Annotated in this window: 60 protein-coding genes, 1 tRNA gene and 2 pseudogenes (2 of these 63 running past the window's edge); 34 read left to right on the top strand and 29 right to left on the bottom strand. The window is 62.7% G+C overall.

Features of this window, described 5'->3' with window-relative positions; genetic code table 11:
• Positions 1-2,247: pseudogene (locus tag NCS28_RS19800) on the bottom strand (phosphoketolase family protein) (it extends 141 nt beyond the left edge of the window).
• Positions 2,248-2,624: 377 nt separating this feature from the next.
• Between NCS28_RS19800 and NCS28_RS19795 the strand changes: the two are divergent.
• Together NCS28_RS19795 and NCS28_RS19790 are read left to right on the top strand one after the other, a co-directional pair.
• Entirely contained in the window at positions 2,625-2,954 is a 330-nt protein-coding gene (locus NCS28_RS19795) for a hypothetical protein (RefSeq protein ID WP_250515452.1), read from the top strand.
• Between the two features lie 115 nt (positions 2,955-3,069).
• On the top strand, positions 3,070-4,248 hold the full coding sequence (locus NCS28_RS19790) for a porin (RefSeq protein WP_250515451.1): 1,179 nt from the start codon (positions 3,070-3,072) through the stop codon (positions 4,246-4,248).
• Here NCS28_RS19790 and NCS28_RS19785 read toward each other — a convergent pair.
• The 3 genes from NCS28_RS19785 to NCS28_RS19775 all read right to left on the bottom strand — a co-directional run bounded on the left by NCS28_RS19785 (position 4,195) and on the right by NCS28_RS19775 (position 6,089).
• A complete protein-coding gene (locus NCS28_RS19785; protein WP_250515450.1) occupies positions 4,195-4,863 on the bottom strand; it encodes a hypothetical protein in 669 nt (222 codons plus the stop codon). The two genes, NCS28_RS19790 and NCS28_RS19785, sit on opposite strands and share 54 nt — an antisense overlap.
• A 78-nt stretch (positions 4,864-4,941) precedes the next feature.
• A complete protein-coding gene (locus NCS28_RS19780) occupies positions 4,942-5,568 on the bottom strand; it encodes a superoxide dismutase (protein ID WP_250515449.1) in 627 nt (208 codons plus the stop codon).
• A 29-nt stretch (positions 5,569-5,597) separates the two neighbouring features.
• Positions 5,598-6,089: a DUF2753 family protein gene (locus tag NCS28_RS19775; RefSeq protein WP_250515448.1), complete on the bottom strand. Its 492-nt coding sequence runs from the start codon at positions 6,087-6,089 to the stop codon at positions 5,598-5,600.
• 168 nt (positions 6,090-6,257) lie between these two features.
• Here NCS28_RS19775 and NCS28_RS19770 point away from each other — a divergent pair, with 168 nt between their 5' ends.
• Entirely contained in the window at positions 6,258-7,832 is a 1,575-nt protein-coding gene (locus NCS28_RS19770) for an MFS transporter (protein ID WP_250515447.1), read from the top strand.
• A 60-nt stretch (positions 7,833-7,892) separates the two neighbouring features.
• Here the strand turns inward: NCS28_RS19770 and NCS28_RS19765 are convergent, their stop codons facing one another.
• Complete coding sequence (locus NCS28_RS19765) at positions 7,893-8,780, bottom strand: sterol desaturase family protein (protein ID WP_250515549.1); 888 nt, start codon at positions 8,778-8,780, stop codon at positions 7,893-7,895.
• Between the two features lie 303 nt (positions 8,781-9,083).
• On the opposite strand from NCS28_RS19765, the gene NCS28_RS19760 reads away from it, so the two are divergent.
• Entirely contained in the window at positions 9,084-10,307 is a 1,224-nt protein-coding gene (locus tag NCS28_RS19760) for a PepSY-associated TM helix domain-containing protein (protein WP_250515446.1), read from the top strand.
• Between the two features lie 19 nt (positions 10,308-10,326).
• Here NCS28_RS19760 and NCS28_RS19755 read toward each other — a convergent pair whose 3' ends face one another.
• The gene (locus tag NCS28_RS19755) at positions 10,327-12,528 is read right to left on the bottom strand and encodes a hybrid sensor histidine kinase/response regulator (RefSeq protein ID WP_250515445.1); all 2,202 of its coding nucleotides are present in this window, start codon (positions 12,526-12,528) and stop codon (positions 10,327-10,329) included.
• Between the two features lie 168 nt (positions 12,529-12,696).
• On the opposite strand from NCS28_RS19755, the gene NCS28_RS19750 reads away from it, so the two are divergent.
• Positions 12,697-12,975: a hypothetical protein gene (locus tag NCS28_RS19750; protein WP_250515444.1), complete on the top strand. Its 279-nt coding sequence runs from the start codon at positions 12,697-12,699 to the stop codon at positions 12,973-12,975.
• A 22-nt stretch (positions 12,976-12,997) separates the two neighbouring features.
• Here NCS28_RS19750 and NCS28_RS19745 read toward each other — a convergent pair whose 3' ends face one another.
• Together NCS28_RS19745 and NCS28_RS19740 are read right to left on the bottom strand one after the other, a co-directional pair.
• Positions 12,998-14,329, bottom strand: a complete 1,332-nt coding sequence (locus NCS28_RS19745) for a Gfo/Idh/MocA family protein (protein WP_250515443.1) — start codon at positions 14,327-14,329, stop codon at positions 12,998-13,000.
• Positions 14,330-14,366: 37 nt separating this feature from the next.
• Positions 14,367-14,621 (bottom strand): hypothetical protein, encoded by a 255-nt coding sequence (locus NCS28_RS19740; protein WP_250515442.1) that lies wholly within the window; start codon positions 14,619-14,621, stop codon positions 14,367-14,369.
• 144 nt (positions 14,622-14,765) lie between these two features.
• On the opposite strand from NCS28_RS19740, the pseudogene NCS28_RS19735 reads away from it, so the two are divergent.
• The 9 genes and pseudogenes from NCS28_RS19735 to NCS28_RS33220 all read left to right on the top strand — a co-directional run bounded on the left by NCS28_RS19735 (position 14,766) and on the right by NCS28_RS33220 (position 20,313).
• Positions 14,766-15,640 (top strand): annotated as a pseudogene (locus NCS28_RS19735) (SDR family NAD(P)-dependent oxidoreductase).
• A 54-nt stretch (positions 15,641-15,694) separates the two neighbouring features.
• On the top strand, positions 15,695-16,168 hold the full coding sequence (locus tag NCS28_RS19730; protein WP_250515441.1) for a hypothetical protein: 474 nt from the start codon (positions 15,695-15,697) through the stop codon (positions 16,166-16,168).
• A gap of 128 nt (positions 16,169-16,296) precedes the next feature.
• Positions 16,297-16,488 (top strand): hypothetical protein, encoded by a 192-nt coding sequence (locus NCS28_RS19725; RefSeq protein ID WP_250515440.1) that lies wholly within the window; start codon positions 16,297-16,299, stop codon positions 16,486-16,488.
• 266 nt (positions 16,489-16,754) lie between these two features.
• Positions 16,755-16,946, top strand: a complete 192-nt coding sequence (locus tag NCS28_RS19720) for a hypothetical protein (RefSeq protein WP_250515439.1) — start codon at positions 16,755-16,757, stop codon at positions 16,944-16,946.
• A 146-nt stretch (positions 16,947-17,092) separates the two neighbouring features.
• Positions 17,093-17,935: an RHS repeat-associated core domain-containing protein gene (locus NCS28_RS19715; RefSeq protein WP_250515438.1), complete on the top strand. Its 843-nt coding sequence runs from the start codon at positions 17,093-17,095 to the stop codon at positions 17,933-17,935.
• Positions 17,932-18,360, top strand: a complete 429-nt coding sequence (locus tag NCS28_RS19710) for a hypothetical protein (RefSeq protein WP_250515437.1) — start codon at positions 17,932-17,934, stop codon at positions 18,358-18,360. Before NCS28_RS19715 ends, NCS28_RS19710 begins: the two co-directional genes overlap by 4 nt.
• A gap of 722 nt (positions 18,361-19,082) precedes the next feature.
• Positions 19,083-19,511, top strand: coding sequence for a hypothetical protein (locus NCS28_RS19705; RefSeq protein WP_250515436.1), 429 nt, complete (start codon positions 19,083-19,085; stop codon positions 19,509-19,511).
• 110 nt (positions 19,512-19,621) lie between these two features.
• Positions 19,622-19,882, top strand: coding sequence for a PAAR domain-containing protein (locus NCS28_RS19700; RefSeq protein ID WP_250515435.1), 261 nt, complete (start codon positions 19,622-19,624; stop codon positions 19,880-19,882).
• A 302-nt stretch (positions 19,883-20,184) separates the two neighbouring features.
• Entirely contained in the window at positions 20,185-20,313 is a 129-nt protein-coding gene (locus NCS28_RS33220; protein WP_284505210.1) for a hypothetical protein, read from the top strand.
• A 149-nt stretch (positions 20,314-20,462) separates the two neighbouring features.
• Here NCS28_RS33220 and NCS28_RS19695 read toward each other — a convergent pair.
• The 6 genes from NCS28_RS19695 to NCS28_RS19670 form a co-directional block, all read right to left on the bottom strand.
• A tRNA-Lys gene (locus NCS28_RS19695) sits at positions 20,463-20,538 on the bottom strand.
• A gap of 81 nt (positions 20,539-20,619) precedes the next feature.
• Positions 20,620-21,027, bottom strand: coding sequence for an Hsp20/alpha crystallin family protein (locus NCS28_RS19690; protein WP_250515434.1), 408 nt, complete (start codon positions 21,025-21,027; stop codon positions 20,620-20,622).
• A 25-nt stretch (positions 21,028-21,052) separates the two neighbouring features.
• Positions 21,053-21,496: an Hsp20/alpha crystallin family protein gene (locus NCS28_RS19685; protein ID WP_250515433.1), complete on the bottom strand. Its 444-nt coding sequence runs from the start codon at positions 21,494-21,496 to the stop codon at positions 21,053-21,055.
• Positions 21,497-21,709: 213 nt separating this feature from the next.
• Positions 21,710-22,858: an FUSC family protein gene (locus NCS28_RS19680; protein WP_250515432.1), complete on the bottom strand. Its 1,149-nt coding sequence runs from the start codon at positions 22,856-22,858 to the stop codon at positions 21,710-21,712.
• The gene (locus NCS28_RS19675; protein WP_250515431.1) at positions 22,858-24,261 is read right to left on the bottom strand and encodes an amidase; all 1,404 of its coding nucleotides are present in this window, start codon (positions 24,259-24,261) and stop codon (positions 22,858-22,860) included. Before NCS28_RS19675 ends, NCS28_RS19680 begins: the two co-directional genes overlap by 1 nt.
• Positions 24,262-24,366: 105 nt before the next feature.
• On the bottom strand, positions 24,367-25,590 hold the full coding sequence (locus NCS28_RS19670; RefSeq protein WP_250515430.1) for a helix-turn-helix transcriptional regulator: 1,224 nt from the start codon (positions 25,588-25,590) through the stop codon (positions 24,367-24,369).
• A 141-nt stretch (positions 25,591-25,731) separates the two neighbouring features.
• Here NCS28_RS19670 and NCS28_RS19665 point away from each other — a divergent pair, with 141 nt between their 5' ends.
• Positions 25,732-26,994, top strand: coding sequence for an amidohydrolase (locus NCS28_RS19665; protein ID WP_250515548.1), 1,263 nt, complete (start codon positions 25,732-25,734; stop codon positions 26,992-26,994).
• 10 nt (positions 26,995-27,004) lie between these two features.
• On the opposite strand, the gene NCS28_RS19660 is transcribed toward NCS28_RS19665, so the two are convergent.
• The 3 genes from NCS28_RS19660 to NCS28_RS19650 all read right to left on the bottom strand — a co-directional run bounded on the left by NCS28_RS19660 (position 27,005) and on the right by NCS28_RS19650 (position 29,773).
• Entirely contained in the window at positions 27,005-28,306 is a 1,302-nt protein-coding gene (locus NCS28_RS19660; RefSeq protein ID WP_250515429.1) for an SUMF1/EgtB/PvdO family nonheme iron enzyme, read from the bottom strand.
• A 167-nt stretch (positions 28,307-28,473) separates the two neighbouring features.
• Positions 28,474-29,193, bottom strand: a complete 720-nt coding sequence (locus NCS28_RS19655; protein WP_250515428.1) for a helix-turn-helix domain-containing protein — start codon at positions 29,191-29,193, stop codon at positions 28,474-28,476.
• Positions 29,194-29,299: 106 nt separating this feature from the next.
• Positions 29,300-29,773: a universal stress protein gene (locus NCS28_RS19650; protein ID WP_250515427.1), complete on the bottom strand. Its 474-nt coding sequence runs from the start codon at positions 29,771-29,773 to the stop codon at positions 29,300-29,302.
• 17 nt (positions 29,774-29,790) lie between these two features.
• Here NCS28_RS19650 and NCS28_RS19645 point away from each other — a divergent pair, with 17 nt between their 5' ends.
• From NCS28_RS19645 to NCS28_RS19630, 4 genes are all read left to right on the top strand, one after another.
• A complete protein-coding gene (locus NCS28_RS19645) occupies positions 29,791-29,967 on the top strand; it encodes a hypothetical protein (RefSeq protein ID WP_250515426.1) in 177 nt (58 codons plus the stop codon).
• A gap of 74 nt (positions 29,968-30,041) precedes the next feature.
• Positions 30,042-31,571 carry an MFS transporter gene (locus tag NCS28_RS19640; protein ID WP_250515547.1) on the top strand — a complete coding sequence of 510 codons (1,530 nt, stop codon included), beginning with the start codon at positions 30,042-30,044 and terminating at the stop codon, positions 31,569-31,571.
• 230 nt (positions 31,572-31,801) lie between these two features.
• Entirely contained in the window at positions 31,802-33,376 is a 1,575-nt protein-coding gene (locus tag NCS28_RS19635; protein ID WP_250515425.1) for an aldehyde dehydrogenase (NADP(+)), read from the top strand.
• Positions 33,377-33,432: 56 nt separating this feature from the next.
• Positions 33,433-34,371: an SMP-30/gluconolactonase/LRE family protein gene (locus NCS28_RS19630; protein ID WP_250515424.1), complete on the top strand. Its 939-nt coding sequence runs from the start codon at positions 33,433-33,435 to the stop codon at positions 34,369-34,371.
• Here NCS28_RS19630 and NCS28_RS19625 read toward each other — a convergent pair.
• From NCS28_RS19625 to NCS28_RS19615, 3 genes are all read right to left on the bottom strand, one after another.
• Positions 34,368-34,793: a GNAT family N-acetyltransferase gene (locus NCS28_RS19625; RefSeq protein WP_250515423.1), complete on the bottom strand. Its 426-nt coding sequence runs from the start codon at positions 34,791-34,793 to the stop codon at positions 34,368-34,370. The two genes, NCS28_RS19630 and NCS28_RS19625, sit on opposite strands and share 4 nt — an antisense overlap.
• A gap of 89 nt (positions 34,794-34,882) precedes the next feature.
• Positions 34,883-35,482, bottom strand: coding sequence for a short chain dehydrogenase (locus tag NCS28_RS19620; RefSeq protein WP_250515422.1), 600 nt, complete (start codon positions 35,480-35,482; stop codon positions 34,883-34,885).
• A gap of 102 nt (positions 35,483-35,584) precedes the next feature.
• The gene (locus NCS28_RS19615; protein ID WP_250515421.1) at positions 35,585-36,040 is read right to left on the bottom strand and encodes a hypothetical protein; all 456 of its coding nucleotides are present in this window, start codon (positions 36,038-36,040) and stop codon (positions 35,585-35,587) included.
• A gap of 176 nt (positions 36,041-36,216) precedes the next feature.
• On the opposite strand from NCS28_RS19615, the gene NCS28_RS19610 reads away from it, so the two are divergent.
• Positions 36,217-36,366 carry a hypothetical protein gene (locus tag NCS28_RS19610; protein WP_250515420.1) on the top strand — a complete coding sequence of 50 codons (150 nt, stop codon included), beginning with the start codon at positions 36,217-36,219 and terminating at the stop codon, positions 36,364-36,366.
• Between the two features lie 57 nt (positions 36,367-36,423).
• Here the strand turns inward: NCS28_RS19610 and NCS28_RS19605 are convergent, their stop codons facing one another.
• Complete coding sequence (locus tag NCS28_RS19605; RefSeq protein WP_250515419.1) at positions 36,424-37,044, bottom strand: DUF3005 domain-containing protein; 621 nt, start codon at positions 37,042-37,044, stop codon at positions 36,424-36,426.
• A 281-nt stretch (positions 37,045-37,325) separates the two neighbouring features.
• Between NCS28_RS19605 and NCS28_RS19600 the strand changes: the two genes are divergently transcribed.
• Together NCS28_RS19600 and epsC are read left to right on the top strand one after the other, a co-directional pair.
• Positions 37,326-37,559 carry an HlyU family transcriptional regulator gene (locus NCS28_RS19600; protein ID WP_250515418.1) on the top strand — a complete coding sequence of 78 codons (234 nt, stop codon included), beginning with the start codon at positions 37,326-37,328 and terminating at the stop codon, positions 37,557-37,559.
• Between the two features lie 136 nt (positions 37,560-37,695).
• Entirely contained in the window at positions 37,696-38,676 is a 981-nt protein-coding gene (epsC, locus tag NCS28_RS19595; RefSeq protein WP_250515546.1) for a serine O-acetyltransferase EpsC, read from the top strand.
• A gap of 57 nt (positions 38,677-38,733) precedes the next feature.
• Here epsC and folE read toward each other — a convergent pair whose 3' ends face one another.
• From folE to NCS28_RS19575, 4 genes are all read right to left on the bottom strand, one after another.
• Complete coding sequence (gene folE, locus NCS28_RS19590) at positions 38,734-39,384, bottom strand: GTP cyclohydrolase I FolE (protein ID WP_250515417.1); 651 nt, start codon at positions 39,382-39,384, stop codon at positions 38,734-38,736.
• An 81-nt stretch (positions 39,385-39,465) separates the two neighbouring features.
• A complete protein-coding gene (locus NCS28_RS19585; protein WP_250515416.1) occupies positions 39,466-39,669 on the bottom strand; it encodes a hypothetical protein in 204 nt (67 codons plus the stop codon).
• A gap of 72 nt (positions 39,670-39,741) precedes the next feature.
• Positions 39,742-40,185 (bottom strand): VOC family protein, encoded by a 444-nt coding sequence (locus tag NCS28_RS19580; protein ID WP_250515415.1) that lies wholly within the window; start codon positions 40,183-40,185, stop codon positions 39,742-39,744.
• A 14-nt stretch (positions 40,186-40,199) separates the two neighbouring features.
• Entirely contained in the window at positions 40,200-40,631 is a 432-nt protein-coding gene (locus NCS28_RS19575) for a YybH family protein (RefSeq protein ID WP_250515414.1), read from the bottom strand.
• 164 nt (positions 40,632-40,795) lie between these two features.
• Here NCS28_RS19575 and NCS28_RS19570 point away from each other — a divergent pair, with 164 nt between their 5' ends.
• The gene (locus NCS28_RS19570) at positions 40,796-41,431 is read left to right on the top strand and encodes a TetR/AcrR family transcriptional regulator (RefSeq protein WP_250515413.1); all 636 of its coding nucleotides are present in this window, start codon (positions 40,796-40,798) and stop codon (positions 41,429-41,431) included.
• A 15-nt stretch (positions 41,432-41,446) separates the two neighbouring features.
• Here NCS28_RS19570 and NCS28_RS19565 read toward each other — a convergent pair whose 3' ends face one another.
• The 3 genes from NCS28_RS19565 to NCS28_RS33545 all read right to left on the bottom strand — a co-directional run bounded on the left by NCS28_RS19565 (position 41,447) and on the right by NCS28_RS33545 (position 44,708).
• On the bottom strand, positions 41,447-42,823 hold the full coding sequence (locus NCS28_RS19565) for an aspartate aminotransferase family protein (RefSeq protein WP_250515412.1): 1,377 nt from the start codon (positions 42,821-42,823) through the stop codon (positions 41,447-41,449).
• Positions 42,824-42,838: 15 nt separating this feature from the next.
• A complete protein-coding gene (locus tag NCS28_RS19560) occupies positions 42,839-44,173 on the bottom strand; it encodes a glutamine synthetase family protein (protein WP_250515411.1) in 1,335 nt (444 codons plus the stop codon).
• A gap of 85 nt (positions 44,174-44,258) precedes the next feature.
• Positions 44,259-44,708, bottom strand: a complete 450-nt coding sequence (locus NCS28_RS33545) for a hypothetical protein (protein ID WP_502801217.1) — start codon at positions 44,706-44,708, stop codon at positions 44,259-44,261.
• A 14-nt stretch (positions 44,709-44,722) separates the two neighbouring features.
• Between NCS28_RS33545 and NCS28_RS19550 the strand changes: the two genes are divergently transcribed.
• From NCS28_RS19550 to NCS28_RS19535, 4 genes are read left to right on the top strand one after another with little or no spacing between them, the layout of a single operon-like run.
• The gene (locus NCS28_RS19550) at positions 44,723-46,603 is read left to right on the top strand and encodes an ABC transporter permease (protein ID WP_250515410.1); all 1,881 of its coding nucleotides are present in this window, start codon (positions 44,723-44,725) and stop codon (positions 46,601-46,603) included.
• On the top strand, positions 46,600-47,385 hold the full coding sequence (locus NCS28_RS19545; protein WP_250515409.1) for an ABC transporter ATP-binding protein: 786 nt from the start codon (positions 46,600-46,602) through the stop codon (positions 47,383-47,385). The genes NCS28_RS19550 and NCS28_RS19545 overlap by 4 nt, the downstream gene beginning before the upstream one ends.
• Positions 47,376-48,089, top strand: coding sequence for an ABC transporter ATP-binding protein (locus NCS28_RS19540; protein ID WP_250515544.1), 714 nt, complete (start codon positions 47,376-47,378; stop codon positions 48,087-48,089). The genes NCS28_RS19545 and NCS28_RS19540 overlap by 10 nt, the downstream gene beginning before the upstream one ends.
• Before the next feature lie 34 nt (positions 48,090-48,123).
• The gene (locus NCS28_RS19535) at positions 48,124-49,314 is read left to right on the top strand and encodes an ABC transporter substrate-binding protein (protein WP_250515408.1); all 1,191 of its coding nucleotides are present in this window, start codon (positions 48,124-48,126) and stop codon (positions 49,312-49,314) included.
• A gap of 4 nt (positions 49,315-49,318) precedes the next feature.
• Here the strand turns inward: NCS28_RS19535 and NCS28_RS19530 are convergent, their stop codons facing one another.
• Positions 49,319-49,891 (bottom strand): DNA-3-methyladenine glycosylase, encoded by a 573-nt coding sequence (locus NCS28_RS19530; RefSeq protein ID WP_250515407.1) that lies wholly within the window; start codon positions 49,889-49,891, stop codon positions 49,319-49,321.
• 60 nt (positions 49,892-49,951) lie between these two features.
• Between NCS28_RS19530 and NCS28_RS19525 the strand changes: the two genes are divergently transcribed.
• The 7 genes from NCS28_RS19525 to NCS28_RS19495 form a co-directional block, all read left to right on the top strand.
• Entirely contained in the window at positions 49,952-50,383 is a 432-nt protein-coding gene (locus NCS28_RS19525) for a low affinity iron permease family protein (protein WP_250515406.1), read from the top strand.
• A 423-nt stretch (positions 50,384-50,806) separates the two neighbouring features.
• Entirely contained in the window at positions 50,807-50,989 is a 183-nt protein-coding gene (locus NCS28_RS19520) for a Flp family type IVb pilin (protein ID WP_250515405.1), read from the top strand.
• A 77-nt stretch (positions 50,990-51,066) separates the two neighbouring features.
• Positions 51,067-51,576 carry an A24 family peptidase gene (locus NCS28_RS19515; RefSeq protein ID WP_250515404.1) on the top strand — a complete coding sequence of 170 codons (510 nt, stop codon included), beginning with the start codon at positions 51,067-51,069 and terminating at the stop codon, positions 51,574-51,576.
• A gap of 12 nt (positions 51,577-51,588) precedes the next feature.
• A complete protein-coding gene (cpaB, locus tag NCS28_RS19510; protein WP_250515403.1) occupies positions 51,589-52,542 on the top strand; it encodes a Flp pilus assembly protein CpaB in 954 nt (317 codons plus the stop codon).
• 75 nt (positions 52,543-52,617) lie between these two features.
• Positions 52,618-54,168: a type II and III secretion system protein family protein gene (locus NCS28_RS19505; RefSeq protein ID WP_250515402.1), complete on the top strand. Its 1,551-nt coding sequence runs from the start codon at positions 52,618-52,620 to the stop codon at positions 54,166-54,168.
• Between the two features lie 10 nt (positions 54,169-54,178).
• Positions 54,179-54,565, top strand: a complete 387-nt coding sequence (locus NCS28_RS19500; protein ID WP_250515401.1) for a CpaD family pilus assembly lipoprotein — start codon at positions 54,179-54,181, stop codon at positions 54,563-54,565.
• A gap of 20 nt (positions 54,566-54,585) precedes the next feature.
• Positions 54,586-54,753, top strand: the start of a protein-coding gene (locus NCS28_RS19495) for a CpaE/TadZ family protein (RefSeq protein WP_250515400.1). It continues 1,053 nt past the right edge of the window; 168 of the gene's 1,221 nt are visible here — the first part of the coding sequence; its start codon is at positions 54,586-54,588; its stop codon lies beyond the right edge, outside the window.

Below are 54,753 nucleotides of genomic sequence, written 5' to 3'. Positions count from 1 at the left end.
CACGTCGATCACAAGATTGAAACGATCGACCTGATTCAGAATTGCGAGTTCGAGCGGCGTGTTGATGTTGCCTTTTTCCTTATAGCCGCGCACGTGCAGATTCTCGTGATTGTGGAAGCGATAAGCGAGCTTGTGAATCAGCCACGGATAACCGTGAAAGTTGAAGATGACGGGCTTGTCGAGCGTGAAGAGGCTATCGAATTCACGCGCGCTCGATCGCTCGGTATCGGGCTGCATCTTGAAGAGATCGACCACGTTCACGAAGCGCAGCTTCAGTTCCGGCAGACGCTCGCGCAGAATCGCGGCCGCGGCGAGTGCTTCCTGCGTGGCGACATCGCCGCAAGAGGCGAGAACGACGTCGGGCTCTTCGCCTTCATCCGTGCTCGCGCGCCGCCATACGCCGATGCCTTTCGCGCAATGCACCATCGCTTCGTCGATGGTCGCGAACTGCAAATGCTTCTGCTTGTCCGCGACGATGATGTTGATGCAATCGGTCGAGCGCAGACATTGATCGGCCACGACGAGCAGCGTGTTGGCATCGGGCGGAAGATACACGCGCGTAACCGAAGGGCTCTTGTTCGTGACGAGATCGATGAAGCCCGGGTCCTGATGCGAGAAGCCGTTGTGATCCTGCCGCCATACGGTGGATGAGAGCAAGATGGTTTCCGACGAAACCGATGCGCGCCAAGGCACATGGTTCTTGCAGATATCGAGCCATTTCGCGTGCTGATTGAACATCGAATCGATGACATGCGCGAAGGCTTCATAGGTATGGAAAAAGCCGTGCCGCCCGGAAAGCAGGTAGCCTTCGAGCCAGCCGAGCAACGTATGCTCCGACAGCATTTCCATCACGCGGCCGTCGCGCGCCAGCTCGCCGCCGTCTTCGTCTTCGGGAAGAAGATCGGCCATCCATACTTTCTTGCTGACTTCATAGATTGCCTGAAGGCGATTCGATGCCGTTTCGTCGGGACCGAACACGCGGAAGGTGTCCATGTTGCAACGCATGACGTCGCGCAGGAAAGCGCCGAGCGGGCGCGTGTTTTCATGCAGGATCTTGCCGGCTTGTCCGACATCCACGGCATAGTCGCGGAAATCCGGCAGCTTGAGTTCCTTGCGCAGCACGCCGCCATTCGCATGTGGATTCGCGCTCATGCGCCGCGTGCCCGCGGGCGCGATCGCCCTGATCTCGTCACGCAGCCGGCCCGTTTCGTCGAAGAGTTCTTCGGGCTTATAGCTTTGCATTCAGCGTTCGAGCACCGCGAGATTCGCGGGATTGCCGTGCACGTCCGAGAACGGCACCTGATGCGCGCGCCACGAGCCTTCGACCTTATGGCCGTTGATCTCTTTGGGACCGGTCCAGCCCTTCGGCGTGCGCAGGACGATCATCGGCCAGCGCGGCCGCTCGACGTGCTTGTCCTTGCGCGCCTTCTCGCGGATCGCGCGGATATCGGCGATGGCGGCATCGAGCGTATCCGCCATCTTGCGGTGCATCTCCGCATGGTCCGATCCTTCCACGAAATACGGCCGATAACCATAGCCGACGAACAACGCCTCCAGCTCCTGATGACTGATGCGCGCGAGGATCGTCGGATTGGCGATCTTGTAGCCGTTCAGATTCAGGATCGGCAGCACGGCGCCATCGCGCGCGGGATTGATGAACTTGTTAGAATGCCACGCTGTCGCGAGCGGGCCGGTTTCGGCTTCGCCATCGCCGACGACGCACGCGACGATCAGATCAGGATTGTCGAGCACGGCGCCGTAAGCATGCGACAAGCTATAGCCGAGTTCACCGCCTTCATGAATCGATCCCGGCGTTTCCGGCGTCACATGCGAGCCGATATGCCCGGGAAAAGAAAACTGCTTGAAGAACTTTTGCATGCCCTCGGCATCTTCGCTCTTGTCCGGATAGACCTCGGAGTACGTGCCCTCGAGATAGGCGGGGCCGAGCACGCCCGGCGCGCCGTGACCGGGACCGGCCATGAAGATCACGTCGATGTCGTCGCGTTTGATGACGCGGTTAAGATGCGCCCACACGAACGATAAAGCAGGGCTCGCGCCCCAATGCCCGAGAAGGCGCTGCTTCACATGCTCGGCTTTCAGCGGTTCGTGCAGCAGCGGATTGTCCGCGAGAAAGATCATGCCCGCCGAAAGATAATTGCACGCGCGCCACCATGCATCGACGAGTCGAAGTTCATCGTCTTCGAGCGTGGCGGAATGCGACGCGCCATTTCTGGAATGCTTGCTCATCACGAAAGCTCCTCTCGGTGAAGATTCGCTTTTCAAGATAGGTGCTCTGCGGGCCGTTGTGAAATGAGATAAGCGATCGAACGAGGCTATTTTGATTCTCTGCATAATTCGTTGACGCGATTCGCAAAGCAGCGCTGCGTGTCATGCGCGAGACATTATTTCTTCGATGGCATTATTGCCAGCCAATGCGACGTCAAATGATTTAAACTGAATTCAGCACTCGGAGATTTCTTTCCACCGTAGCGTCTTGCAGGCATTCGATGACACGCCATATCCGTAGATATTGGGTCGCCGGCATCGTGGCTTTTATAGTCGGCAATTTTGCGTCAGCCAGTGAGCAAACTCGACTGATCCCCATTCAGCGAGTGGCGGCAAGCGTGTTGTTCTTTCCGTTTCCGGCCATCATCTCGACTGCGGGCGCGCATGCCGCCGCGCGGTCTCATCATCCACGCTATGGATTCACAGGGCCGCTCGAAGCGCTGGATGCCGTCATGTTGTCGAAATACGACAGGAACGTGCATCCTGATCTGAATCAACTCGCCCGTATTTCGCCGCTGCCATCTTCGCCGACTTCCGTTCCCGTTCCGGTGCGTCCGCGCGACGACATCACGCCCGACGACGACTGGCATTTCTCCGCGAATCCGCAATTGGGCGTGAATCACGAGCACGAAAAAGCTATGACATTTTCCGTGCGTCACGATTTTTGAGCACTCGCATCGCTCCGCTTTTCTGCAAGAAATTTTGAGGTTGCCGGTTGCCGATTCGGTCGCATAGAGTGAAGGAAGAAGCGCGTCTTTTCCGACATCGATGGAGCCCAGGCAAATGAACAAGTTGCTTATGACCGGCGCGACGACGATGTTGACGCTCGCGGGCGCGGCGCATGCGCAAAGCAGCGTCACGCTTTACGGTCTCATCGACGCGGGCGTGACGTATTCGAACAGTCAGATCAGTACGGCCGGCAGCGGGCATAGCAACTGGGAATTGAAGAGCGGCCCGGTTCAATACAGTCGATGGGGCTTGCGGGGCGCGGAAGATCTGGGGGGCGGACTGAAAGCTATCTTCAATCTGGAAAGCGGCTTCAATCTGAACGACGGCCAATACACCGTGAGCAATCGCATCTTCAATCGCCAGGCGTATGTCGGCTTGTCGAGCAGCGATTACGGCGTGCTCACGTTCGGCCGTCAGACCGACGACATGGTGGATTTCGTCGCGCCGCTTTCATTGACGGGCACGCAATACGGCGGCACGCATTTCGCGCATCCATTCGATATCGATAACCTCAACGATTCATTCCAGATCAATAACGCCGTGAAGTATCAGAGCCCGGATTTCGCGGGATTCAAGCTCGGCGCGTTATATGGTTTCTCCAATCAGGCCGCCGGCTTTTCGAACAATCGCGCGTATAGCCTCGGCATTTCGTATCTGTGGGGACCGCTCAATTTCGGCGCCGGATTCCTGCAACTCAACAGCGACGCCGCGACGCCCGGACAGCTCAACACGAACGGCGCCGTTACCGATACGACAGGTTCCTCTCTAATCGGCGCGCTCACGACGACGAACGTTCCGCTGGGCGCGCTGTCGAGCCGTCAGCAGACGTGGGGCGCGGGTGTCAACTATGCGTTCGGCCCGGCGGTGGCGGGCTTCGTCTACACGCAAACCAATCTGACGCAGTTGTTCCAGACCGGTCTGAGCACGCACGTTCAGAACTTTGAAGGCAATTTGCGTTATGCGCTGACGCCGGCGGTCGAGTTGTCCGCCGCGTACACGTATTCGCGGGCGAGCGGCCTCGCGGGCTCAGGCAATCCGCATTGGAACCAGGTCAGCGCGATGGCCGGCTATAGCCTCTCGCGGCGCACCGATGTCTATGTTCAAGGCGTGTGGCAAGGCGTGAGCGCGAGCAGCAATTCGCCATTGGGCGTCGCGTGGATCAACGGCCTAACGGCGCCGTCATCGACCAGCAATCAGGTCGAAGCGACGGTCGGGTTGCGCCATCGCTTTTGAATCAGGCGGCGGGCCGAATCGATATTTGCGGCCCCATTCGGTCACAGGCAAAGCGCGTTCGTCGATGCAGAAGTTATCGAACTCGCGCCACGCTTCTTCATAGTCGCCTTCGCGCGCGAGATAGAACTGATTCCCGCCGGTCGCGCACGATGCGAGGTTCATGAACCGCTTCAGTATCGGCCGGCATGCGTGGCTGATGAACGGATCGGCTTCCTCTCGCGGCCACTCGTTCGCCGCGACGAGCATCTGACGCCACGCGAGAATGGTCTCGCGGCAGGCATTGCTTTGCGCATTGCCGTGAATGAGCGCGCTCGCTTCGAGAACGGCCGTCGCGTGCTCTTCGAATTTCGACAGCTTGATCCAGGCGGCACGAGCGAGCGAATCGGAAGTGCCATCGTCGCCATTATCCGACGGCGTCTCTAACTTCATAACAATGCCTTCGTCATGCAGCATCACGCGCACGCTGAAATCGGCGACGAGCATCGCGAGACGGCATCCCCAGCGCATGCTCATGTCGTGGAGCCACGTTTCATCCGAGGTTCGAAGCGCGGCGGCCATTTCCTCGCGCGCATCGGCGAGCCATCGGCTTTGCGCGACTCCGTCTGCTGACTTCATTTCGTCATCCCGATGCGAGCGCAAGCGCCTAGCTTAACGCGCGCGATCGAAATGCGCGTGACACCGCGCATCGGACTTCTATTCGCCCCGCGCCTGCGCATATCGCCGCGCCACTTCCGGCCAGTCGATCACGTTGTAGAACGCCGCGATGTACTCCGGTCTGCGGTTCTCGTACTTCAGGTAATACGCGTGCTCCCAGACATCGAGCCCGAGAATCGGCGTGTCGCCCGAGGCGATGCCGGTCATCAGCGGACTGTCCTGATTGCCGGTGCTTTCGATCGCGAGCTTGCCTTGCTTGCCGACGGTGAGCCACGCCCAGCCGCTGCCGAAACGCGTAAGCGCGGCTTTCGTGAACGCATCCTTGAAGGCGTCGAAGCCGCCGAGATCCTTGTCGATGGCATCGGCCAGTTCGCCTTGCGGCTTGCCGCCGCCGTCGGGCGACATGATCGTCCAGAAGAGGCTATGGTTCGCGTGCCCGCCGCCGTTGTTGCGCACGGGCAGGCGCAGCGCGTCGGGCAGTGCGTCGATCTGCGCGATGAGCGTCTCGACGGCCACATCGCGATGATCCGATTTCTCCAGCGCCGCATTCAGGTTGTTCACGTAAGTCTGATGATGCTTCGTGTGATGAACCTCCATCGTGCGGGCATCGATATGCGGTTCGAGCGCGTCGAAGGCGTAGGGCAGGGGAGGCAGGGTATAAGGCATCGTGATTCTCCTTTCGGACGGTGATGGGATCAGTGCCGCGCGGGGCTCGCGCGATGCAGCGCGGCGTCGGCATCGGCGATGGCGCGCGTGATGAGCGGATGCGGCCCGTGCCGCGAGATGTGGCGGATCAGCGCGACATACGTTTCGCGGCTGTGGCGCAGGGCGGCTTGCCGCAGCGGCGCTGGCCGCGCGGCGTCGAGAGACAGCGCGATCAACGCTCGATGTGCGTGGCAGAGAACGGGAGCGGCCGCGTTCGGGTCGCCTTGCGCGACGCGAAGATCGGCGAGATTGAGATGCGAGACGACGAACGCGGCGATGCAATCTTCCACGCGGCCCGCGGGCGGCGCGTCGATCAGACATTGCGCGATAGCGAGCGCCTGTTCGTAACCGCGGAGCGCCAGCGCGATGTGCCGCTCGCGCTCGGCTTTCACGGCTTGCCGCATCGCGGCCTCCCACGACGGCAGGCTGGGTGTGTCCGAAACCGGCTTGTCCGCGGCAAAGTCCGCGATGTGCTGATGCATGGCGAGGGCTCCTGTTCCATCGCCCTTTGCGTCGACCGGATGCCTGCGTACTCGGGTTGCTTGATGATAACCATTATCATTTGGGCTTGCCAACCCTGTCGCCGGCGTGGACATGCGCGCGCGATTGGCCTCTACTGAGGCATTCGTCGACGACACAAGGAAGCGACATTGGCCAGCCGACATCTCGATAGCCAGCAGCGCGCACATGCCGTCGCGTCGCAGGCGAGTCCTTGCGACGAGCTCGTCATTCGCGCGCAACCCGCCGTCGCGCAACCCTGCGCGCGCAAGCGGCTCGCCTTGTCGGCGACGATCCTCGGTTCGAGCATGGCGTTCATCGACGGCTCGGTCGTCAACGTCGCGCTCCCGTCGATCCAGAGCGAGCTCGGCGCGAGCATCGCGGCGATGCAATGGGTCGTCAACGCGTACTTGCTGTTTCTCGGCGCGCTCGTGCTGGTCGGCGGTTCGATGGGCGACAAGCTCGGACGGCGCAAGGTGTTCATCGCGGGCGTCGCGCTTTTTACGGTGGCGTCGGCGGCGTGCGGCTTCGCGCCGAACACGGGCTGGCTCATCGCGGCGCGCGCGTGGCAGGGCGTGGGGGCGGCGCTGCTCGTGCCGGGCAGCCTTGCGATCATCGGCGCGGTGTTCGAGGGCGAAGCACGCGGACGCGCGATCGGCACGTGGGCCGGCGTGGGCGCGATCACGTCGTCGGTCGGGCCGGCGGCGGGCGGCTGGCTCGTCGATGCATTTTCCTGGCGCGCGATCTTCTTTCTCAATCTGCCGCTCGCCGCCGCGACGATCGCGCTGGCCGTCGCGTCCGTCCCCGACAGCCACAACACCGACGCGCCGCAGACGCTCGACTGGCCCGGCGCGGCAACGACGGCGGCGGGACTCGCGGCGCTGACCTACGGTCTCACCGAGGCGCCGTCACGCGGTTTCGCCGATCCGCTCGTGCTCGGCATGATCGGCGCGGGCGTGGCGCTGCTCGCCGCATTCGTCGCGATCGAAGCGAAATCCCGCGATCCGATGGTCCCGCTCGACATCTTTCGCTCTCGCGATTTCAGCGGGGCGAATCTTGTCACGCTGCTGCTGTACTTCGGGCTCGGCGGCGTGCTGTTCTTTCTGCCGTTCACGTTGATCCGCGCGTATGGCTTCAGCGCGACGCAAGCAGGCGCGGCGGTGTTGCCGATGCCGCTCATCATCGGCTTGCTGTCGCGCTTCACGGGCGGATTGACGAGCCGCTTCGGCGCGCGGGCGTTGCTGATCGCGGGGCCGTGCGTCGCCGGTGTCGGTTTCGCAATGCTCGCGCTGCCGTTCGCCGCGGGCAGCTATTGGGCGGGCTTTCTGCCCGCGCTCGTCGTGCTCGGACTCGGCATGACGATCACCGTCGCGCCGCTGACGACGACCGTGATGGCGTCGGTGGGAAGCGAACGCGCGGGCATCGCGTCCGGCATCAACAACGCGGTGGCGCGCGTGGCGAGCCTGCTCGCGATCGCGGTGCTGGGCATCGTGTTCGTGTGGACGCACGATGCGGCGTTGTCGGCGCGGCTCGATCGTCTGCACTTGCCGCACCCGAGCATGGGCGTGCTCGATGCGGATACGAAGCCCGCCGCGCCATCGACGCCGCTTTCCCGTGCGCAAGCCGATTCCATCGCCGATGCCTCGCGCGCGGTCGCCGCGCTGTCCGCCGTGTGCGCATTCGCGGCTGCGGGGATCGCGGCGGCGTCCATCCGTCGCAAGAAATAAAAATCCCGATGCCGGCGAACCGGTCATCGGGATTCGAACGTGCGGCCTTCGATGCGAGTCTCATGCCTTGGCGCGCCTTTGCAATTCTTCGGTCGTCTGCCCTTCGCCGTTCGGCAGCCAGCCCGGAGGACGCAGCAGGAAGCCGGCCGCATCCGACACGCTCTTCGCGTTGAACATGTCTTTCACGAGACTGACCCAGTGCTCCATCTCGACGACGATCGGGTTACGCGAAGTCACCGGCGTCGTCAGACCATAGACACAAGGTTCCTCGGCGCGCTCTTCCACATACGTGCCGAACAGGCGATCGAAGACGATCAGCACGCCGCCGAAGTTCGCATCGAGGTACGTCGCGTTCGATGCGTGGTGGACACGGTGCGACGACGGCGTGTTGAACACATATTCGAGCCAGCCGAGCTTCGGAATCCACGTTGCGTGCAGCCAGAACTGATAGAGCAGGTTGATCGACACGACCGCAAGCACCACATCAGGCTTCACGCCGAGCCACACGAGCGGCGTGAAGAAGATGGCCGATCCCACGATCTTGGTCAGCCAGCCGAGACGATACGCGGACGACAGCGTCAACTGGTTCGGCGAGTGATGGACCGCGTGATTCGCCCAGAAAAAGCGGATCGTGTGCGAAGCCCGGTGATACCAGTAGTAGCAGAACTCCTGTCCGATGAAGAGCAGGAAGAGCGTCAGCGCGGTATTCGTCGTGACAGTGTGGATGCGATGCTCCCACGCGAAATTGAAGACCGGCGTCGCAAGCGAGATCGGCACGAACGTGAGCAGCTTGCGGCCGATGAGATCGACGAGCGAGATCCAGGTCTCGTGCCAGTCGAAGGCGCGGTCGGTGCCTTTGTGTTTGAAGTGCAGCACGACGGCTTCGATCAGCGATGCGGTAAGAACAATGCCCATCGCGTACAGCGAGATTTTTCCGAGCAGTTCCATTTCCATGATGGTTCGCCTTGGTGGGTGGTTGCGAATGACCCGATTGTGGCGATCGGCATGGTTAAAAACCACGCACAAACTATTTCATGGAGTGTCATGGACCGGCCGCGGAGCCTTGTAGGGTAAGGATGTCGGCCGAAGGGGCGGTCGCTCTGACACGTCATTGCGAAGAAATCCCGTTAAGCAGCTTACGACAACCTTGTGCGCACGATCGGACGCCGCTAGAATTGCGAACAATTCCTATTTACATCGCATCGAAAACATGATTGCCGCGCACGACTGTCGCCCCGAGGATTCGCGGGCATGAGACCGGTTCTGGTTCGCCTGCATCGCTGGCTCGGCGTCGCGACCGCGCTCTTTCTGTTCGTCTCGGGTCTCACCGGCGCGATCATCGCATGGGACCATGAAATCGACGCGCTCCTCAATCCGTCCTTCTTCCACGCCCGCACCGATGGTCCCGCGCTGCCGCCGCTCGAACTCGCGCGACGCGTCGAGGCCGCCGATCCGCGCGTCGAAGTGAGCTATCTGCCGCTCGGCTTCGAGCCGGGACACACCGCGCAGATGATGGTGACGCCGCGCACGAACCCGTCGACTAACGCGCCGTACGACGTGCCGTACAACCAGATCGCCGTCGATCCGGCGACGGGGCAAGTGCAGGCGCAGCGCATGTGGGGCGCGCTGTCGCTCGCGCGCATCGACCTGATGCCGTTCCTCTACAAGCTGCATTACACGCTGCATCTGCCGATCGTCGGCGGCTTCGATATCGGCACGTGGCTGATCGGCATCGTCGGCATTCTGTGGTTCTTCGACAGCGGCATCGCGCTGATTCTGTCGTTCCCGAGCGTCAAGGCATGGCGCAAGTCTTTCGCGTTTCGCGTGAAGCGCGGCGGCTACGCGCTCACATTCGACCTGCATCGCTCGGGAGGCGTGTGGATCTGGGGCTTGCTGCTCGTGATGGCGCTTACGTCGATTTCGATGAATCTCTCCGAGCCCGTGATGCGCCCCGTCGTTTCGATGTTTTCGAAGCTCTCGCCTTCGTTTCTCGATAACGCGGAACTCGTGCGCGCCGGGCCGCCAGGCAAGCCTCCCGCCACGCGCGAGCAGATTTTGGAGATGGCCGCGCGCGACGCGAAACGCCAGAACCTGACCGAGCCGATGGGCGCGCTCTACTACGCGCCGATGTTCAAGGCCTACGGCGTCGGCTTCTTCGCGCCCGGTCACGATCACGGCGACGTCGGCCTCGGCAACGCATGGCTTTATTACAACGCGCAGACGGGCGCGCTCGCGGGCTCGTCGATTCCCGGCCGCGGCTCGGCCGGCGACATCTTCATGCAGGCGCAATTTCCGTTGCACTCGGGTCGGATCGTCGGTATCGGCGGGCGCATTCTCGTGAGCGCGGTGGGCGTCGCGGTCGCGATGCTCAGCGCGACGGGCCTCATCATCTGGTTCAGAAAGCGCGCCGCGCGCCGTCATTCGGCGGCCGTTGCAAGCGCGCGCGCGGCTCGCGGCGGTTCGCTTTCGTCCTGAAACAATCGTCCTGAAGCCATCAAGCCTGCCCGCGCGGCGCAGGCAAGTTCACGCTCTGCAATAGGGCTTGCAGATCGTCGATATTGAACGGCTTGGACAGGATCGTCACGCCGACGTGTCTTGCGCGCTCGAGTTCGTCGGCATAGCCCGTCATCAGCGCGATGGCCTGCCTCGGCCACTTCCGTCGCACTTTCTCGGCTACGTCGATGCCGTTGTTGATGCCGGGCATCTGTACATCGGAAAGGATGAGGTCGAACGACGCGCCATCGTCCAGCAGGGCGAGCGCGGCATCGCCCGTCAGTGCGTGCCGCGAGTGCCAGCCGAACACTTCCAGAACGGCCGACAGCCCGGCGGCGACTTCTTCGTTGTCCTCGACGAGCAGGATGGAGCCTTTCGTCGGCTCTTTGGCGAGCGCGGGTGCAGTCGGCGCGGTCGTCTCGACATCGTCGGCTTTTTTCATCGAGCGAGGCAAGATGAGCGATACCGTGGTGCCTTCTCCCGGAGCGCTCTCGATGCGCGCGGTGCCTCCGGCCTGTTCGCACATCGCGATGACCTGTGCGAGCCCCAGGCCCGTGCCGGCGTTCGCGGCTTTGGTCGTGTAGAGCGGTTCGAACGCGCGCCGCACGACGGCGGGCGGCATGCCGATACCGGTATCCGAGCACGCGATCAGGACATATTCGCCCGCCTTGAGATTGCCTTTCGCCGTCTCGATGACGATGTTCTCGCAGCGAATCGTGAACGTCCCGCCGTGCGGCATGGCGTCTTTGGCGTTGACAGCGAGGTTGATCAGCGCGGACTGCAGCTCAGTCGGGTCCACGTAGATTGGCTGGATCGCTTCGAATGCCTCGATATGCAAACCGACACGCTCACCGAGCGACATGCGAATCAGCGAGGCGTCCTGCTCCAGCCACACTTTGACGTCGACGACTTCCTGATGCAGCGGCTGTTTGCGCGCGACGCTGAGCAGACGCCTCGCGAGCGCTTCCGCCGAAATGGACGCACGTTCGACCGCGATGACTTCCTTCTCCAGCCCGTTGAAGCCCTTGCGACGCGCCAGCTCCATGTTGGCCTTGACGACCATGAGCAGGTTATTGAAGTCGTGTGCGACGTTGGCCACGAGATTGCCGAGCGCGCCCATCCGCTTCATCTGGCGAGTGGTTTCCTCAGCGGAGACACGCATCCCGAACTCGGCTTTCCACCTTTCCCACGCGGTTCGTTCCCGCCTGAGGCGGCCCAGGCTGAATGCGACCAGCAACCATATGCCGATGCACGGCACCAGCGTGGCGACGGCGATCAGTCCATCGTGCTTCAGCCATCTGGAAGTCACGGTCGAAACGGGGATGCCGCAGGTCACGTAAAGCGGATACGCGCCGACCTGTCGATAGACGAGGAGCTTTTCGATGTTATCCAGCGTCGAGAAAATCTTCAGATGGTCGCTATGCGCGTTGACTTGAATCGCTTCGAAGAGAGGCTGATTGCTCGTCGGCGGCCGCCGTGCCTGCGGCGCGGGGAATCGGACGAGCGTGGCGCCGTCGCTTCGAAAGAGGCCCACGGTCAATGCCCTGTCATGAACGGTCAGCCGCTCGTAAAACGCCAAGAAATAATCGCGCCGAAGCGCAATGACGAGGGCGCCGATGAAATGTCCGCTTGCGTCGTAGCGCGGCAAGGTCAGGTTGAAGACATCGACGACGGGGTCCGACGTTCGTTCGGGTTGCGAGATCACCATTCCCGGTCCGCCCGCCGGTTTCGCGGGCGCGCTCGGAAGATGCTCGTCTATCGACTGAAGTCCGACCGGGTACGTATTGCTGCTGACGAGAAGATTTCTATTGCGCCCGTATATTCCTATGGAAGCAACCGAAGGCAAGCGCCGGGCTGTATCTTCGAGAAAGTCGTGCAGCGATTTCTGTCGTGCGCGGATGGCGGCGTCGCCGTCATCGTGAACCATTGCCAACACTCGCAGCGATACTTCCTGGATGACATCGAGCGCTTTTACCGCGTGCTCTTCGGCGATCCGCGCGAGGCGATCGATTCCTTCAGATGAATCGGCGATGCGGTTCTGGTAGCCGAAATAACCGTAGGCCGCGAGAAACAGCAAAGGCGTGACGATCGAGGCGATCAGCGTCGCGATGAGCATGCGACGAGTCGTGCCGAAATCGCGTGGCGGCACGGGGATGTCCAGCGCTGAACCGTCCGAAGCGGGCGTTTCCTGATGAATGGTCATGGGACTTGCTTGACGATGCGCGAACGCGAAGTCTATTCACATGTCCCCGGAGCGTCAAACGAACGACTTCGGACACGAAGATGATTGGAAACGTATGCAAACGTTCGTTCGTGCATCCGTATGGCGTGTCCGGACGTATATCCACAAGAAACCAATGGGAGAACGTCGATGACTACATTACGCAAGACTTCGCTAACGCTTACGGTTGCTGCCGCGAGCCTCATCATTTCGTCCGCCGCCTGGGCGGGCGGCAATGGAAATGGCGGCAACGGCAGCGGCGGTTCCCATGGCGCGGCCACATCGGGGATGACCTATCACAGCGAACCCGTGTCGAGTCCCTGGAATCGCGTTCCGGGCGATGTGAGCAGAGACGATGCATCGCGCATGTCCGGACGCACCCCCGCACCGATGGAGCGTCAGGCCGATCCTGCAAAAACGGGTCAATAGGTTGTATGAAGGGCGTTGCCGGTTAAAACGCTTCCATCTGCGGATCGGGGCCGCGTGTCGGCGTTGCAGGCTGAGCGAGCTTGATAGCGCGCCCGGTGCGCGCGGATTCATAGATCGCCTCGATGATGCGCTGGTCCTGCAAGCCTTCCTCACCCGGCGTATGCGGCACGATGTCATCCTTCACGCACACCGACATGTGATCGATCTCGCGCGCGAACTGATTCTGCGGATCGATCTGCAATTCAGTGGTCGCGCTCTTGCCGTCCATCAGTGTGCCGTGCCGCATGCGCAAGCCGTTGTAGCCGAACGCAGGGTCCATCTCCACCCAGCCCTGCGCGCCCTGAAGCCGGAAGAAGCGCGACTCGTGACTTGCATAGCTCGACATGCACGTGGCCGTCAGTCCGCTCGGAAACCTCAGGATGAAGTGCACGGATGCCTCCACTTCGCCGAAGCGCGGATCGGACTGCGGCCGGTGCACCGTCGCGATCACTTCCTGCGGCTCCTCTCCCGACAAAAAGCGCGCCGCATTGAGGCAGTAAAGCCCGATGTCGGGCATTGCGCCGCCGCCCGCCAGCGCCTTCTTCAAGCGCCATTGCGACGGGTCGCCGACGTTCTGTGAATTACCCGCGATGAACTCGGTCAGCGGCCCGAGTTGCTTGTCCTTCACCATCTTCGCGATCATGCGATCCATCGGCTCGTACTGGCTGCGATACGCGATCATGAGCTTGCGGTTCGCGCGCTTCATCGCATCGACCATCGCCTGACAGTCGGCGACGCTATTCGCCATCGGCTTTTCGCAGAGCACATGTTTGCCGATCTTCGCGGCGCGCAGCGTGAATTCCTTGTGCATGCCGTTGGGCAAGACGATGTAGACGACCTGCACGCGCGGATTGTCGGCGAGACGCTCGAAGCTCTGATAGTCGTGAACGTCGGTCTCCGGCACGCCGTATTGACGCGCGATGCGCAGCGCCTTCGTGCGATCGCCCGAAACCAGCGCGGAGACCCTGGAGTATTTGCACTGCGCGAGCGCGGGCAGAATCTGATCGAGCGACAGACGCCCGAGTCCGACGATCGCATAGCCCACGCGATCGTCGGGCGGCAGGTTGGCGTCCGGCGTCTCTTCCTTCTGCTCGGTGTTCGGGTCTTGAATCAGCGGGAGCTTCACTTGGTTGGCGTCGGCGCCGGTGGGGCCCGCTGCCCACGCGTTGCCGGCCGAAGCCGCCGTGAGCGCTACGGCGATACCCGCGCTTCCACGTAAGAGAAACGAGCGTCGCCCGCTTTCAGGCGGCGTGTTCGCTTCGGGTTCGACGAGCGGCGGCTGGGTGGTTTGCGTAGGGTCGCTGCGGACGGGCATCGGAAGCTCCAGAGATTGGGCGTGGCGCGGCTTGCGTCTAGGCTTCGTTGTCCGACTTGCGCGGTCTGCCGCTGCTACTCGTAGGTTCGACATCGGGATCGATGTGGTCGTGCTCAGGCGTGTACGGACCCTCGTCGGGATGTTCCTTGCCCTTCGGCACGAGGCTCGCGTCCATGTTGCCGTGCTCACGCTGCTCGATGGTGCCGTCGGCTTTCTCCTTCACATCGCCTTCGCCGAGCGTCTTGCGGCGTTCGTCCGCGCGTTCGACGGGATCGGATGGTTCGTTTTGCATCGTCGGTTCCTTTGTATCGGATGGAGTTGCGTCGTACGTGTGCGCAATGGATATGCCCACCTCGACGCGTGCGGCGAAAGAAGGCACCTAGAGGGCACACGCCATGCTGACGTCATGCAACCCTCAACTGAAAGCCGGTGCGCCATGCGAATCAAACTCAAGCCACTCAACGAACAGGTCATCGTCATTACGGGAGCGACGAGCGGAATAGGGCTCGTCACGGCGCGCCTCGCCGCTGCACAAGGTGCCCGGCTGATGCTCGCAACGCGGGTGCGTCGATCTATGGACATTGCATCGACGTGCCGCTCGACGAGCAGCGCAAGCTCTTCGAGACCAACTTCTGGGGCGTCGTGAACGGATCGCTGATCGCCGTTCGACATCTGCGGGAAAAGGGCGGGGCGATCGTCAATCTGGGTAGCGAATTGTCGGATGTCGCCGTGCCGCTGCAAGGCGCGTATGTGGCGTCGAAGCATGCAGTGAAGGGCTATACCGACGCGCTACGACTCGAACTTGCCGACGAAGGCGCGCCCGTGTCGGTGACGCTCGTCAAGCCCGCCGGCATCGACACGTTGTTCGTCGAGCACGCGAAAAATTATCTCGATGAGCAGCCCAAGTTGCCGCAGCCCGTTTATGCGCCCGAGGTCGTCGCGCGAGCGATTCTGCATGCCGCGGCGCATCCGGCACGCGATATCTATGCCGGCGGCGCATCGCGCGGCATGGCGTGGTTCGGACGTTCGGCGCCGCGTCTCTATGACGCGATCTTGAGCAAGCTCGGCGTGAAGGCGCAACTCACCGGCGAGCCACGGCGCGAAGGCGACGCGCTCTATCACGGCAACATGGGCATGCGCGAACGCTCGGGGCGGCATGGACGCGTGCGCGAACGCAGCTTATACACCGATGCGCATACGCTGCCCGCAGGCCCGCGCGCGGCGCTCATCGGGATTGCGGGCGCGATGTTGGTGGCGGCGGCGGGGCGCTACCTGCGCGAGGCCAAAGTGCATCGCGCATCGAAGTTTTGAACCGGCGAGTCGATGGCGTCATCGACGAGTCAGAGCCATCCATGGAGGCGAGGCATGCGAATGCACATCAATGAAGCGATCATCCGCGCGATAGGCTCCGGCTCCGTTGCGGGGCTGGCGTCGGCAGCGGTCGCATCCGCCGGCGCGATGCATAAAGGGCGCGGACCATACGCGGCGATCAACGCAGTCACGCATTGTCTGTGGCGCGACGCATCGTGGCGGGAGCGTCCGAGCGCGAAATACACCGGCCTCGGTGCGGCGATTCATATGGGCAGTGCGGTCTTTTGGGGCGTGCTGTTCGAGGCGCTGCGCGAACGGCGATATCGTCGATCGGGGGCATCCGGCATTGCGAGCGCGGCCGCGACGACTGCGCTCGTGGCGTACGTCGTCGATTATCACGTCGTGCCCAAGCGCTTTACGCCGGGCTTCGAGGCGCATTTGTCGAAGCGCTCGTTGGGGATGACCTATATCGCGCTTGGTGCGGGGTTTGCGCTCGGGGCGTTGTTGTGTGAGCGTGCATCGCGCTAGGGAAATCGATGCTTCGGCAGCGTCTTTAGCGTTACTGACTGGCGCCTGAGGGTGCGTCGCTGGCCGCCGTAGCCGGGAAGCTCGCCGCGGCCGGACCGGATGCGCCGGACGCTGGGCCGGCGGCAGCGGTGTCGCTGGCCGTGTCGCCTGTGGTGACGGTGGTGCGATTGCGGTTGCAGCCCGCCGTGAGACAACTGAATGCGGTCATTGCGATGATCAGCCATACCTTGATGCTGCTGGAAGATTTCATGGTGTACTCCTGGGCAGTCGGGCGTGCGGAAGTGATGAGCCTGCCGGCGAGGCTCGCTTCCGTTCTTTGAACGCAGATGGACAGAGCATCGCGCGTACCTGACATGGCTCATCGAGGGCTGCTGCGGTGACATTCATTGGGCAGCATTGAGATTCTCAGCTTGAGATGGGCCGTACTGGATTCGAACCAGTGACCAACGGATTAAAAGTACGTCGGACGGACATTCCGAGGATGCATAAAAACATATATAAATCAATAGATTGTGCTGATTTTTTGGTAAGGTTGAAGTATCGGAGATTCTTCGTTTTTCTCTAGTTTCCTTGGCGCAACTACACCATGCGCATGCAGGGTTTCACCGTCGCGCCGGTCGCGGAAGGTAACAAGCGCAGTCCGCGCAGCGGCGTGCTCGTCGCCGACGTCGAGACGCCCGATCTCTTTCCGTTCCTCCGAGCGATGGAGCGTTACACCTCGGCCCGTCTGAGCACGGGGCGGCGGGATAACCGCATCGTCGCCGATCAGAGAGTCTGATCATCACCCTCCATACGCCTCGCCTTGCTGCGAGGCGTTTTTCTATCGCGGGCAACTTTCAGATAAGTCGCCTTGCTTACGCAGTAACACCCCTCTAAAAGAATCAGCAGTGTCAAGACGAGTACTCGTTGCCGGTGGCGCAGCGCATGCACACGCTGGCCGCAGATCACCAATGGCAACGTGCATCGCTCTATCTGCACGAGCCAGGCACGTTCGTGCCGCTGGCGCGTCTTGATGAACGCCTCGTCGAACCGGCGTTCCTCGCGACCGGCACCGATGGCGGGTTCGTGCAGGTCCCGGCAAAGAGTCGCCATGCGACTCTGCACTATCAAAATGACCATCTGGGCACGCCGCAAGAACTGCTGGACGAGTCGGGGAAGGTGGTATGGCTGGCGCGATATAAGGCGTGGGGCGGTGGAAAGCCCACGCCCTACGGGAAGACGGATGCACAAGACACGGACAACGCGATTCGCTACCAAGGGCAGTATGCGGACGATGAAACGGGTCTGCACTACAATCGGATGCGGTATTACGATCCGAGTGCAGGCAGGTTCACCACGCCGGACCTAATTGGGTTGGCTGGCGGAATCAACGTCTATCAGTATGCCGATGCAAACCCCGTCAAGTGGCTTGATCCGCTCGGGTTGAGCAAATGTCTTTACCGCGGCGTAAGTGCTAAACATCCAGCAATTGAAGATGCAAAACGGGGAACAGCTACTCCTGGAAAGATCAACGGAAGCGTCACGGCGGACGAGCACAACGCTGGCGGTCGTTCTGCAGATAGCCCTTACACATCATGGACTCGTGATCCAGAGATCGCGAAGTGGTGGGCAAATAAAGAAGGTCCGGGCGGAGTGATAATGGAGTTCCCCACTGGAGCCCCCGCTCCCGGCGATGGATGGTCTTGGGAATTCTCAATTGATGAATATGGAGAGCAAGAAGTCCTGCTCCGTGGGTGTAGATCAGGTGCCAAGGTGACCAAGTCATGAAAATTCGTGAAATCGCGCTCCAAATTGACCTTTCCTCAATTCTTGAGAGAAGTGATTTGAACAGCTCCGCCCGTATGATTCTCCGCCAAGCGATTGAAAATTCGGATGTGGCGAAGTTTTTTAATCAAGACGGTACCCTAGACGAATATTCTCAGATTGGAATGCTGGGGCTTCTTCGGCTCCGAGAAAAAGGGCTTTCAGCGCAGCATCGAGAGCACCACGGATTTGTCGAAGCGATAGAAGTCGTGAAGTATTTGCCCGACGATGAAAAGATATGTTGGTTGGCAATAGGAGCTGGCACGCACTTACTTATCATTTTGGTGAGGGTGTCGACCCTTGAAGTCATCGGATGTATGTCGCTCAAGCGAAGCGAAAGGCAACGGCAGCAGTTACCCTCGGTCTGGGATGGTTCCGAAACGGAGTAATTCAGACAAGCTCTTCTACGCCCTGTTTGGGGCTCATCGCGGCAAAACAAGATGCCACGGGAGCGTCCATAAAAATGGAAATGTCCATGCACGGGCAAAGAGCGGCTTAGATTGGACCGTGGCCATATCGATCAGGCGACAGGATTGCCCTACAACGATCCTAAAGCTGCAGTTGATCATGTGCATGCATATGATCCAACCGGTAAAGTGAAGGTTACTTCTCCCGTCGATGGCAATCCTCATTTTCCAACTACAGGTGAATAGCAATGCAAGAAAAGAACGACTATTTTGAGTCGAGCGACGGAACACTCCGGATATGGATCGAGCAAGAGACGTCAATTCATATTACGGCCGTGACGAGAGAAGGCGATCCTGTCGAACTTTCCGAGGAAGAAGCGTTGGAGTTGGCCGACGTCCTTCGAAACTTCGCAAGCCGAATCTAGGAACCATAAAGGTAAGAACTTTGATAATGACATCAATCGCATGCATCGGCGACGAGACCACGCATCGTGGTCGCATCATCACCGGTTCGGGACACGATGGACATCAAGGGGCGCAGAGTGGGGGCCCGCATGGATGACTTGGTGACATGCCCCGAACACGGCACAAATCCAATCATCCAAGGCTAACCGCGGCATCATCAACTTAACGGTGTCCGAGTGTCCTGAGTTACCGGGGCAACTCCAGAAACCGGCAACATCTATTGGACAATAGAGGTCAAGATGACTGAAGAAGAACTGAAAAAATTGCTGGCCGACTATCATAACTTCGATGATGGTCTCGTTGTGTCGTTTGGCTTCTTCTATCCAGTAGGAGAGCCACCAGCAGCGCAAGCTATCCTGTATGCGAAGAATCATTCGGTGCCGGGGGATAGGTGGGATACCGTTAAGATCATCGTGAAAGATGTTGCAGAACTCAGCGCGCGGTGGAAGGGAAATCAGCCGAACTCGATTTGCGCGGGAGTGCATCTAGTGAAGTTCGATGACTTATGGTGCTTAGAGATTGACGGTGTATATGGAGAGGCCGAAGACCCAAAGTCGATCGATGAGGTTCGGCAACTCGGCGACTGCTATGCGACTGGTCGTGACGTTCACGCTTATGTTGGTGAAAATCGTCAGGTCAACCTATATGCGAGTCTGATAACCCTCTAGTTCGCGAAGCGAAGAACCCACCGGTGTCGTCCTCGGTACATTCGACGGTCATGGTCAGCCACCGGTTTTCGACGTTGATGAGGAATTTTCAACGAATAGCAGGAGATACCATGACCTCAATTGCATGCGTAGGCGACGAAACCACTCACCGTGGTCGCATCATCACCGGTTCCGAGACGATGGACATCAAGGGGCGCAGAGTGGCCCGCATGGGTGACCTGGTGACATGCCCCGAACACGGCACGAATCCAATCATCCAAGGCTCGGACATGCTGACCGACACGAACGGCAAGGGTGTCGCACTGCACGGTTATCTGACTGCTTGCGGCAGCCGGGTGCTCGCCTACGAGGATCACGGCTCGGTCGACTAGGCAGAAATCTCCGCGAGCGGCGGCGCTTTCGTCGCTCCGGGCAGCGCGTTAATCGGCCCGCTTCGCGCGGGGATTTTCGTTAGCGCGCCGCCCGCCGAATCGCATGGCGAACGCATCCAATTCTTCATCCGAAAACCCGCCGGCACGCACCATATTCAGCGGTCGCCAGTTCGAGCCGATCAGCGCACCTGTCTCCGATGCGTTACAGTGCGTAAGAGTGCGTAACGATTTCGGAACCCGAAGCTAGCTAAAAAATTACCGAGCATGGAATCACCTCCGAACGTCTTGGGGACGGTGACGGCGTGTTCGCGATCAACGTGATGGCGGACGGGCAGCGCATTTACCGGGTGGTCGGTCGAGAGTCGGATGGAACCACGCGCACGCAAGCCGAGGAATTCATTGCGAAAGTACAGAGCGATGCGAAAACATGATCGACTTGCTCTCCCGAAGGGGCGAAAAGTCGCGTTGTCGTTGGATCGCCTTAAGGTACACAGAAGTCCGAATCACTGACGCAGTTACACACGAGTTACACAAACGAGAAGGGCTTATGTCGCCTACGCGGCATAAGCACTTATTTTTTTGGTGGGCCGTACTGGATTCGAACCAGTGACCAACGGATTAAAAGTCCGCTGCTCTACCGACTGAGCTAACGACCCCCAACTGGCCGCCACGCCGCTTCCCGCCAAAGCAGCCGCACTCAACGATGGCGGCCCACGGCCGCCATCGGCAAGCGCGTATCACTCCGTGCGCACCTCGACCCGCCGCGGCCGCGCTTCATCCCGTCGCGGTATCGTCAGCTTCAGCACGCCGTCCTTCAGGCTTGCATCGATCTTCGACGCATCCAGATCAGCGCCCAGCGAGAACGCCCGCGCAAAGTGGGGCTGGCGGACCTCGGCGTGTTGCAGGCGCAGCCCAGCGGGCGTCGATACCGCCGCTTCGGCCTCGATGAACAGGTTGCCATCGTGCACCTTCACGTCGAGCCGGTCCTTCGTCACGCCGGGCAGATCGGCCCATAAAGTTACGCCCTGGCTATCCTCGAAGATGTCGACGGGCGGCGTCAGCGTGATCCGTCGTTGTGACGCGTCGCCTTCACGCCGGGTCATCGCCGAGTCATCTTTCCTGGTGAGTTCGGTCGTGTCGCTCATGATGTCTGTCCTCATTCAACAAATTTCATTGCACAGTGATGGCCCGTGGCTTCGACGCCTCCCGCTTGCCGATGCTCACAGTCAGGCAGCCATCGACGTACCGTGCCGTGACCTTGTCCGGATCCGCATGCTCCGGCAGTTCGATGACGCGCCGGAAAGCACCGGCGAAGCGCTCTTGCGCATACGCACGCGCATCGTCGCCGGCTGCTTGGGGTTGCGCCGCGCCGCGCTCGCCGCTGATGCTCAGCAGCCCCTTGTCGATCGACACATCGAGGTTCTTTGGATCGACACCGGGCGCGAACGCGACGATCTCGATGGAGTCGTCGGTCGAGCCGATGTTGATCTGCGGGAACGCGTTGGCGCGCCCCGAACGGATGCTCGAAGGCAGACCGCCGAAGACGTTCGCCATCTGGCGTTGAAGACGATCCAACTCGCTCAAAAGGTCGGACCCGAAGTAGAGATCGCTCATGGTCATTTCCTCCTTTGAAGCAGCAGGAAACGAACTGGCTTACGCGCTCCAGTCCGTCTGCCGTGCTGCGGGCAAACAAATCGAAACACGCAGCGCGCCGGAGTGCCGGCGCCACTGTCTGAGCGAAATAAAAAATAGATTCTCGAGCGAAAATTTCAAGGGGGATGACGTACAAGCGATCACAGCACGGAACGAGAACCGGCAGCGACGCCCTCACTCCCCGCGTGTTCCGAACCCGCGTTCAGAACGGCTCAACGGCCACCCGCGAAACGTCCGTCCCACGACGGCAAGCACGACCGTCAGGACGACGATCCCCGCGGTCACGCCCAGAAGACGTCCGTATGCGGCGTGCACATCGTCGCTCAGCCAGGCCTGATCGTGCACGAACGCGAGGATGACGACAGCGCCGAACTGCGTGCCCGCATAGCTCACGTTCAGATCGCCGAAACGGAAGTGACACGAGAGCCAGACGAGTACGCAAAGTGCGACGACGCAAAGGTGCATGTTCCCCGCCGTCAGCGGCACGAGCGCGATAACGAAAACGCTGCCGATGAGACAGCCGAGCAAACGATGACACATGCGCAGCGCGACGGCATAGGGCGACCACGCGCCGCTGGCGTCGAGCGGGACGAGTAGCGTGACGAGGGCGGTCGTCATCGCCTGGGCGAAGCCTTCGAGCGGATATCGAAAGGCGAGGTACGCCAGCACCGACAACGTCACCGCGCCGGCGACGGTGTGTCGCAATCGTCCAAGCGTCGCTTGCGTTGAAGCGGAGGGCGCCGAAGCGGCAGCATCGCCAGCGCGCGTTTTCCCTCCGAAGATCCGCACGAGCATGTCGGCGGCGAGACAAACGAGCCAGTACGCGATGGTGCCCGTCAACGCCCCCACGGAAAGCGCGACGACGAGATCGGCGGGATTCGTCGCCGGATGCGCGCGAACCGAGGCGATCATGAAGATCGCCAGAACCGTCGAAAGAATCCACATATAGCTCGCGGCGCGGCTGGTGGCGAGATACAGCCCGCCCGACGACAGACCGATGACGCACAGCACGAACGGACCGATGCCCCCGGCCACGTATTGCGACAGCAGCCAGCCGAGCGTGGTCCCGCAGAGCGTGCCGGCGATCTGCTGCGTTCCCTGGCGCAGCGACGCCTTGACCTCGAGGCCCGTCAGCGAGAACGCGCAGATCGCCGGCCACCAGATCTGTTCTAGCCGGAGCCAGTGCGAAACGTAGATGGCGACGGCTGTCGCCACGGTCGCGATCGTGCATTGACGCGTGCGCTTCGTCAGTTTCGCGACGGTGATCTCGTCGCGAAGACCGCGGAGCGTGTTCGAAAGCGCGGCAAGCGCGATGTTTTGCATCACTCGTCCTCGATGCGCGCAAGCGGCCGCCCGATCGGCAAAGCTTCGAACGGACGCGCGGCCTCGAACGCGGCGGCGGCGCGCAGCAGCGTGGCTTCGGCGTAGTGCGGGCCGATCAGTTGCACGCCGATCGGCACCCCCGCCGCCGACATTCCGCACGGCATCGACAGCGCGGGGTGGCGCGAGCCGTTGAAGAGCATCGTGAGCCACGGCTGCGGCGCGGGTTCGCCGACGGGCTCGGCGAGCGTATGAATGGTCGGGCAGAGCAGCAGGTCGTATCGCTCGAAGAGCCGGTTGATGCGCATGCCGCAGAGACGTCGGCTGTGCTCGGCGTCGACATAGCGCGCCACGTCGATATCGTCGGATGACGACTGCGCCGCGCGAACCAGTTCGGGATCCATGAGCGCGTGACGCTCGGCCGGAATCTGTCTGAGCAAGGTCGCGAGCATCGCCGAACGCGCGACCTCGTACGCTCGCGCGCCTTCGCGATACAACTCGGGCGGGAACGCGAGCGCCTCGACGTGCGCGCCGAGATCGGCGAATACGCCCGCTGCCTGATGGACGTACGCCGCGATTTCGCGATCCACCGCGCAGCCCGATCCGAAATCGAGCGACACGCCTATGCGCAGTCCCGACGCGCCGAGGGAAAGGCCCGCGCCGAAGTCGTCGCCGTCGTAGGGCAACGCGTACCAGTCGCGGCTGTCGGGCCACGCGATCGCGTTCATCATCGCGGCGCAGTCGGCGACGGTGCGTGTGATCGGCCCGACGTTCGAATGCGTGCCGAAACGCGACGGCGGATAGTCCGACACGCGACCGTGCGTCGGCTTGAGACCGACGAGCCCGCAGCGGCTCGCGGGCACGCGTATCGAGCCGCCGCCGTCGGTCGCGAGCGCGAGGACGCCCATGCCGCAAGCCGTCGCCGCCGCCGCGCCGCCGCTCGATCCGCCGGGCGTCACGGCAGGGTTCCACGGATTGCGCGTAACGCCGAAGAGCGGCGCGTCGGTGGTTACCTTCCAGGCGAACTCGGGCATCGTCGTCTTGCCGAGCAGCACCGCTCCGGATTCGCGCAGCCGCGCGACGGCGGGCGCGTCTTCGGTCCAGGGACCGGACGGATCGACGGTGCGCGAACCGGAGCGCGTCGGCCAGCCGGCGGTGAGCAGATTGTCCTTGATCGTGCAGGGCACGCCGTCGAGCGGACCGAGCGGCGCGCCCGTCATCCAGCGCGCTTCGGAATCGCGCGCCTGATCGAGCGAGGCCGCTTCGTCGACGTGCTGGAACGCGTTGATGACGGGATTGCACGAATGAATCGCCACGATGCTGGCGCGGCACACTTCGACGGGCGATAGCCGCTTGCGCCGGTAAAGGAGCGCAAGTTCGGTGGCGCTGTGGTTCAGAATATCCATGAAGGGCTCCGCGATCGATTTCTCCGAACCGTACTTTGCGCGAACCCGACGCGGCACACATCCCCAGAAGTGGGGAACTGCTTCGGCGTGCCGCGCGCGCGGGATTTACGCCTTGCCGCGAGCGGGCGCATGCATCGTCGAACTGAGCGCGATGATCCGCTCGAAGTCGCGCAGCCCCGATGCGCCTGTCTTCCCAAGAATCGTGCGGATCTGGCTGCGGACCGTATCGAGCGATACGCCCCGCGCGCGCGCCACGTCCTCGGCCGTGACGCCACCGGCAAGCGCCGCCGCAACCTCGCCTTCGGAACGCGTCAGCCCGAACAGGTCGACGAGCAATGTGACCGGCGGCGGAACCGGGCGCGTCAGATTGCGGACGATCACCGTCGCCGCACCGGGCATTGTGCCCGTTGCCGCGTGCCGCAGCGCGGACAGCGACAAATGACGCAGCGCCGGGCACACCAGCGCGGAAAGCGCCGACGCATCGCCGGGAAGGCTGCCCTGGCGAGCGCGAATCCGCAGGCCGCCGCCCGCGCTGCCGCGCGTCGCGGCGCCGACGAGACGCGCAAGCAGCATGTCGTCGTCTGGATGGCGCGCGAAGAGCCTCGGCTTGTTCGCTTGCAATCCCGGACCGCGGCGCGCAAGGGCGAGCCCGGATTGCGGATCGTGCAGCAGTTCCACGGCGTGCGCGTTCGCATGGAGCATCTGCATCCCGCTATCGACGACGATCACCGCGATCGGCAACGCATCGAGCGCCGCGGCGCCCAGGCTCGCTTCGACGGGCGCGAGCCGCTCCCGCATCTGCAACGCGCGCTGCAGATGCGGGACGAGCCGCGCCAGCGTGCGTTTGTCTTCGTCGGCGAAGGGACGCGAGTCGGCGGCGCGGTGCAATCCGATGGGCAGCACGCCCGACGCGTTCACGAGCGCGCCCATCATGTAGCGCCGGGCGCTCTGTCTGCCGAAATCCGCGTAGAACGCGGTGTGGACGTACGTCGAATCGGGAATGATCTCGTGGCCGAGGCGCACGTCTCCGCGTCGTTGTACGGACTGATCGATGGATACGTCGCGGGCGGCCGCGCGATAGGGATCGAGCCGGTAATAGTGCGATGCGTACTTTTCCTCGTACGGATCGACCGGCATCAGACGGTTGCAGAGCCGGCCGTCGTCGTCGGGCAGCCAGAAGGTGGCGCGCTGGGCGTCGAACATGCTGCGCAGGCGCGCGCCCAAGTCGAGCCAGTCGGCGCCTTCGTCGAGCACGGCAGCGTAGATCGTGTCGACGACTTCGGTGATCTCGACTTGCGGCACAGGTGGCTCCTCGGAAAGGGCGGCCATGCGGCGATTTCCAGCGCGATTGAGCAGACGTTGAGCGCGACCATCCTCATTTCTGGGGATGGCGGGCTGCGCATCATGTTACACACTTCGCTCGAATTCCACTTCCGTCGCGGGCACGCCGGCGACATCGAGGAGCGATACATGAAGATAGACGCGCAACCCATGCTGTCCGGCATCGACGCGCTGTTGCCGGAACTCGAAGAGGTCTACAAGGATCTGCATCGCAATCCTGAGCTTTCGATGCAGGAAGTCAGGACATCGCGGATCGCGGCGCAATGGCTCGAGCGCCATGGTTTCGAGGTGACGCGCGAGGTGGGCGGCACGGGCGTCGTCGGCGTGCTGCGCAATGGCGAGGGCCCCACGGTCATGTTGCGCGCCGATATGGATGCGCTTCCCGTGGCCGAGGCTTCCGGACTTCCCTACGCGAGCACGGTGCGCGAAACGGGCGAGCACGGCGAAGCCGTGGGCGTGTCGCATGCGTGCGGCCACGACTTTCATGTGACATGGCTGATGGGCGTGGCGCGGCAGTTGAACGAAACGCGCGCGCACTGGAGCGGGACCGTACTCGCGGTGTTTCAGCCCGGCGAAGAGGCCGGCGTCGGCGCGCAGCGCATGATGCAGGACGGGATGACGGAGCGCTTTCCGAAGCCCGACATCATCCTCGGTCAACATGTGGTGCCGGGGCGAAGCGGCACGGTCGGCTATCGCGCCGGTGCGATTCTCGCGGCGGGCGACAGCATGCAGGTCCAGCTCTTCGGCCGCGGCGCGCATGGCGCGTTGCCGCAGATGTCGGTCGATCCGGTCATCATGGCCGCGTCCACGACGTTGCGGCTGCAGACGATCGTCTCGCGGGAGATCGGCGCGCTCGACAGTGCGGTGCTGACGGTCGGATCGTTACAGGCGGGCGTGAAGGAAAACGTGATTCCCGAGGACGCGACGATCAAGCTCAATCTGCGCACTTACGACGAAGATGTTCGCGAGTACATGCTGTCGGCGATCCGGCGCATCTGCTGCGCGGAGTGCGCGGCGTCGAACGCGCCTCGCGAACCCGAATTCACGACGTTGAGCACCTATCCGCTCACCGACAACGATCCCGACGCCACCGCGCGCGTCGCCGAGGCGTTTCGCGCGCACTTCGGCGAGCGCGCGTTCGAGACCGCGCCGACGCCCGCGAGCGAAGATTTCAGCGTCTTCGGTCGCGAGTGGCGGACGCCTTACGTTTATTGGGTCGTGGGCTGCATCGACGACGCGATCTACGACGCGGCGCTGCGCGAAGGCACGGTAAATCACATCCCCGGCAATCATTCGTCGCGCTTTGCGCCGGCGCTGCATCCGACGCTTGCAACGGGGGTTGAGACGATGATGGCGGCGAGTTCGGTGTGGTTGCGTGGTGAGCCGAGCTAGTCCCGGCCACTCACGCCTTCACACACCGAAAACCCGCATACACATACTGATAATGCGCCTGGAACCAGTTGCGAAAACTCGGCCGCAACATGCACGCGGCCGTGCGCGGCGAGCCGCCTTTCATCACGAAGTGCTTGCCGTCGAAGAAATTCGCCGAGTAGCCGAGATAAAACGGAAACGGCTCGAAGCCTTGCAGCGGCCCGAATTCGGTCGACGTCCATTCCCATCCATTGCCGAATTGTCCTTCGACGCCGAACTCGCTTCGATTCTCCGGATGCGCCTGCACCGGCGACGGATCCCATCGGCGGAAATCGAAGTTGCCCTCGGTCACGTGCGGCGTACCGAGCGCCGCGCGCTGCCACTGCGCTTCCGTCGGTAGTGACTTGCCCGCCCAGCGCGCATACGCCTTCGCTTCGGCATGGCTCACGTACACGGGCCAGTCGGGCGGCAGCGCAATTTCATCGAACATCGTGCACAGCTTCCACGCATCCTGCGCCTCGTCTGCGTCGCCGGGAATCCAGAAAGCCGGATGCGCAATGCGCTGCTCTTCCTTCCACGCCCAGTCCGCGGCGTCCCAGAAGTCGCGATTCCAGTAGCCGCCTGCATCGATGAAACGCAGATACTCGCCGTTGGTCACCATGTGGCGGTCGATCTCGAACGCGGGCACGTCGATGCGTTCTTCGCCGAATTCGTTGTCCCAGCCGAACCGGCCGCTTTCGCGTGTCAGCCCGAGCGTCACGCTGCCGGCCGGCACGATCACGGTGTCGTACTTCAGTTCGCGATCGGACGCACGCTCCGAACGGGCATCGGATGGTGCAATTTTTCTATCGGCCGTCAATTGATGCAGCATGTACGCGAGCGTTTCGGCATGCATCAGCCGATGTTCGATCGCGACCTCCAGCAATTGCGCGGGCGATTCGCCGGCGCGAACCGGGTCGGCTGCAACCTTGATCGGATCGAATTGCGCGTCGATCACCGCGCGAACCGCGTCCCGGTACGCGCGCACCTCGTCGAGCGACGGCCAGTCGGACGGCTGATCGGTCGGCAGGCCGCCATCCACCGGATCGATGCCGAAGGCGAACAGCTGGTCGTAGGCGGGATTCGGGCTCGGCAGGTCGAAGAGCCGCTGATCGAGCAGATTGCGGTCGAAGGCTTCGAGATGCCCGATGTAGAAGACAATGCGATGCCGCTCGGCGATCGGCCTGTCGTAAAGATGTTCGGGCTTGACGACCTCGAAGAGTTCGTCGGTCACGCGGCGCGCCTCGGCGAGGCGCTCGAGCAGCGGATGACGCAGGGAAGGTTCGCGGTTCATGTCGCCCAATCTCCGTGGCTGGCCAGTTGGCTTCGCATTCGACCATAGCCGGCGCAAACGCGCCCGATCGGCCGAACAAAAGAGACTAAACCTTAGCGAACCGCATGCCAACCGAAATATGGGCGGCGATTATTTCCGCGAACGCAATAATCGCGGGCGATGTTCCGTCAAACGGCGCGCAGGGCGTCGAAGTCGCGGATACGTATGAATTTGCCCTGCGTCTCGATCACGCCAGCCTTGTCGAAGCGCGACAGCGTGCGGCTGACCGTTTCGAGCGTCATGCCGAGGTAGCTGCCCATGTCGTCACGGGTCATGCGCAGCGTGAATTCCGACGACGCATACCCGCGCTTCGACAGCCGCGACGACAGGTCGAGCAGCAGCCGCGCGACCCGTTCGTCGGCGCGCAACATGCCGAGCCGCACGACGTGATTCGCCTCGCGATTCACCGCGTGGCTCATCATGCGATGCAGGCGCCGTTGCAGCGCGTCGGTTTCGCGGCACATGCGCTCGAAGAGCGAATAGGGCACGACGCAGACGGAACTGTCTTCCAGCGCGATCGCAGCGCACGTATGCTCGCCTTCCTCGATGCCTTCGAAGCCGAGCGCGTCGCCGGCGAGCAGCAGTCCGGTTACCTGTTCGCGGCCGCCGTCGTGCGTGATGACCGTCTTGATCGACCCGGAGCGCACGGCGAACAGGGAATCGAAGCGGTCGCCGGCGCGAAAGAGCGCGTCGCCGCGCTTGACCTTGCGCGTCACGGAGATGATGTTCTCGAGTTTGGCGATATCGTTGGCGCACAGGCCTTCGGGCATGCAGAGATGCCGCATCGCACAGGTCGAGCAATGCGCCGAATTGCGTCGCGCGCGGGAAGTGTCAGACAAGGCGGTCATTTTGGGCTTCGTTTGTTGATGAATGACAAAACGATTGTCCCATAGGCCCCGACCCCGGCTGCGCGAGAAATTGACGCGGCCAGGGCATCCGTCAAACTTGTTTATCTTATTGGGTTGCTTTTTCGCGTGGCTCGCCAGCTGCCGACGGTATCAGCAGCACCGGCAACGTGGCCTGCCGCAGACACCTCTCCGCGACGCTGCCGAGAATCAGACGCTGGAAGCCTTTGCGCCCATGCGTGCCCATGATCAGCAAATCGGCGTCGAAGGCAGTTGCCGCGTTGATGATGAGCGTCGCGACGTCGTCGCTCGCGGTGGCTTCGACCGTCACGACTTCGCCGCTCACGCCGCGCGCTTTCATCTGATCGGCGGCTTCGCGCGCGAGCGACGCGCCTTGCTCCATCAGACTCGCGTGCAGCGACGAGGGATCGTAGCCGGGCACGTCGAGGTACATCGGTCCGGCCTCGACGACGTAATACGGCTGCACGACCGCCTGATGCGTGACGGCGAGATCGAGCGCGGCGGTGAAGGCGCGCTCGGAGGTCCGGCTGCCGTCGATGGCGACGAAAATGCGTTTGAACATGACGGTTTCCCCATTGAATGAACGATTGGCGCACGGCATGCGCCGTCTTTCATGATTCGCATGATAGAGCGCGGGCCTCGCACCGCCGCGCCGCTTTTTTGCGAGAAGTCGATCTGGCGCAAGGCAAGCCGTACAATTCCTGGTTCTTCGGTATCGGCGCCTTCTTAAAACCCGGCGGCGCGATCTCTTTTTAGCACTTCGCAAGCCATTCCGCCCGACCGTGACTCAAACGCCGCCCGCTTTACCGTTCCGAACCGCGCTCTACGCGATGCTCGGCATCGGCCTCGTCAACATGCTCGTCGCGCTCGATCAGACGGTGGTCAGCACCGCGTTGCCGTCGATCGTCGCGGAGCTGCACGGCTTCGAGTTCTACGCGTGGATCGCGAGCGCCTATCTGCTCGCGTCGGTCGTCACGGTGCCGGTGTTCGGGCGGCTCGGCGATTACTTCGGACGCAAGCGCTTCGTGCTCGCGGCGGTGATCACGTTCACGGTGGCGTCGGTGCTGTGCGGGCTCGCGCCCAACATGCTGTTCCTCGTGCTCGCGCGCGGGCTGCAAGGCATCGGCGGCGGGATGATGGTCGGCACCGCGTTCGCGTCGATTCCCGATCTGTTTCCCGATCCGCGCACCCGCGTGCGCTGGCAGGTGGTGCTCGCGGCGGCGTACGGCATCGGCACGGCGGCGGGGCCGTCGCTGGGCGGCTGGATGAGCCAGCACTGGGGCTGGCGCTCGACCTTTCTCGTGAATCTGCCGGTCGGCGCGGCGGCGCTCTACTTCATCTGGGCGCATCTGCCGAATCTGCACCGGCCGCGCGAAGGCGACGTGAAAATCGACTGGACGGGCGCGGCGCTCGTCGCGCTCGTGCTAGGCGGGTTCCAGGCGCTGATCGAGGCGCTGCCGAAAGACGGCCTCACGACCGCCAATATCGCGCTCGCCGCCGGCGTGGCGGTGTGCGCCGTGGCGCTCCTGATCTGCGAGCGGCGCGCGACGCATCCGATCATCCCGCTCGACATCTTCCGCGACGCGCAGCTCAACACGCTTTTCACGCTGTCGTTCCTGGCGGGCTTCGTGATGTTCTCGCTGATCTTCTTCACGCCGCTCCTGTTGCAAGGCGGCTTCGGTCTTTCGCCGCAGGCCGCGGGTCTGCTCGCGACGCCGATCGCCGCGTGCATCGCGCTCGGCAGCTTCATCAACACGCGCATCGTCATTCATATGCGCAAGCCGGTGAACATTCTTTCGATCGGCTTCACGCTGCTTCTGTTCGCGTCGGTCGGGCTCGCGTTCGCGCGTGAATCCACGCCCCATCTCTGGATCGAGCTGCCGATGGCCGCGACCGGCATCGGCCTCGGCTTCGTCCTCAACAACATGAACATCTTCGGGCAGGAGATCGCGGGCCGCGAGCGCTTCGGAATCACCACGGCGCTCCTGCAATCGACGCGCATGGTCGGCGGGATGATGGGCACGAGCATCGTCGGGACGATCGTCGCGCATCACTACGCGAGCGTCGTGGCGCGCACGGTCAGCGTGCTCGGCGCGCCGGCGGCGGCGCAATGGCTGCCGCGCCTGTCCGATCCGCGCATTCTCGTCGACGAAGCGTTGCGCGAGCACGTCCTCGCCGACCTCAGCGCAGCCGGCCTCGATGCGCCCGCGCTCCTCGACGCCGCCCGCGACGCGCTCGTGCAATCGATCCACATCGGCGTGATGCTGACGGCGGTCGCGGCGCTCGTGGCGGCGCTGCTGGTGCGGCGCATCGCGCACATCACGTTCAAGAAACACGCGACGCCCGTCGCGAAGTCCTGAAAGGCAATCTTTAATAAGCGGTTCGTCGCGCCTATAGTTTCTGCGTCGCCGGACGGACCGCTTTTCAACTCGGCCAAGACCGCGCACCGCGCTTGCTTCAGTGACCCGGAGGGCGGTTCGCACGTCTTGCGCGGAACGCTTGCGCGGGCCGCGGGTCACTCGCTTTAGCGGGCGGCCGCGCGACGCGCCTGCCGCCCACCGCCAACAGACATGAGCAATGAGGAGCTGACATGAAGATCACCGGAGAGATGTTGATCGGCGCATCGGCCGTGCGGGGCACCGACGCCACGCTCCGCGCGTTCGACCCCGCGCGCAATGCCGATCTCGAGCCCGCGTTCGGCGGCGGCGGCGCGGCGGAAGTCGCGCGCGCGTGCGAGCTTGCCGAAGCCGCTTTCGACGACTATCGACACGCGCCGCTCGAAACACGCGCGCAGTTTCTCGAAGCGATCGCGGACAACATCATCGCGCTCGGCGACACGCTGATCAAGCGCGCGATGGCCGAATCCGCGCTGCCGAAGGCGCGCCTCGAAGGCGAGCGCGCCCGCACGGTCGGGCAATTGCGCCTGTTCGCGTCGCTCGTGCGCGAGGGCCGATGGCTTTCCGCCACGCTCGATTCGGCGCAGCCGGACAGAAAGCCGCTGCCGCGTTCGGACCTGCGTTTGCAAAAGATTCCGGTCGGGCCGGTCGCGGTGTTCGGCGCGAGCAACTTTCCGCTGGCGTTTTCGGTGGCGGGCGGCGACGCGGCGTCGGCGTTCGCGGCAGGGTGTCCCGTCGTCGTGAAATCGCATCCGGCGCATCTGGGCACCTCGGAACTCGTCGGGCGCGCGGTGCAGAAGGCAGTCGCGGACAACGGCTTGCCCGAGGGCACGTTTTCGCTCGTCGTCGGCGCGGGCAATGCGATCGGCGAGGCGCTCGTCGCGCATCCGGCGATCCAGGCGGTCGGCTTCACCGGTTCGCGGCGCGGCGGGCTGGCGCTCGTCGATATCGCGGCGAAGCGGCCCGTGCCGATTCCCGTTTTCGCCGAAATGAGCAGCGTCAATCCGGTGTTCGCGTTGCCGGGCGCGCTGGCGGCGCGCGGCGATACGCTGGCGTCGGGCTATGTCGATTCGGTCACGCTGGGCGTCGGCCAGTTCTGCACGAATCCGGGCCTCGTGATCGGACTCGCGGATTCGGATCTCGACGATTTCATCGACAACGCCGCGGCGGCGCTCGAAAAGAAGAGCACGCAGACGATGCTGACGGCGGGCATCGCGGCGGCGTATGAGGACGGCGTCAAGCAACGCGATGCGGCCGCGAAGCGCATCGCGACGGGCGAACAGGGCGAGGCGCCGAGCGGCGCGCTGCCGGCGCTGTATCGCGTGAGCGCGGAGGAATTTCTCGCGAAGCCGCAACTCGCGGAGGAAATTTTCGGGCCGACGTCGGTGATCGTCGTATGCCGCGACGAGGACGAGATGATTCTCGTCGCGCGCAGTCTCGAAGGTCAACTGACCGCGACGCTCCTGATGGAAAACGACGACATCGAACTCGCGCGGCGGCTCTTGCCGGTGCTCGAGCGCAAGGCCGGGCGGATTCTCGCGAACGGCTTTCCGACGGGCGTCGAAGTGTCCTACGCGATGGTGCACGGCGGCCCCTATCCGGCGACTTCCGACAGCCGCTCGACCTCGGTCGGTGCGATGGCGATCGAACGTTTCCTGCGGCCGGTGTGCTATCAGGATTTGCCGGCGGCGCTGTTGCCGGAAGCGCTCGCGGACGACAATCCGCTCTCGCTCTGGCGCTTGCGCGATGGCGAACTGGGCCCGAATTGATCCGCGCGGCGAATAGAATGCGTTTTCGGACCATCCAATAAAGGAGACAAATCCACATGACGAGCGACTCGCGCCGCTACCCCGATCCGGCCGTGCGCGTGCTGGACCCGCGCTTCAACGCGCTGCGCATTGCATCGGCGTCGGTGGAATGTCTTTATCAGGGCGCGCGCTGGTCCGAAGGGCCGGTCTGGTTCGGCGACGGCCGCTATCTGCTGTGGAGCGATATTCCGAACAATCGCATCCTCCGATGGGACGAGGAGAGCGGTCAGGTCGGCGTGTTCCGCAAGCCGTCGAACAACGCAAACGGCAACACGCGCGACCGCGAAGGGCGGCTCGTAACGTGCGAGCATCTGGCGCGGCGCGTGACGCGCACCGAATACGACGGCTCCATCACCGTGATCGCGGACCACTACGACGGCAAGCCGTTCAATTCGCCGAACGATGTCGTCGTGAAGTCGGATGGCTCGATCTGGTTCACCGATCCGACCTTCGGTATCGACGGCTTCTACGAAGGCGAGAAGCACGACGCGCAACTGAAGCCCTGCGTATATCGCGTCGATGGCAAGAGCGGCGAAATCACGATGATGATCGACGCTTTCACCGGTCCGAACGGCCTCGCGTTCTCACCGGACGAATCGGTGCTGTATGTAGTCGAATCGCGCGCGACGCCGCGCAAGATCTACGCGTTCGACGTGCTCGACGGCGGTCGCAGACTCGGCGAGCCGCGTTCTCTTATCGATGCTGGAGCGGGCACGCCCGACGGCTTTCGGGTCGACATTCACGGCAATTTGTGGTGCGGCTGGGGCATGGGCGACGCTGAACTGGACGGCGTGCGAGTGTTCACGCCGCAAGGCGAGGCGATCGGCCATATCGATCTGCCGGAGCGCTGCGCCAACGTGTGCTTCGGCGGGCGGCATCGCAATCGCCTGTTCATGGCGGCGAGCCACGGGCTTTATGCGCTCTATGTCAACACGCAGGGCGTCAAGGGCGGTTAAGCCTTCGCGATCTTTTCCATGATGCGCTCGGGATGACGGCTCGCGGTGAAGCCGTGGCGCGCGTAGAGCCCGTGCGCGTCGGACGTGACGAGCATCATGCGGCGCAGTCCCTGCAAATCGGGATGCGCCATCACGCATTGCATCATCCATTTTCCGAGGCCCGCGCCCTGATGCTCGGGCAGCACGAAGACATCGGCGAGATAGGCGAAGGTCGTTCTGTCCGTGATCATGCGCGCATAGCCGATCTGCGCGGCACCGCGAAAAAGGCCGAACGCGAGCGAATGACGCGCGGCGCGCTCGACCTTTTCACGGGCGATGCCTGGCGACCAGTACGCCACTTCGCTCAGGTAACGGTGCACGACATCGAAGTTGAATTCATCGATGTCCGTGCTCAGCCGATAGTCGTCCTGGGTCCACTGCATCGCATCGCTCCAAGGCCTTCGTGAAGCGCCGAGCATAAGCGATCGACGCGCCGTGCTCCATGCACACTTCGCGTCTGTCAGTTTCAGTGTCAGTGCACGTTGTAGATGCGCCCGCTCTCCGCGCCCTCGACGCTGCGGCTGTACGCCAGCGCCACGCGGGCGCCGCTCGCCGCCTCGAAGCCGCGGAAATACGGGCCGAAGCTTTCGCGAGCTTCTTCGAGCATCGTCGGACTCACGGCGTTGATGCGCAGGCCGCGGGGCAACTCGATCGCCGCGCCGCGCACGAAACCTTCGATCGCGCCGTTGACGGCCGCCGCGCTCGCGCCTTCGCGAATCGGCGCCGCGCCGACGATGCCGCTCGTCAGCGTGAACGAGCCGCCGTCGTTCAGATAGTCGCGCGCGGTGAGCACGAGGTTGACCTGGCCCATCAGCTTGTCGTTGAGGCCGAGGCGGAACTGCTCGGGCGTCATCTTCACTAGCGGGCCGAAATGCACGTGACCGGCAGTCGCGACGATCGCATCGACGCGGCCGATTTCATCGAAGAGCCGCTTGATGCTGTCGAGATCGAGCAGATCGACGCGATGCGCACCGCGTGTTGCGCCGATTTCGAAGACTTCGTGACGGGCTTTGAGTTCGGCGGCGACCGCCCGGCCGACCGTGCCGGTCGCACCGATGACAGCGATTTTCATGACTGGGCTCGCAACGGTTGGTGAACTTGCATTGTGCGGGCGAGCGGACGCGCGAAAAAGGCGCGTCCGCTTCAAGGATTGCAAACCCGACGTTTCGAATCGCTATCGGGTTTCGCGTCGCGCGGGCATCGGCGAAAGGAGATAGAGCGATGCCGCGAACTTGCAGACGAGCGCCGCGCCCGACACGAATGCCGCTGCCGGGAAGACATGCCATTGCAACGCGAGCGTGGGCGCGACGAGCGCGACCGAAGCGAAGCCGAGCGCGATGCTGAGCCAGCGCGCCCATTGGAACCGCGACGCGACGCACACATACAGCAAGCCGACCAGCACGCGCGACGCAACCGATGCCGCGAGCGGATGACTCGGCGCATCCCCGGGAAGACCGATCGCGAGCGTCAGCGCAAGTTCGGCCCACGAGAGCGCGTAGGCCGCACCGAGACATGCAATCGCGGATGTGAAGCGCTGCTCGGGCGTGGCGAGATGGTGGGTGGTCGCCTGAAGCGGCGCGCCTTCATCGGATTCCGCTGGATAGGCGTCGTATGCGTTGAGCGTCGTCATCTGGTCTTTCCCCTTATTCCAATCGAGGCTTTGCTCGGCCGTTTTGTGGAGCCGCGATCGCGTTTGCTGCGATGCGGCGCTTCGTTGGCCGTCTCCATGCGCATACGGCGTGCCTGCTCCGAGGAACAAGCATTGCTGTGCATCATGTCGCCGAGCAACGACTCAAGGAGCGAGCAATGGGCAACACCACGGAACAAAATCCGCATTCGGAACGTGACGAAGAGGATGTGGACAAGGCGGTCGAAGACACGTTTCCCGCGAGCGACCCGCCTGCGACGGGCGGCGTGACGCGCATCGAATCCGACGAGGAGAAAAAGAAAGATTAGAACGAAAAGAGCCGCATATTCCATGCGGCTCTTTGCTTATGCGCCCGTGCCCGGCTTTCAGCTACGTTCGATCTCGAACAGCCGCGAAGGCCGCATATGATTGAGCGCATAGTGCTTGCGCCCACGCAACGTGTGGCCGTGCTCATCGCGGCCTTCGAAGCGGATCTTGTCCTCGACCTCGGGCACTGTCGGCGCGACCATGCCGCGATCGATCATGCGATAGCCGCGTGCGAGCGCAAGCAAAACGCCGTTGCGTCCAGGACGGCTGTCGAAACCGCCGAGGCCGTCACCCGGTTCGGGAACGTAGTTCACCGGCGTCGCATTCGAATTGATCACCGAATCCGGTTCGCGCGCGAGCATCTCCGATTCGCGCCTTGCGTGAATGCTTTTCGCGTCGGCATCGACGGTGTCGTCGAGTCCGTCGTCGTTTGCGACATCGACGCCGCGCGGCGACTTCTCGTAGAAGCCCTGCGGACCGATATGCATGCCTTCCTTCGTCCTTTCCATTCTCACGGCCGCGCCCGCGCCCGCATGCGCTTCGCTGCCCGAAGCGGCCTTCATCGCGTCGCCAATCTTCACATGAGCGGTTTCCGCGGCGGGCGTTTTGATGGGGCTGTCGGCGACTTGATCCTTCTGCTTATCCTGCGTCTGCGACTGGTTCGATTCAGCGTTGTTCATCGCGTTGCTCCATTGGACGTAACTGATCAAGCTCTTACGCAAAACTCGTTCCGGCTATTTGGCGACGGAACCGCGAGCCTTGCCGGAAGGCGGCTCAATCGATAGCCGAAATTTCCGGCTTTTTTTTCGTCCCCAAGACTATTTGCTGCAAGTATTATTTGGAACCTGTCGGCGGCAAAGCGCAACACTGAAGACGCGAGCAATGAGGAGAGCGCGTTTCGTTGCCGTCGAAGAAGAGCAATGCGACTCGAACGAGCAGGGCACTTTCACACAGGTGACTCATGCAACACGATGCAGCCTTTTCACATCGAGGCTACCTTCTGAACTGCGCGCCCGCCCGGGCCGGAGATGGCAGCTACCAGCCGTATGTGGTGATCTCGCGATCGAGCGATGGCGAGCTCGTCGCGAACCGCTTCTTTCCATCCGACTTGCGGTTTCGCAGCGAGGACGATGCCATCGCGCACGCGCGCGACTGGGCCGTGCGGTGGATCGACGCAAGCAACGTAACCGTGTGAGCGATCTCCGCATGAGACCGTGTGAACGCATACGCGCGAGCCGCCGGGCGGCAAGGTTCCCCAAAACCGGTTAATCTTGACGTTTCCTCCGCCGTGCATGAGCGTGGCGGCTGCTTATCCACGTTTCATGGCCGACATGCAGAACACGCCCACGCCCGGCATCGTACCGCCCCTCGACACATCCCGCGACACGCCTCAGGAATGGGGCCTCGCACATATCGTCGCGGACTTGCGCCAGTCGCGCGAAGAACTGCATCGCACGCGGCATCCGCTCGGCATACGTGAATTGCCTTCACGCGAGGCGATCGTCAAGATCGTCAACGGCTTGCGCTCGGCGCTCTTTCCCACGCATTACGGCGCGCCCGATCTGACCGACGAAAGCGTCGATTACTACGTCGGGCAGACGCTCGAAAGCACCTTGCGTCTGCTGCACGAACAGATTCGCCGCGCGCTGCGCTTCCTGCCCGAGCATCGCGATACGAGCGATGCCGCGATCTCCGCGCAAGCCTTCGCGGTCGCGCGTGAATTTGGCGCGCAGTTGCCGCAGATCCGCGCGCTGCTGGTCAGCGATATTCAAGCCGCCTTCACGGGCGATCCCGCCGCGCAGCACGTCACCGAGATTCTGCTGTGCTATCCGGGCATCTGGGCGATGACGCATCATCGTCTCGCGCATGCGTTGCACAGGCTCGGCGTGCCGCTGCTCGCGCGCTTCATCAACGAGATCGCGCACTCGCTGACGGGCATCGACATTCACCCGGGCGCAACCATCGGGCCGAGTTTCTTCATCGATCATGGTACGGGTGTGGTAATCGGCGAGACGGCGGTGATCGGGCAACACGTGCGCGTCTATCAGGCCGTGACGCTCGGCGCGAAGAGCTTTCCTTCGATGAGCGATGGCTCGCTCGTCAAGGGCAACGCGCGGCATCCGGTCGTCGAGGACGATGTCGTCATCTATGCGGGCGCGACGATTCTCGGGCGCGTGACCATCGGCAAAGGCTCGGTCATCGGCGGCAATGTGTGGCTCACGCACAGCGTGCCGCCGGGCAGCAACGTATCGCAGGGCAAGATTCGCGAGGGCAGCGGGCCGGACACACCGGGTAACGGATTCGGCGCATGAAAACGACGAAAGGGCCACGGGGCCCTTTCTCTTTGCGCATGCGTTTAGCAGGCGACGTTATGTATTCGACACGCTGAACGCGTTCTGATCGCTGACGATGGAAAGAAATTCGCGCCGGGTGGATGGATCGTCGCGAAACGATCCGAGCATGCGCGACGTGACCATCGACACGCCTGCCTTGTGCACGCCGCGCGTCGACATGCATTGATGCGCGGCTTCGAGAATCACGCCGACGCCGAGCGGTTGCAGCACTTCGTTCAGCGTATCCGCGATCTGTGCGGTCATCTTCTCCTGAATCTGCAAACGCTTCGCAAAGGCATCGACGAGACGCGCGAGCTTCGAAATGCCGACGACGCGCTTGTTCGGAAGATACGCGACATGGGCGCGACCGATGATCGGCACCATGTGATGTTCGCAATAACTTTCGAAACGAATGTCCTTCAGGACGATCATCTCGTCATAACCTTGCACTTCGGAAAACGTGCGCGCGAGGATATCGTGCGGATTTTGCGTATACCCCGCGAAGAACTCTTCATACGCACGCACGACGCGGCCCGGTGTGTCGAGCAAGCCTTCGCGCTTCGGGTCGTCGCCGGCCCAGCGCAACAGAACGCGCACGGCGGCTTCGGCTTCCTCTCGGGTCGGACGATCGGCTTGTTCAGCTGGCATGTCCGAACCTGAAAAATGGTTTTTGCGCGGGGCGCTCATCGAAAGCTCCTGTCATCAAGGTGCAATTAGTGCATCTGGCACCCCGCCATTGTTCCACGTTTCGGAAGGTCGATATGCGTGTCAGGTTTTTCCGCCTCCATCGATGCCCGAACCCGTGCGCCATGCCTTTTTGCCTTCCTCCGACAACTGGCCGCTGCTGTGATCCTTGTCGGGTTGCGTGCCGGGTTCGGCCATAGACCCGCCCGGCTGTTCCTGCGAGGTTTGTTCCTTGCCCTTGCGCTGCGCAATGCGGTCTTCCTGAGAACGTCCGGCGTAATTGCTCATGTCGCGGCTCCTTTTGAATTGATGCGATGAAAGGCGCGCAAGAGACGTTCCAGCCAATGCTTCAGCGGAGCATCAAGCGGGCTTGCCTTCGACGCCGCCAAGCACCATCCACGAGATGCCGAACTTGTCGGCAACCATACCGAAGCGCTTGGCGAAGAACGTTTGCGTCATGGGCATCTGCACTTGACCGCCGTTGGACAGCGCGTTGAAGTATTTTTCGGCCTGCTGTTCGTCGTCAGCCGTGAGCGAGAGCGATACGCCCTTGAACTCCGGCTTGCCGCTGCACATGCCGTCGGAACCCATCAGCAGCGAATCGCCGACGGTGAAAGCCGAATGCATGATCTTGTTTTCCGATTCCGGCGGAAGGCCGCAACCGCTGGCCGTTTCAGCCTTGCCGGCTTCCGGGTTTTCGCTGAAGCGCATCATCATGAGGACTTGCGCGCCCAGATTCTCGCGATAGAACGCGATCGCCTCTTCGCAGCGGCCTTCAAAAAACAAATAGGGTTGCACTTGCATATCTGCTCCTTGAGTTATGACGTTTCGTCAGGGTCCATGTCCATGTTGAGCGGCACCGATGCGTGCTCGTGCACCACACGCCAGTCGCCGTCGATCTTCCTGAAGCACACGGTGGCGCGCACGATGTCCTCCTGCTCGCCTACGGCAACGTGGTTGACGGAGTACGCGTAAGCCAGATCGCCGCTCGCCGCGACTTCCACGTCCCGCATCTCGAACGCAAGCGGGCCTTTCATGCTGTCGAACCAGCGCCGCCAGTTCTCGCGATAGTGCTCGATGCCCTGAATGAACGCGGGCGGCACGACGTCGAAAACGACGACATCCGGCGCGTAGTGGCTCACGAGCGCGTCGACGTCTTTCGCGAGCACTGCCTGCCGCCACGCTTCGATCAGTTCGCGAATGCGCGCGACATCTTCATTCGCCTGCGCACGATCGTTCGGCTTCGACATGATTGCCTCCTTCGTATGACGGCCGCATCGCACACGATGCCGCCGCGTCGTGACAATGCAACGGCAAACACGAATGCGAAAATTATTTTCCTTGTGGACACCGTCCACAAAAAGTAGCAGAGATAATGGACACTGTCCACATAAGGAAAGCCCGACGAATCAAGATGACAAATGGCAAGCCGCGCAGCACGTATCGGCATGGGGATTTGCGACGCGCGCTGATCGATGCGGGCATCGAACTGGCGCGCGAGGGCGGGCCGGATGCGATCGTCCTGCGCGAAGCCACGCGTCGCGCGGGCGTCGTTCCGAACGCGGCCTATCGTCACTTCGAGAGCCGTCAGGAATTGCTATCGGCGGTGCGCTCGGCGGCGCTGTCGTTCGTTGCGCAGGCGATGGAAGAGGAACTTGCGGCGCGCCCCAAAAAGCGCCGCCGCGCCGATGCGGCACGCGCCGGATTGCGGGCGATCGGAACGGGTTATTTGCGCTTTGCGCAGACGGAGACGGGGCTGTTCCGCACCGCTTTTGCCGCACCGCAAGCGGAATGGGCGGAACATGAAGCGCCGTATGGCGCGGGGCCGAGCGGACTCGATCCGTTTCAGTTGCTCAGTCGCGCGCTGGATGACATGGTGGACGCGGGCGTGCTCGATGCAAGACGCAGGCCCGAAGCGGAATATCTCGCATGGAGCGCGGTGCACGGCTTCGCGCTGCTCGTGATCGAAGGCCCGTTGCAGGGTTTAAAGCGCGCGCAGATCGAACCGCTTGCCGCGCGCTTGCTCGATATGGTCGAGAGCGGGCTTTGAAGCGCAATCGCGCCGCTAAGCGGCGTTCCTGATAATGCGTGCCGTTGCGTCGATCGCGGCCTTTGCCTTGTCGACGATTTCGTCTATCTCATCGTGCGTGACGACGAGCGGCGGCGACAGCAACATGCGATCGTGACTCGCGCGCATCACGAGATTGCCCGCGAAACAGAAGTCCCGGCATATCGTGCCAATATCGTCACCGTTCGAAAAGCGCTTTCTCGTCGCGCGATCTTCGGCAAGCTGAATGCCCGCGACGAGCCCCGCGCCCGCAATCTCGCCGACGATCGGATGATCGCCCAGCGCATCGTGCAGCCGCTTCTGGAAATACGGCCCCGCATCGTGCTTCACGCGCGCGACGATGCCTTCGTCGCGCAACAGCTTCAAATTGGCCACCGCGACCGCCGCCGCGACCGGATGCCCCGAGTACGTGAAGCCGTGATTGAATTCGCCGCCGTTCACGATGGCATCCGCGATGCGATCCGACAGCGCGACGGCGCCCATCGGCACATAACCGCTCGTGAGACCTTTGGCCATTGTGATGACATCCGGTTCGAAACCGAAATGCTCGTGCGCGAACCATTCGCCCGCGCGCCCGAATCCGCCGATCACTTCATCGGCGATCAACAGCACGTCATGCTTGCGGCAGATGCGTTCGATTTCGGGCCAATAGCTCGACGGCGGAAAGATGACGCCGCCCGCGCCCTGAAACGGCTCGCCGATGAACGCCGCGACGTTCGAAGCGCCCAGCTCGAGAACCTTCTCTTCGAGCTGGCGCGCACGCACGATGCCGAATGCTTGCGCATCCATCGCGCCGCCTTCGCCGAACCAGTATGGCTGATCGATATGCGCGACATGCTCCACCTTCGATGACATCTGCTCGTGCATGTAGCTCATGCCGCCGAGCGTCGCGCCCGCGATGGTCGAGCCGTGATACGCATTCGTGCGAGCGATGACGTAACGCTTCATCGGCTGACCTTGCACGGCCCAATAGCGATGCACCGCACGTAGCGCCGTATCGTTGGCTTCCGAGCCGCTGTTGCAATAGAGGAAGCGATTGAACTTCGCAGGCGCGATCTCCGCGAGCAGCGCGGACAATTCGATCACCGGCAGATGCGTCGTCTTGAAGAAGGTGTTGTAGTAGGGCAGTTCTTGCAGTTGCTTCAGCGCGGCATCGGCGAGTTCGCGGCGTCCATAACCCACGTTTACGCACCACAGCCCCGCCATGCCATCGATGATGCGATTGCCTTCCGAGTCGTAGAGGTACACGCCCTCGCCCTTTACGATCACGCGGCTGCCCGTTCGATTGAGCGCGTCCATATCCGAGAAAGGATGCAGATGATGCGCGGCGTCGAGCGCGCGGTAATGCGCCGTCGAATCGATTCGATCGTTCATGTCGTCGTCTCCTTCTCAAACGTGTAATAGAAGATGTTTGCGTTCCCACGAACTGATCACGCGAAAGAACGCTTCGTATTCGGTTTCCTTCAACGCAAGATAGGCGCGCACGAATTTCTCGCCGAACATGTCGGCAAGCGGTTCGCACGCGCCCATCAACGCGAGACCTTCATCGAGATTGCGGGGCAATTGATACGGCTGGCGATAGCCGTCGCTCGCGAGCGGCTCAGTCGGCTCAAGATGCCGAGTCATGCCGAGATAACCGGCGGCCAGTGTCGCGGCGATCGCGAGATACGGATTGCAATCCACGCCCGGTATGCGATTCTCGATGCGTCGCGCTTGCGGCGACGCATGCGGCACGCGAAATCCGACAGTGCGATTGTCGTAGCCCCATTGCACATTGATCGGCGCGGCCATGAAGCGCGATAACCTGCGATACGAATTGATGTAAGGCGCGAAGATAGGCATGAGCGCGGGCGTATATTTCTGCAAGCCCGCAATGTAGCTATAGAACAGTCCGGTCGGTTCGCCTTCGTGATTCGTAAAGAGATTGCGCCCCGTCTCTTCATCGACGACGCTCTGATGAACATGCATCGCCGAACCTGGCTCGTTCTCCATCGGTTTCGCCATGAAGGTCGCGTACATCTTGTGACGCAGCGCCGCTTCGCGCACCGTGCGCTTGAAGAGAAACACGCGGTCCGCGAGATTGAGCGCGTCGCCATGCATGAAGTTGATTTCCATCTGCGCCGCGCCCACTTCATGAATCAGCGTGTCCACTTCGAGCTCCTGCACCTCGCAATACTCGTAGATGTCTTCGAAGAGCGGATCGAATTCGTTGACCGCATCGATCGAATACGCCTGACGTCCCGTCTCCGCGCGCCCGGTTCTGCCGACGGGCGGCTGCAAGGGCAGATCGGGATCTCGATTCATATCGACGAGAAAGAATTCGAGCTCGGGCCCGACGACGGGACGCCAGCCTTTCGCGGCGAATTTACGCAGCACTTCGCGCAATACGCGTCGCGGCGAAATCGCGACGGGCGTGCCGTCGAAATGCACGCAATCGTGGATGACTTGCGCCGTGGGATCGGTGGCCCACGGTATCAGGCGGATCGTTGCGGGATCGGGCACGCAGACCATGTCGGGATCGGTGACGCCGGTGAAGCTGCCATCGACGGGATAGTCGCCCGTGACGGTCTGGATCATCACGGCTTGCGGCAGGCGCATCGATTCGCCCGATTCGAACTTGCTGCGCGGAATGATCTTGCCGCGCGCGGTGCCGGCCATGTCGGGAATGATCGCTTCGACTTCGGTGATGCGATGTTTGCGGAGGAATTCGTCGATGCGTTCCATGTTCGTTCTCGTGTTTTCACGGCGCGCACGCTTCCACGGCCTTCGCGATACATCGCAAAGGCGCAAAGAAGAAAGGCGCGCGCATTCACGCGTGCAGACGCACGCGCGCGGACCAGTCAGTTAAAAAGGGGAAAGCGGAAAGAGGCGCTACGGCAGCAGCGAAGCCGCGCCGACGCAATGCACGGCGATGAACGCGCGCGCGGAAATGGCGTTGCGACGCCGCACGCAGCGGCGAGAGAGGACGGTCAGAACCGACGGGAAGCGGCGATCGGGAAGCTTGCCGCAGCGATCGGCGCAGGAGCCGCGGCTCCGACGTGCCAGAGGGCTTTGGACTTTCACGATAAGACTCGTTTGGCGAGTTGATTTGCAGAGCGATTGCCGATGCCGACAAATGCCCTTCAATGAGCATATACAAGCCATAAACGCCGTCAATACGTTTTTTCCAGCGGCCGCGCGCGTGGCCATTTTGTCGAGCAGGGAACATGTCGCTCAATTCATCGATAATGTCGGCTCTTTCCGCCGATACGCTCACCAAGGCCACAGAGCCCGATGCTCGCCAACCTGCTAGTCCAATTCGTCAACGGCCTCGCCGACGCCTGCGCGCTTTTTCTCGTCGCGTCGGGGCTGTCGCTTATCTTCGGCGTCACGCGCATCGTCAACTTCGCGCATGGCTCGCTCTATATGCTCGGCGTGTATGTCGCGTATAGCCTGACGAGCCGCTTCGGTGAGAGCGTCGCGGGCTTCTGGGCGTCGATGATCGGCGCGGCGCTCGTCGTCGGCGCGATCGGCGCGGCGATCGAAGTGAGTGTGCTCAGGCGCATCTATCGCGCGCCCGAGCTGTTTCATCTGCTTGCCACATTCGCGCTGGTGCTGATCATTCGCGATGCGGCGCTCTATCTGTGGGGACCGGAAGATTTGTTCGGCCCGCGCTCGCCGCATCTTGAAGGGGCCGTGCAGATGCTCGGCCATGCGCTGCCCGCTTATAACCTCGCGTTGATCGTCATCGGACCGCTCGTGCTGCTCGCGCTGTGGTATGCGCTCACGCGCACGCGCTGGGGCACGCTCGTGCGCGCAGCGAGCGCGGATCGTGAGATGCTGGGCGCGCTCGGCGTCAATCAGGCGTGGCTTTTCACCGGCGTGTTTTTCGTGGGCGCGTTGCTCGCGGGGCTCGGCGGCGCGCTGCAGGTGCCGCGCATGTCGGCGAATCTGTCGCTCGATATCGACACCATCGGCAATGCGTTCGTCGTCGTCGTGGTCGGCGGCATGGGTTCGATTCCCGGCGCGTTCGTCGCGGCGCTCCTGATCGCGGAGATCAAGGCGATGTGCATCGGCATCGGGCATGTGTCCATCGCGGGCATCGACTTCTCGCTGTCGAAGTTCACGCTGGTCGCGGAGTTCGTGGTGATGGCCGTCGTGCTCGTGCTGCGTCCGTGGGGACTCTTCGGGCGCGCACAGACGATCGCACGTACTGCCGCGCCCGCCGACCGGCCCTTGCGTCCCGCCGCGCGCAACTTGAAGATCGCCGCGACTGTCGCGGTAATCGCGCTTGCGCTCGCGCCGCTCGCCGCCGATGCTTTCCCGTACATGCCCGTGCTCTTCGTCGAGATCATGATCGCGGTGCTGTTCGCGGCGAGCCTGCACTTCATCATGGGGCCCGGCGGCATGCACTCGTTCGGTCACGCGGCGTACTTCGGTCTCGGCGCATACGGCGCGGCGCTGTTTCTCAAAGTATTCGCGCTGCCTATGGAAGCCGCGCTCGTGCTCGGTCCGCTCATCGCGGGCGTCGGCGCGATCGTGTTCGGCTGGTTCTGCGTGCGTCTGTCGGGTGTCTATCTGGCGATGCTGACGCTCGCGTTCGCGCAGATCGTCTGGTCCGTCGTCTTCCAATGGGATGCCGTGACGGGCGGGAGCAACGGCATACTCGGCATCTGGCCGTCGCCGTGGCTTTCGTCGCCTGTCGCGTTCTACTACCTCACGCTCGTGTTCGCCGTGATCGGCGTGTGGCTTCTGCGCCGCATGCTCTTCTCGCCGCTCGGCCTCGCGATGCGCGCGGGCCGCGATTCGCCTTTGCGCGCCGAGGCCATCGGCATCGATGTCGCGCACGTGCAATGGGCCGCGTTCGTCGTCGCTGCATTGGTATGCGGGCTCGCGGGCTCGCTCTACGCGTTCTCGAAGGGCAACATCTCGCCCGAGGCGATCAGCGTGGGCCGTTCCGTCGATGGCCTCGTGATGGTCCTGCTCGGCGGCATTCAGACGCTCACGGGTCCGATCGTCGGCGCGAGCGTGTTCACGTGGCTACAGGACACCGTCGCGCGTCAGACCGATTACTGGCAAGCGCTGCTCGGCGCGGCGATCCTCGTGCTCGTCATCGCGTTTCCGCAAGGCATCGCGGGCTTCGTGCGCGAGCGCTTCTTCCGGGAGGCGCAATGACGCTGCTTTCGATCGCGCGTCTGTCGAAGTCATTCGACGGCGTGCAGGCCGTGGACGACGTATCGTTCGATCTCGAAGCCGGACAGTTGCTCGCGCTGATCGGCCCGAACGGCGCGGGCAAATCGACGTGCTTCAACATGATCAACGGTCAACTCAAACCGGGCGCGGGCGCGATCCGTTTCGACGGCCGCGACATCGCGGGCATGCGTCCACGCGATATCTGGCGGCTGGGCGTGGGCCGCACGTTCCAGATCGCCGCGACCTTCAACTCGATGACCGTGCTAGAAAACGTGCAGATGGCGTTGCTGTCGCGCGAACGGCGCATCTATCGTCTTTTCGGGCGCGTCGCGTCGTTCAGCGAAGCCGAAGCGATGGCCTTGCTCGGTCTCGTCGGCATGACGGCGCACGCGCGGCGCAGTTGCGCGGTGCTCGCATACGGCGACGTGAAGCGCGTCGAATTGGCGATCGCGTTAGCGAATCATCCAAAGCTCTTGTTGATGGACGAACCGACAGCGGGCATGGCGCCGCAGGAGCGCAATGAATTAATGGCGCTCACCGCGCGTCTCGCCAAAGAGCGCAACATCGGCGTGCTGTTCACGGAGCACAGCATGGACGTGGTGTTCTCGCATGCGGACAAGCTCATCGTGCTCGCGCGCGGCCGTCTCATCGCACAAGGCGATGCAGAAGCCATTCGCAACGATGAACGCGTGCGGGAGGTTTATCTCGGCACGGGCGCATCGTTCGCGCCGCGTGCGGCATCGGGCGCGGGAGCATCGACATGACGCTATTGAAAGTCGATGCGTTGAACGCGTTCTATGGCCGCGCGCAGATCCTGTTCGACGTCGGCTTCGAAGTCGGTCGCGGCGAAGTGGTCGCGCTGATGGGCCGCAACGGCGCGGGCAAATCGACGACGATGAAAGCCGTGATGGGGCTCTTGTCGCGCGTATCGGGCGCGGTGTCGTTCATGGGCGAGAACATCGCGGGCATGGCGCCGTATCGCATCGCACGCAAGGGGTTGGGTTACGTGCCGGAAGATCGCCGCGTATTCGGCGACCTCACCGTGATGGAGAATCTCGATACGGGCCGGCAGCCGCCGCGCGACGATGCGCCGTTATGGACGCCAGACAAGCTCTTTCGCGTGTTCCCGAATCTCGGCGAAATGCGCAGCCGTCGCGCGAGCCGCATGAGCGGCGGCGAGCAGCAGATGCTTACCGTATCGCGCACATTGATGGGCAATCCGCGCCTCGTGCTGCTCGACGAGCCATCGGAGGGTGTCGCGCCCGTCATCGTGGAACAGATGGCCGATATGATTCTCGAACTGAAGCGCGAAGGGCTCGCGATTCTTTTGTCGGAACAGAACCTGCATTTTGCGGAACTCGTCAGCGATCGTGTCTATGTGCTGGAAAAAGGCCAGATACGCCATGAAGGCGCGATGGACGCATTCGCACGCGACGATGCCGCGCGCCGCGAATTCCTCGGCGTATGAACGAATCACATCCAAACAGAGAGGACGAAACCCGATGACGCCAACGCGCCTAACATTCGCCGCCATCGCAGCGAGTCTCGCATTCGCCGCGCACGCCGACACCATCAAGATCGGCGAGATCAATAGCTACAAGGCACAGCCTGCGTTTCTTCTGCCGTACAAGAACGGCTGGAATCTCGCGCTCGACGAGATCAACGCGGCGGGCGGCGTGAACGGCAACAAGCTCGAAGTCGTTTCGCGCGATGACAACGGCAATCCCGGCGATACCGTCCGCGTCGCACAAGAACTGGTCGCGCGCGAGCAGGTGAAGTTATTGTTCGGCGGTTATCTGTCGAATACGGGCCTCGCGCTCGCGGACTACGCCAAGCAAAGGCGCATCTTCTTCCTCGCCGCCGAACCGCTCACCGACAAGATCGTCTGGCAGGACGGCAACAAGTACACGTATCGTCTGCGCCCGTCGACATACATGCAAGTCGCGATGCTCGTGCCCGAAGCGGCGAAGCTCAAGAAGAAGCGCTGGGCGCTCGTCTATCCGAATTACGAGTACGGCCAGTCGGCGGTGGCCACGTTCAAGCGTTTGCTGAAGGCGGCGCAACCGGATGTCGAATTCGTCGCGGAGCAGGCCACGCCGCTCGGCAACGTCGATGCGGGCGCGGTCACGCAGGCGCTCGCCGACGCGAAGCCCGACGCCATCTTCAACGTGCTGTTCAGCGCGGACCTGGGCAAGTTCGTGCGCGAGGGCAACACGCGCGGGCTCTTCAAGGATCGCGCGGTCGTGTCGCTCTTGACGGGCGAGCCGGATTACCTCGATCCGCTCGGCAAGGAAGCGCCGGTCGGCTGGATCGTCACGGGTTATCCGTGGTATTCGATCGATACACCGGAGAACAAGAAGTTCGTCGCCGCCTACGAGGCGAAGTATCACGACTATCCGCGCCTGGGCTCGGTCGTCGGTTATACGGCGATGATGTCGATCGCCAACGGCCTGAAGAAAGCCGGCTCGCCCGATGCGGACAAGCTCGCCGCCGCATTCAAGGGCTTGCCCGTCGATACGCCGTTCGGTCCGATCACGTATCGCAAGCAGGACAATCAATCGACGATGGGCGCGTATGTCGGCGTGACGGGCCAGAAGGACGGCAAGGGCGTGATGACGTCGTTCCGTTATGTCGACGGCGCGAGCGTGCAGCCATCGGATGATGAAGTGAAGAAGCTGCGTCCGGCGGACTGACGCATCACGCCTTGGGAAAGGGCTTGCTGACGAACTTCGAACCGGCGAGCCCGAAGCGCCAGGGCACGTCCATCGCTTTCGTAATGCCGATGCGCGGTCCGTGCACGATCGGGAAGTCTTGCTCGGGCGGCTCGATATGAAACGGCGCTTCGAGCAGCGACATGCCGTTGTTCCTGTGCGTGATGCCGAGCGCTTGCGCGGCGCGGCCGGGCCCCGAGCATAGAAGCTTGATCGGTTCCAGTCCGCGGCGCTCGCGCATCTCGTCGATGCCGACGAGCGGCTCGATCGCGCGAATCAGCACGCCGGCGCCGTGGCCTGTCTCGCGGCACACGAAGTTCAGGCACCAGTGGATGCCGTAGGAACGATAGACATAGGCATGGGCGGGCGGCCCGAACATGACCGCATTGCGCGGCGTCGGCCCGGAGAAGCTATGCGAGGCGGGATCTTCGCGGTCGTAGGCTTCCGTTTCGACGATGCGGCCGCCGACGCCGTCGACGGTCACGATCGCGCCGATGAGGCGTTGCGCGACGATCTCGGACGGCGCATGGAAATCGATGGGTTCGGGCTTCCTGTTCACAAGCGGTATTCTAGCCGCGGCCGTGCCGCCGCATTGAAACTGAATATCCGGAGACGCTGAATGAAGACTTCCTGGTTCCTCAAGTTCTCGAATGCGCTTGCGCGACTCGCGGGGCGCGCATCGACCTTCGTCATCGCGGTGGTGCTCGTCATCGTCTGGGCCGCGTCGGGGCCGCTCTTTCATTTCAGCGACACATGGCAGCTCGTCATCAATACGTCGACGACCATCGTCACGTTCCTCATGGTCTTCCTGATCCAGAACACGCAGAACCGCGACACCGCCGCGATGCAGATCAAGCTCGACGAACTGATCCGCGCGATCGACAAGGCGCATAACGCGCTGCTCGATCTCGAAGAACTCGATGAAAAGGAACTGGTGATCTTTCGCAAGCGTTATGAAAAGCTTGCGCAGGAGGCGCGTGATGATTTGCGTTCGGCGAGCAGGGACATAGAAATGCCTTCCTTTCCACGCGACGACAATCGCGATAGCTAAGCTTGCATCGCAAGACAACATTGAGTCGCGACAGATAACTTTTTTGCAAGCTTCCCAAACTGCGTGACAAAAGCGCCCAATAGAATGTAATCTTGGATTTCCGCAGCGGCCTTCACGCGCTGTGCACTCCGGATGCATTTTCCTAAGCATCCGCAAACGTTTTGCGCGAGTCCGGTAAAGTCACGCAGAACGATTGGGCGCTCGTCCGATCGGTCAAGCAAAAGCAAAAAAAGAAAAATCCACCCTCTAAAGTTTTTCGAATGTCTGCCGACAGGCGCGCGCAAGGCGTTTCTAAAGCCCGGTAAGAGGCCATTTTCGGCCTTTAATTCGCGAAGTTATTCCTTCCCGAAATGGCTAGGATGTGTCTTGCCCGGTAATCCCTTTGCCGGGTCCACACCTACCTAAACCTTGAAGGAAAGAAAAATGCGCAAACTGATGAAGGCATTCGTGCGCGATGAGCGCGGTGTCAGCGCGATGGAGTATGCGGTTCTGGCTGGCATCGTCGTGCTGGCGCTCGGCGCGATGGCGACCACATTCAGCAGCAACATCACCTCGATGTTCAACAGCCTGTTCGATAAGGTTACGACTGCACAGAAAGTGAGCTGATGACGCGCGCGCCTTGCTCGGACTTCATTGTCCGTAGTTAAGGATTGCACCGCCCGCCCACCAAAAACAAGACCATCGTGCAGCTTCTGTCTCTTGCCATTCGCCTGATCGTGCTCTGCGTGCTGCTCTGGCTCGCGGTCATCGACGTGCGCTCCCGACGCCTGCCGACCAAAATCGTGCTCGTCGTCGGGATGCTCTTCTTCGTCGATGCGCTCGCCCGCCGCATGCCGGTCGACGATGTCATCGTTCATCTGCTGCTCGCTCTTGGCGTGTTCCTGGTTTGCGCCGTGTTGTTCGCGGCGAAGATGCTGGGCGGAGGCGACGCAAAGCTCGCCTCCGTAATTTTTCTCTGGGCCGGACTCGCTTTGTCCTTGCCCGCCTTAACCCTGATTTCGTTGATCGGGACCGTCGTGTCCCTGATCAGTCTCGCGACGCGCCACATGAATCCCGTGCAACGGTTCATGCCGATGCGCGCGCTCGCGATGTTTTCCGGCGCACGCGGCGTTCCCTACGGCGTGGCGCTCGCGCTCGGCGGCGGCCTCGTCATCGTGCTGCCGGCGCTCTTGCCTTTGTTTGCGATCCGATAGGACGGCGCGCTCATGTCCAACATCATCAAGTTCGCCGTGCTTCTGGTCGGCGCTTTGCTCATCGCGCTGATCGTGCGCGTCGTGGTCGCGAGTGCTTCGCGCCCGGCCGAACATGTGGTCACCACCGAGAAGGTGCAGGTGAGCGCGGCGGAATTACCTCAAGGCTTGCTGCTGCGCGACGAAGATCTCGCATGGAAGACGATGCCCGCCTCGCAGATTCCGCCCAACGCAATCATCTCCGGCGCGCAGAACGCCACCGACGTTAAGGGCGCGCTGTTGCGCCATCCGGTCGAGAGCGGCGCGGTGCTCACGTCCGCCGACGTGATCCTGCCGAACTCGCCGGGCTTTCTCGCCGCGACGCTCAAGCCGGACATGCGCGCCGTGTCGGTGGCGGTCGACGACGTGTCCGGCAACGCCGGTCTCATCCAGCCGGGCGATTACGTCGATCTGCTGCTGACGCAGCAGATGGAACGCCGAACCGATTCGCCGGATCTCGCTGTCTCGAGCGAAACCGTGGTCGAGCATGTGCGCGTGCTCGCGGTCGGCTCCGAGATCAAGCGCCCGAAGGTCAACGGCGACGTCGCCGAGGCCATCACGCGCGCCCGCACGGTGACGCTCGAAGTGACGCCGCGCATGGGCGAAGTCGTGGCCGTCGCGGCGCGGCTGGGTTCGCTGTCGCTCGCGCTGCGCAGTTTCGCGACCGATACGCGCGATCCGTCGGCGTCGGCGGCGGTGGCGTCGTCGTCCGTGCAACGCGCGCCGATCTGGGCCGGCGACATTTCCCGCGCCGTGCGCGATCTGCCGCGCTCGCGCACGCCGCAGGCCAGCGCGCCGGTTCACGTGGCGGCGGGCCCGCGCCCCGTCACGATTTACCGCGGTTCGGAAAAGAGCGAAGCCGGTTCGACGGTCGCGCAAGCCGGAGCGTCGCCGGATGCGCCGCCCTTGCCGAGCGTGCCCGCGCGATAGACATCCGGCGCACCGTCGCATGAAGCACAACGCAGCAGCATCAAGTCAAGGCAGTCAGTGCCAGGATCGAATCTCATGAGAACGCAGTTGGACTTCCGCAGCATCGAAAGACGGGGCGCGCATCTCGCGCTCGCCTGCGCCGGCGTGCTGCTAGCCTGGTCCGTTCAGGCGGCGCAACCGGCCGTTGCCGCGAAACCGTCGAAAGAAGCGGGCGGCGCGGCGGTCCAGCTCGCGCAGGCCCGCACGCGTGGTCCCGCGCTCGTCAGAACCACGGCTGCGGCGCCTTATGGCGCCGTCGCGCCGGGCGTCGATGCCGGGCAGGGCGCGCTCACGCTCGATGCCGGCAAGGGCACGATGCTGCGCCTGCCGGAAGATGCCACGTCGGTGTTCGTCGCCGATCCGTCGATCGCGGACGTGCACGTGCCGTCGCCGAAAACCGTGTTCGTGCTCGGCAAGAAGACCGGCACGACGTCGCTCTATGTGCTGGGCCCGGGCAACCGGACGCTCGTGCAACGCACGGTGATCGTCGCGCGCGACATGATCGCCGTGCGCAACATGATCGCGGCGCGCTTTCCGAACCTGAACGTCCAGGCGACGACGAGCCAGGGCTCGCTGCTCATCTCCGGCGCGGTGCCGAACGCGGCCGATGCCGACGCCATCGTACAGGCCGTGACGCCGTTTCTCGCGGACAAGGAAGTGCTGATCAACCGCCTGACGGTGGATCGTCCGCAGCAGGTGCAGTTGCGCGTGCGCATCACCGAAGTGGACCGCAACGTGACGCAGCAGCTCGGCATCAACTGGCAGGCGCTCGGCACCTCGGGCAACTTTCTCGGCGGCATTTTCAGCGGCCGCGCGATTCAGAACTTGAATCAGCCGATCGCCAACGGCAGCGGCGGCGTGACCTATCCGATCAACCTGCCGAGCAACAACGCGTTCTCGTTCCTGACCGGCTTCAAGACGGCCAACACCGATATCCGCGCGCTCATCGACGCACTCAATCAGGAAGGCCTGCTGACAGTGCTCGCGGAGCCGAATCTGGTCGCGATGTCCGGCCAGACGGCGAGCTTCCTCGCGGGCGGCGAGTTCCCGATTCCGGTCTCGCAGACCAACGGCGCGATCTCGGTCGAGTTCAAGCAGTTCGGCGTCAAGCTCGACTTCACGCCGACCGTACTCAACGAGCGCCGCATCAGCCTCAAGGTGCGCCCGGAAGTGAGCCAGATCGACTCGACCGCGAGCGTGACGACGGGCGGCGTGACCGTGCCCGGCCTCTCGGTGCGCCGCGCCGATACGACCGTCGAGCTCGCGAGCGGCCAGAGCTTCGCGATCGGCGGCCTCCTGCAGAGCAACACGACCGACATCGTCTCGCAGGTGCCCGGCATCGGCTCGATCCCGGTGCTCGGCAAGCTGTTCTCGTCGTCGAACTATCAGAACAACAAGACCGAGCTCGTCATCATGGTGACGCCGTATCTCGTCGAGCCGACCGATTCCGCGAAGCTGCGCTCGCCGCTCGATTCGCTGATCTCGCCTTCGAGCGATGTCGAGTACAGCTTCCAGCGCAAGGCGGGGGCTACGCAGCCGTCCGCTTCCGAACCGCGCCTCGTCGGCGCGGCGGGCTATGTCTATTGAGCGCCCAGTCATGAAACTTTCATCCGGTTCGACCCGTTACCCGACACTCGTCGTGCTGCTCGCGCTCGCGTGCGGCCTTTCCGGGTGTTTCAAGCCGCCGCGCAACATGCCGAACGATTCGGTGATCGGCTACGACGGCAAGAACGCCGTGCCGCCCGATTGCAACTCGCTCACGCGCAGATCGCTTTTGACCGACGGGGGGCTGCATCGCCCGTCGATGCAATGGGGCTGCGCAACCTACACGAATCTGGCCGCGCAGCTCGCGCATCCGGCCGATATCGTCGCGCCGCAGACGCTCGGCCCCGCCGACGGCGCGACCGCCGCGAGCGCGATGCGCCGCTACGAGAACGGCCGCGTGATCCAGCTCGACACGAGCTCGTCGCGCGAATCGAAGTAGCGCCTAAACAGACCGACATCATGAGCACCACAGAGATCAGTTTTTTCAAGGGCAAGCAGGGCGTGCGCATCGCGGATTTCATCGCGTTCGTGGCCGACCGCAAGACCGAGCAGGTGTTGAAGAGCTTCGTGCTGGAACAGGCGATGCCGCACGTGCATATCGCCGTCGGCAACATGGACGATGCCATC

Source organism: Caballeronia sp. INDeC2 (genome assembly GCF_023631325.1).
Taxonomy (GTDB): domain Bacteria; phylum Pseudomonadota; class Gammaproteobacteria; order Burkholderiales; family Burkholderiaceae; genus Caballeronia.
Note: the sequence above shows the minus strand (reverse complement) of the source record. Positions and strands in the feature narration are given on the sequence as shown.

Bases quoted from the DNA above. Each gene is read 5' to 3' on its own strand.
- NCS28_RS19790 (WP_250515451.1), top strand. From the start codon at position 3,070: ATGAACAAGTTGCTTATGACCGGCGCGACGACGATGTTGACGCTCGCG.
- NCS28_RS19785 (WP_250515450.1), bottom strand. From the start codon at position 4,863: ATGAAGTCAGCAGACGGAGTCGCGCAAAGCCGATGGCTCGCCGATGCG.
- NCS28_RS19780 (WP_250515449.1), bottom strand. From the start codon at position 5,568: ATGCCTTATACCCTGCCTCCCCTGCCCTACGCCTTCGACGCGCTCGAA.
- NCS28_RS19775 (WP_250515448.1), bottom strand. From the start codon at position 6,089: ATGCATCAGCACATCGCGGACTTTGCCGCGGACAAGCCGGTTTCGGAC.
- NCS28_RS19765 (WP_250515549.1), bottom strand. From the start codon at position 8,780: ATGGAACTGCTCGGAAAAATCTCGCTGTACGCGATGGGCATTGTTCTT.
- NCS28_RS19760 (WP_250515446.1), top strand. From the start codon at position 9,084: ATGAGACCGGTTCTGGTTCGCCTGCATCGCTGGCTCGGCGTCGCGACC.
- NCS28_RS19755 (WP_250515445.1), bottom strand. From the start codon at position 12,528: ATGACCATTCATCAGGAAACGCCCGCTTCGGACGGTTCAGCGCTGGAC.
- NCS28_RS19750 (WP_250515444.1), top strand. From the start codon at position 12,697: ATGACTACATTACGCAAGACTTCGCTAACGCTTACGGTTGCTGCCGCG.
- NCS28_RS19745 (WP_250515443.1), bottom strand. From the start codon at position 14,329: ATGCCCGTCCGCAGCGACCCTACGCAAACCACCCAGCCGCCGCTCGTC.
- NCS28_RS19740 (WP_250515442.1), bottom strand. From the start codon at position 14,621: ATGCAAAACGAACCATCCGATCCCGTCGAACGCGCGGACGAACGCCGC.
- NCS28_RS19730 (WP_250515441.1), top strand. From the start codon at position 15,695: ATGCGAATGCACATCAATGAAGCGATCATCCGCGCGATAGGCTCCGGC.
- NCS28_RS19720 (WP_250515439.1), top strand. From the start codon at position 16,755: ATGCGCATGCAGGGTTTCACCGTCGCGCCGGTCGCGGAAGGTAACAAG.
- NCS28_RS19715 (WP_250515438.1), top strand. From the start codon at position 17,093: ATGCACACGCTGGCCGCAGATCACCAATGGCAACGTGCATCGCTCTAT.
- NCS28_RS19710 (WP_250515437.1), top strand. From the start codon at position 17,932: ATGAAAATTCGTGAAATCGCGCTCCAAATTGACCTTTCCTCAATTCTT.
- NCS28_RS19705 (WP_250515436.1), top strand. From the start codon at position 19,083: ATGACTGAAGAAGAACTGAAAAAATTGCTGGCCGACTATCATAACTTC.
- NCS28_RS19700 (WP_250515435.1), top strand. From the start codon at position 19,622: ATGACCTCAATTGCATGCGTAGGCGACGAAACCACTCACCGTGGTCGC.
- NCS28_RS19690 (WP_250515434.1), bottom strand. From the start codon at position 21,027: ATGAGCGACACGACCGAACTCACCAGGAAAGATGACTCGGCGATGACC.
- NCS28_RS19685 (WP_250515433.1), bottom strand. From the start codon at position 21,496: ATGAGCGATCTCTACTTCGGGTCCGACCTTTTGAGCGAGTTGGATCGT.
- NCS28_RS19680 (WP_250515432.1), bottom strand. From the start codon at position 22,858: ATGCAAAACATCGCGCTTGCCGCGCTTTCGAACACGCTCCGCGGTCTT.
- NCS28_RS19675 (WP_250515431.1), bottom strand. From the start codon at position 24,261: ATGGATATTCTGAACCACAGCGCCACCGAACTTGCGCTCCTTTACCGG.
- NCS28_RS19670 (WP_250515430.1), bottom strand. From the start codon at position 25,590: ATGGCCGCCCTTTCCGAGGAGCCACCTGTGCCGCAAGTCGAGATCACC.
- NCS28_RS19665 (WP_250515548.1), top strand. From the start codon at position 25,732: ATGAAGATAGACGCGCAACCCATGCTGTCCGGCATCGACGCGCTGTTG.
- NCS28_RS19660 (WP_250515429.1), bottom strand. From the start codon at position 28,306: ATGAACCGCGAACCTTCCCTGCGTCATCCGCTGCTCGAGCGCCTCGCC.
- NCS28_RS19655 (WP_250515428.1), bottom strand. From the start codon at position 29,193: ATGACCGCCTTGTCTGACACTTCCCGCGCGCGACGCAATTCGGCGCAT.
- NCS28_RS19650 (WP_250515427.1), bottom strand. From the start codon at position 29,773: ATGTTCAAACGCATTTTCGTCGCCATCGACGGCAGCCGGACCTCCGAG.
- NCS28_RS19645 (WP_250515426.1), top strand. From the start codon at position 29,791: ATGAACGATTGGCGCACGGCATGCGCCGTCTTTCATGATTCGCATGAT.
- NCS28_RS19640 (WP_250515547.1), top strand. From the start codon at position 30,042: ATGCTCGGCATCGGCCTCGTCAACATGCTCGTCGCGCTCGATCAGACG.
- NCS28_RS19635 (WP_250515425.1), top strand. From the start codon at position 31,802: ATGAAGATCACCGGAGAGATGTTGATCGGCGCATCGGCCGTGCGGGGC.
- NCS28_RS19630 (WP_250515424.1), top strand. From the start codon at position 33,433: ATGACGAGCGACTCGCGCCGCTACCCCGATCCGGCCGTGCGCGTGCTG.
- NCS28_RS19625 (WP_250515423.1), bottom strand. From the start codon at position 34,793: ATGCAGTGGACCCAGGACGACTATCGGCTGAGCACGGACATCGATGAA.
- NCS28_RS19620 (WP_250515422.1), bottom strand. From the start codon at position 35,482: ATGAAAATCGCTGTCATCGGTGCGACCGGCACGGTCGGCCGGGCGGTC.
- NCS28_RS19615 (WP_250515421.1), bottom strand. From the start codon at position 36,040: ATGACGACGCTCAACGCATACGACGCCTATCCAGCGGAATCCGATGAA.
- NCS28_RS19610 (WP_250515420.1), top strand. From the start codon at position 36,217: ATGGGCAACACCACGGAACAAAATCCGCATTCGGAACGTGACGAAGAG.
- NCS28_RS19605 (WP_250515419.1), bottom strand. From the start codon at position 37,044: ATGAACAACGCTGAATCGAACCAGTCGCAGACGCAGGATAAGCAGAAG.
- NCS28_RS19600 (WP_250515418.1), top strand. From the start codon at position 37,326: ATGCAACACGATGCAGCCTTTTCACATCGAGGCTACCTTCTGAACTGC.
- epsC (WP_250515546.1), top strand. From the start codon at position 37,696: ATGCAGAACACGCCCACGCCCGGCATCGTACCGCCCCTCGACACATCC.
- folE (WP_250515417.1), bottom strand. From the start codon at position 39,384: ATGAGCGCCCCGCGCAAAAACCATTTTTCAGGTTCGGACATGCCAGCT.
- NCS28_RS19585 (WP_250515416.1), bottom strand. From the start codon at position 39,669: ATGAGCAATTACGCCGGACGTTCTCAGGAAGACCGCATTGCGCAGCGC.
- NCS28_RS19580 (WP_250515415.1), bottom strand. From the start codon at position 40,185: ATGCAAGTGCAACCCTATTTGTTTTTTGAAGGCCGCTGCGAAGAGGCG.
- NCS28_RS19575 (WP_250515414.1), bottom strand. From the start codon at position 40,631: ATGTCGAAGCCGAACGATCGTGCGCAGGCGAATGAAGATGTCGCGCGC.
- NCS28_RS19570 (WP_250515413.1), top strand. From the start codon at position 40,796: ATGACAAATGGCAAGCCGCGCAGCACGTATCGGCATGGGGATTTGCGA.
- NCS28_RS19565 (WP_250515412.1), bottom strand. From the start codon at position 42,823: ATGAACGATCGAATCGATTCGACGGCGCATTACCGCGCGCTCGACGCC.
- NCS28_RS19560 (WP_250515411.1), bottom strand. From the start codon at position 44,173: ATGGAACGCATCGACGAATTCCTCCGCAAACATCGCATCACCGAAGTC.
- NCS28_RS19550 (WP_250515410.1), top strand. From the start codon at position 44,723: ATGCTCGCCAACCTGCTAGTCCAATTCGTCAACGGCCTCGCCGACGCC.
- NCS28_RS19545 (WP_250515409.1), top strand. From the start codon at position 46,600: ATGACGCTGCTTTCGATCGCGCGTCTGTCGAAGTCATTCGACGGCGTG.
- NCS28_RS19535 (WP_250515408.1), top strand. From the start codon at position 48,124: ATGACGCCAACGCGCCTAACATTCGCCGCCATCGCAGCGAGTCTCGCA.
- NCS28_RS19525 (WP_250515406.1), top strand. From the start codon at position 49,952: ATGAAGACTTCCTGGTTCCTCAAGTTCTCGAATGCGCTTGCGCGACTC.
- NCS28_RS19520 (WP_250515405.1), top strand. From the start codon at position 50,807: ATGCGCAAACTGATGAAGGCATTCGTGCGCGATGAGCGCGGTGTCAGC.
- cpaB (WP_250515403.1), top strand. From the start codon at position 51,589: ATGTCCAACATCATCAAGTTCGCCGTGCTTCTGGTCGGCGCTTTGCTC.
- NCS28_RS19505 (WP_250515402.1), top strand. From the start codon at position 52,618: ATGAGAACGCAGTTGGACTTCCGCAGCATCGAAAGACGGGGCGCGCAT.
- NCS28_RS19500 (WP_250515401.1), top strand. From the start codon at position 54,179: ATGAAACTTTCATCCGGTTCGACCCGTTACCCGACACTCGTCGTGCTG.